General features: G+C 66.0%; 53 protein-coding genes and 1 riboswitch (2 of these 54 cut by a window edge). Of the genes, 44 read left to right on the forward strand and 9 right to left on the reverse strand.

All coding sequences use genetic code 11. The features are described 5' to 3' along the window. From DMC64_RS18720 to folP, 7 genes are all read left to right on the forward strand, one after another. Nucleotides 1-940, forward strand: the 3' portion of a protein-coding gene (locus DMC64_RS18720; protein WP_125734551.1) for an MmgE/PrpD family protein. It extends 542 nt beyond the left edge of the window; the window shows 940 of its 1,482 coding nt (coding positions 543-1,482); the start codon falls outside the window, past its left edge; it ends in the stop codon at nucleotides 938-940. Beyond that, nucleotides 940-1,833, forward strand: a complete 894-nt coding sequence (gene prpB, locus DMC64_RS18725; protein ID WP_125734552.1) for a methylisocitrate lyase — start codon at nucleotides 940-942, stop codon at nucleotides 1,831-1,833. The genes DMC64_RS18720 and prpB overlap by 1 nt, the downstream gene beginning before the upstream one ends. Nucleotides 1,834-1,869: 36 nt before the next feature. Further along, complete coding sequence (locus DMC64_RS18730; RefSeq protein WP_125734553.1) at nucleotides 1,870-2,988, forward strand: bifunctional 2-methylcitrate synthase/citrate synthase; 1,119 nt, start codon at nucleotides 1,870-1,872, stop codon at nucleotides 2,986-2,988. A gap of 100 nt (nucleotides 2,989-3,088) precedes the next feature. Then, a riboswitch (cobalamin riboswitch) is annotated at nucleotides 3,089-3,323 on the forward strand. A gap of 115 nt (nucleotides 3,324-3,438) precedes the next feature. Beyond that, entirely contained in the window at nucleotides 3,439-5,754 is a 2,316-nt protein-coding gene (gene metE, locus DMC64_RS18735; protein ID WP_125734554.1) for a 5-methyltetrahydropteroyltriglutamate--homocysteine S-methyltransferase, read from the forward strand. A 26-nt stretch (nucleotides 5,755-5,780) separates the two neighbouring features. Then, nucleotides 5,781-6,701, forward strand: a complete 921-nt coding sequence (gene metF, locus DMC64_RS18740) for a methylenetetrahydrofolate reductase [NAD(P)H] (RefSeq protein WP_125734555.1) — start codon at nucleotides 5,781-5,783, stop codon at nucleotides 6,699-6,701. Then, nucleotides 6,701-6,964, forward strand: a complete 264-nt coding sequence (locus DMC64_RS18745; protein WP_125734556.1) for a hypothetical protein — start codon at nucleotides 6,701-6,703, stop codon at nucleotides 6,962-6,964. Before metF ends, DMC64_RS18745 begins: the two co-directional genes overlap by 1 nt. A gap of 40 nt (nucleotides 6,965-7,004) precedes the next feature. Beyond that, a complete protein-coding gene (gene folP / locus DMC64_RS18750; RefSeq protein WP_233629697.1) occupies nucleotides 7,005-7,826 on the forward strand; it encodes a dihydropteroate synthase in 822 nt (273 codons plus the stop codon). 497 nt (nucleotides 7,827-8,323) lie between these two features. Here folP and DMC64_RS18755 read toward each other — a convergent pair whose 3' ends face one another. From DMC64_RS18755 to DMC64_RS18765, 3 genes are read right to left on the reverse strand one after another with little or no spacing between them, the layout of a single operon-like run. After that, complete coding sequence (locus DMC64_RS18755; RefSeq protein WP_125734557.1) at nucleotides 8,324-10,291, reverse strand: hypothetical protein; 1,968 nt, start codon at nucleotides 10,289-10,291, stop codon at nucleotides 8,324-8,326. Beyond that, on the reverse strand, nucleotides 10,288-10,605 hold the full coding sequence (locus tag DMC64_RS18760; protein ID WP_125734558.1) for a helix-turn-helix transcriptional regulator: 318 nt from the start codon (nucleotides 10,603-10,605) through the stop codon (nucleotides 10,288-10,290). The genes DMC64_RS18755 and DMC64_RS18760 overlap by 4 nt, the downstream gene beginning before the upstream one ends. After that, nucleotides 10,602-11,714, reverse strand: a complete 1,113-nt coding sequence (locus DMC64_RS18765) for a tyrosine-type recombinase/integrase (RefSeq protein WP_199755013.1) — start codon at nucleotides 11,712-11,714, stop codon at nucleotides 10,602-10,604. Before DMC64_RS18765 ends, DMC64_RS18760 begins: the two co-directional genes overlap by 4 nt. Before the next feature lie 333 nt (nucleotides 11,715-12,047). On the opposite strand from DMC64_RS18765, the gene DMC64_RS18770 reads away from it, so the two are divergent. From DMC64_RS18770 to DMC64_RS18825, 12 genes are all read left to right on the forward strand, one after another. Further along, complete coding sequence (locus tag DMC64_RS18770) at nucleotides 12,048-15,371, forward strand: error-prone DNA polymerase (protein ID WP_125734560.1); 3,324 nt, start codon at nucleotides 12,048-12,050, stop codon at nucleotides 15,369-15,371. After that, nucleotides 15,368-15,985, forward strand: a complete 618-nt coding sequence (locus DMC64_RS18775) for a GNAT family N-acetyltransferase (RefSeq protein WP_125734561.1) — start codon at nucleotides 15,368-15,370, stop codon at nucleotides 15,983-15,985. Before DMC64_RS18770 ends, DMC64_RS18775 begins: the two co-directional genes overlap by 4 nt. A 259-nt stretch (nucleotides 15,986-16,244) precedes the next feature. Then, nucleotides 16,245-18,473, forward strand: a complete 2,229-nt coding sequence (locus DMC64_RS18780) for a DEAD/DEAH box helicase family protein (protein ID WP_233629698.1) — start codon at nucleotides 16,245-16,247, stop codon at nucleotides 18,471-18,473. A gap of 476 nt (nucleotides 18,474-18,949) precedes the next feature. After that, nucleotides 18,950-19,423, forward strand: coding sequence for a YbaB/EbfC family nucleoid-associated protein (locus DMC64_RS18785; RefSeq protein WP_233629699.1), 474 nt, complete (start codon nucleotides 18,950-18,952; stop codon nucleotides 19,421-19,423). Further along, nucleotides 19,420-19,731: a hypothetical protein gene (locus DMC64_RS18790; RefSeq protein WP_125734562.1), complete on the forward strand. Its 312-nt coding sequence runs from the start codon at nucleotides 19,420-19,422 to the stop codon at nucleotides 19,729-19,731. Before DMC64_RS18785 ends, DMC64_RS18790 begins: the two co-directional genes overlap by 4 nt. Further along, nucleotides 19,728-20,111: a hypothetical protein gene (locus DMC64_RS18795; protein ID WP_125734563.1), complete on the forward strand. Its 384-nt coding sequence runs from the start codon at nucleotides 19,728-19,730 to the stop codon at nucleotides 20,109-20,111. The genes DMC64_RS18790 and DMC64_RS18795 overlap by 4 nt, the downstream gene beginning before the upstream one ends. Further along, nucleotides 20,108-20,839, forward strand: coding sequence for a hypothetical protein (locus DMC64_RS18800; RefSeq protein WP_125734564.1), 732 nt, complete (start codon nucleotides 20,108-20,110; stop codon nucleotides 20,837-20,839). Before DMC64_RS18795 ends, DMC64_RS18800 begins: the two co-directional genes overlap by 4 nt. Nucleotides 20,840-20,883: 44 nt before the next feature. Continuing rightward, nucleotides 20,884-21,432, forward strand: a complete 549-nt coding sequence (locus DMC64_RS18805; RefSeq protein WP_233629700.1) for a DUF3558 domain-containing protein — start codon at nucleotides 20,884-20,886, stop codon at nucleotides 21,430-21,432. An 11-nt stretch (nucleotides 21,433-21,443) separates the two neighbouring features. After that, nucleotides 21,444-21,848 carry a hypothetical protein gene (locus tag DMC64_RS18810; RefSeq protein WP_125734566.1) on the forward strand — a complete coding sequence of 135 codons (405 nt, stop codon included), beginning with the start codon at nucleotides 21,444-21,446 and terminating at the stop codon, nucleotides 21,846-21,848. Between the two features lie 23 nt (nucleotides 21,849-21,871). After that, a complete protein-coding gene (locus DMC64_RS18815) occupies nucleotides 21,872-22,462 on the forward strand; it encodes a DUF3558 domain-containing protein (protein WP_158634223.1) in 591 nt (196 codons plus the stop codon). After that, nucleotides 22,462-23,706: a hypothetical protein gene (locus DMC64_RS18820; RefSeq protein WP_125734568.1), complete on the forward strand. Its 1,245-nt coding sequence runs from the start codon at nucleotides 22,462-22,464 to the stop codon at nucleotides 23,704-23,706. Before DMC64_RS18815 ends, DMC64_RS18820 begins: the two co-directional genes overlap by 1 nt. Nucleotides 23,707-23,729: 23 nt before the next feature. Further along, nucleotides 23,730-24,497 carry an ESX secretion-associated protein EspG gene (locus tag DMC64_RS18825; RefSeq protein ID WP_125734569.1) on the forward strand — a complete coding sequence of 256 codons (768 nt, stop codon included), beginning with the start codon at nucleotides 23,730-23,732 and terminating at the stop codon, nucleotides 24,495-24,497. Between the two features lie 46 nt (nucleotides 24,498-24,543). Here DMC64_RS18825 and DMC64_RS18830 read toward each other — a convergent pair whose 3' ends face one another. The 3 genes from DMC64_RS18830 to DMC64_RS18845 all read right to left on the reverse strand — a co-directional run bounded on the left by DMC64_RS18830 (nucleotide 24,544) and on the right by DMC64_RS18845 (nucleotide 27,053). Beyond that, nucleotides 24,544-24,774 (reverse strand): hypothetical protein, encoded by a 231-nt coding sequence (locus tag DMC64_RS18830; RefSeq protein ID WP_125734570.1) that lies wholly within the window; start codon nucleotides 24,772-24,774, stop codon nucleotides 24,544-24,546. A gap of 487 nt (nucleotides 24,775-25,261) precedes the next feature. Then, complete coding sequence (locus tag DMC64_RS18840; RefSeq protein WP_125734572.1) at nucleotides 25,262-26,017, reverse strand: DUF5753 domain-containing protein; 756 nt, start codon at nucleotides 26,015-26,017, stop codon at nucleotides 25,262-25,264. 670 nt (nucleotides 26,018-26,687) lie between these two features. Beyond that, nucleotides 26,688-27,053, reverse strand: a complete 366-nt coding sequence (locus DMC64_RS18845; protein WP_199755014.1) for a hypothetical protein — start codon at nucleotides 27,051-27,053, stop codon at nucleotides 26,688-26,690. A gap of 533 nt (nucleotides 27,054-27,586) precedes the next feature. On the opposite strand from DMC64_RS18845, the gene DMC64_RS18850 reads away from it, so the two are divergent. The 5 genes from DMC64_RS18850 (at nucleotide 27,587) to hisS (ending at nucleotide 32,439) form a co-directional block, all read left to right on the forward strand. Beyond that, entirely contained in the window at nucleotides 27,587-28,606 is a 1,020-nt protein-coding gene (locus DMC64_RS18850) for an XRE family transcriptional regulator (RefSeq protein WP_233629701.1), read from the forward strand. After that, complete coding sequence (locus tag DMC64_RS18855; RefSeq protein ID WP_233629702.1) at nucleotides 28,603-29,502, forward strand: aminoglycoside phosphotransferase family protein; 900 nt, start codon at nucleotides 28,603-28,605, stop codon at nucleotides 29,500-29,502. The genes DMC64_RS18850 and DMC64_RS18855 overlap by 4 nt, the downstream gene beginning before the upstream one ends. Before the next feature lie 112 nt (nucleotides 29,503-29,614). Then, nucleotides 29,615-29,794: a hypothetical protein gene (locus DMC64_RS18860; protein WP_125734574.1), complete on the forward strand. Its 180-nt coding sequence runs from the start codon at nucleotides 29,615-29,617 to the stop codon at nucleotides 29,792-29,794. 330 nt (nucleotides 29,795-30,124) lie between these two features. Next, nucleotides 30,125-31,060 (forward strand): hypothetical protein, encoded by a 936-nt coding sequence (locus DMC64_RS18865; protein WP_125734575.1) that lies wholly within the window; start codon nucleotides 30,125-30,127, stop codon nucleotides 31,058-31,060. A 77-nt stretch (nucleotides 31,061-31,137) separates the two neighbouring features. After that, entirely contained in the window at nucleotides 31,138-32,439 is a 1,302-nt protein-coding gene (gene hisS / locus DMC64_RS18870) for a histidine--tRNA ligase (RefSeq protein WP_125734576.1), read from the forward strand. Between the two features lie 62 nt (nucleotides 32,440-32,501). Here the strand turns inward: hisS and DMC64_RS18875 are convergent, their stop codons facing one another. Both DMC64_RS18875 and DMC64_RS18880 read right to left on the reverse strand, forming a co-directional pair. Beyond that, nucleotides 32,502-32,741: a DUF397 domain-containing protein gene (locus tag DMC64_RS18875; protein ID WP_125734577.1), complete on the reverse strand. Its 240-nt coding sequence runs from the start codon at nucleotides 32,739-32,741 to the stop codon at nucleotides 32,502-32,504. Between the two features lie 43 nt (nucleotides 32,742-32,784). Further along, entirely contained in the window at nucleotides 32,785-33,636 is an 852-nt protein-coding gene (locus DMC64_RS18880; RefSeq protein ID WP_125734578.1) for a DUF5753 domain-containing protein, read from the reverse strand. Between the two features lie 1,748 nt (nucleotides 33,637-35,384). On the opposite strand from DMC64_RS18880, the gene DMC64_RS18890 reads away from it, so the two are divergent. Both DMC64_RS18890 and DMC64_RS18895 read left to right on the forward strand, forming a co-directional pair. After that, nucleotides 35,385-36,107 (forward strand): sigma-70 family RNA polymerase sigma factor, encoded by a 723-nt coding sequence (locus DMC64_RS18890; protein ID WP_125734580.1) that lies wholly within the window; start codon nucleotides 35,385-35,387, stop codon nucleotides 36,105-36,107. A 140-nt stretch (nucleotides 36,108-36,247) separates the two neighbouring features. Next, nucleotides 36,248-38,914, forward strand: coding sequence for an MFS transporter (locus tag DMC64_RS18895; RefSeq protein WP_158634224.1), 2,667 nt, complete (start codon nucleotides 36,248-36,250; stop codon nucleotides 38,912-38,914). Here the strand turns inward: DMC64_RS18895 and DMC64_RS18900 are convergent, their stop codons facing one another. Beyond that, nucleotides 38,915-39,316 (reverse strand): helix-turn-helix domain-containing protein, encoded by a 402-nt coding sequence (locus DMC64_RS18900; RefSeq protein WP_125734582.1) that lies wholly within the window; start codon nucleotides 39,314-39,316, stop codon nucleotides 38,915-38,917. 392 nt (nucleotides 39,317-39,708) lie between these two features. On the opposite strand from DMC64_RS18900, the gene DMC64_RS18905 reads away from it, so the two are divergent. The 18 genes from DMC64_RS18905 to DMC64_RS18990 all read left to right on the forward strand — a co-directional run. Continuing rightward, on the forward strand, nucleotides 39,709-40,254 hold the full coding sequence (locus DMC64_RS18905; protein WP_233629703.1) for a methyltransferase: 546 nt from the start codon (nucleotides 39,709-39,711) through the stop codon (nucleotides 40,252-40,254). Nucleotides 40,255-40,322: 68 nt separating this feature from the next. Continuing rightward, nucleotides 40,323-40,877 carry a hypothetical protein gene (locus tag DMC64_RS18910; protein ID WP_125734584.1) on the forward strand — a complete coding sequence of 185 codons (555 nt, stop codon included), beginning with the start codon at nucleotides 40,323-40,325 and terminating at the stop codon, nucleotides 40,875-40,877. Then, nucleotides 40,877-41,833, forward strand: a complete 957-nt coding sequence (locus DMC64_RS43235; RefSeq protein ID WP_233629704.1) for a hypothetical protein — start codon at nucleotides 40,877-40,879, stop codon at nucleotides 41,831-41,833. The genes DMC64_RS18910 and DMC64_RS43235 overlap by 1 nt, the downstream gene beginning before the upstream one ends. Nucleotides 41,834-41,911: 78 nt before the next feature. Then, a complete protein-coding gene (locus DMC64_RS18920) occupies nucleotides 41,912-42,610 on the forward strand; it encodes an SAF domain-containing protein (protein ID WP_125734585.1) in 699 nt (232 codons plus the stop codon). Nucleotides 42,611-42,643: 33 nt separating this feature from the next. Beyond that, on the forward strand, nucleotides 42,644-43,477 hold the full coding sequence (locus DMC64_RS18925; protein WP_233629740.1) for a hypothetical protein: 834 nt from the start codon (nucleotides 42,644-42,646) through the stop codon (nucleotides 43,475-43,477). Between the two features lie 131 nt (nucleotides 43,478-43,608). Continuing rightward, nucleotides 43,609-44,997 carry a CpaF family protein gene (locus DMC64_RS18930; RefSeq protein WP_233629705.1) on the forward strand — a complete coding sequence of 463 codons (1,389 nt, stop codon included), beginning with the start codon at nucleotides 43,609-43,611 and terminating at the stop codon, nucleotides 44,995-44,997. Further along, nucleotides 44,994-45,899, forward strand: coding sequence for a type II secretion system F family protein (locus DMC64_RS18935; protein ID WP_125734587.1), 906 nt, complete (start codon nucleotides 44,994-44,996; stop codon nucleotides 45,897-45,899). Before DMC64_RS18930 ends, DMC64_RS18935 begins: the two co-directional genes overlap by 4 nt. Further along, nucleotides 45,785-46,801, forward strand: a complete 1,017-nt coding sequence (locus DMC64_RS18940; RefSeq protein WP_233629706.1) for a type II secretion system F family protein — start codon at nucleotides 45,785-45,787, stop codon at nucleotides 46,799-46,801. The genes DMC64_RS18935 and DMC64_RS18940 overlap by 115 nt, the downstream gene beginning before the upstream one ends. Nucleotides 46,802-46,883: 82 nt before the next feature. After that, entirely contained in the window at nucleotides 46,884-47,867 is a 984-nt protein-coding gene (locus tag DMC64_RS18945) for a hypothetical protein (RefSeq protein ID WP_125734588.1), read from the forward strand. A gap of 16 nt (nucleotides 47,868-47,883) precedes the next feature. After that, nucleotides 47,884-48,138: a hypothetical protein gene (locus DMC64_RS18950; RefSeq protein ID WP_125734589.1), complete on the forward strand. Its 255-nt coding sequence runs from the start codon at nucleotides 47,884-47,886 to the stop codon at nucleotides 48,136-48,138. 45 nt (nucleotides 48,139-48,183) lie between these two features. Next, nucleotides 48,184-48,606 (forward strand): hypothetical protein, encoded by a 423-nt coding sequence (locus DMC64_RS18955; RefSeq protein WP_125734590.1) that lies wholly within the window; start codon nucleotides 48,184-48,186, stop codon nucleotides 48,604-48,606. A 113-nt stretch (nucleotides 48,607-48,719) separates the two neighbouring features. Continuing rightward, nucleotides 48,720-49,076, forward strand: a complete 357-nt coding sequence (locus DMC64_RS18960) for a TadE/TadG family type IV pilus assembly protein (RefSeq protein ID WP_233629741.1) — start codon at nucleotides 48,720-48,722, stop codon at nucleotides 49,074-49,076. Beyond that, complete coding sequence (locus DMC64_RS18965) at nucleotides 49,073-49,513, forward strand: TadE/TadG family type IV pilus assembly protein (RefSeq protein WP_255432643.1); 441 nt, start codon at nucleotides 49,073-49,075, stop codon at nucleotides 49,511-49,513. Before DMC64_RS18960 ends, DMC64_RS18965 begins: the two co-directional genes overlap by 4 nt. After that, the gene (locus DMC64_RS18970; protein WP_125734593.1) at nucleotides 49,510-49,923 is read left to right on the forward strand and encodes a hypothetical protein; all 414 of its coding nucleotides are present in this window, start codon (nucleotides 49,510-49,512) and stop codon (nucleotides 49,921-49,923) included. Before DMC64_RS18965 ends, DMC64_RS18970 begins: the two co-directional genes overlap by 4 nt. Next, nucleotides 49,920-52,832 (forward strand): BTAD domain-containing putative transcriptional regulator, encoded by a 2,913-nt coding sequence (locus DMC64_RS18975; protein WP_125734594.1) that lies wholly within the window; start codon nucleotides 49,920-49,922, stop codon nucleotides 52,830-52,832. Before DMC64_RS18970 ends, DMC64_RS18975 begins: the two co-directional genes overlap by 4 nt. A 1,538-nt stretch (nucleotides 52,833-54,370) precedes the next feature. Beyond that, nucleotides 54,371-55,561, forward strand: a complete 1,191-nt coding sequence (locus tag DMC64_RS18980; RefSeq protein WP_125734595.1) for an AAA family ATPase — start codon at nucleotides 54,371-54,373, stop codon at nucleotides 55,559-55,561. Between the two features lie 69 nt (nucleotides 55,562-55,630). Next, nucleotides 55,631-56,464 carry a hypothetical protein gene (locus DMC64_RS18985; RefSeq protein ID WP_125734596.1) on the forward strand — a complete coding sequence of 278 codons (834 nt, stop codon included), beginning with the start codon at nucleotides 55,631-55,633 and terminating at the stop codon, nucleotides 56,462-56,464. Between the two features lie 117 nt (nucleotides 56,465-56,581). Further along, nucleotides 56,582-57,671 carry the 5' portion of an ArdC-like ssDNA-binding domain-containing protein gene (locus DMC64_RS18990; protein ID WP_125734597.1) on the forward strand. The gene runs 479 nt beyond the window's last position, so only the first 1,090 of its 1,569 coding nucleotides appear in the window; its start codon is at nucleotides 56,582-56,584; its stop codon lies off the right edge, out of view.

The raw sequence follows: 57,671 nt of genomic DNA on the forward strand, positions 1-57,671 counted from the left end.
GCTGGGCCTGGACACGGAGACCGTGTACCAGGCGATCGGGCAGTCGCTGCACACCACGACGACGACTCGCCAGTCCCGCAAGGGCGAGATCTCCTCGTGGAAGGCCTACGCCCCGGCGTTCGCGGGCAAGGCCGCGATCGAGGCCGTGGACCGGGTCATGCGGGGTGAAGGGGCGCCGAGCCCGATCTACGAGGGCGAGGACGGCTTCATCGCCTGGCTGCTCAGCGGCCCGAAGGCCGAGTACACCGTTCCTCTGCCTGGCAAGGGTGAGGCGAAACTGGCCATTTTGGACACTTACACCAAGGAGCACTCGGCCGAATACCAGAGCCAGGCGCTGATCGACCTCGCGCGGCGGCTTGGCCCGAAGATCGGCGAGTTCGGCAAGGTGGAGAAGATCGTCATCCACACCAGCCATCACACGCACTACGTGATCGGTTCCGGCGCCGGAGACCCGCAGAAGTACGACCCGAAGGCCAGCCGGGAGACGCTCGATCACTCCATTCCGTACATCTTCGCGGTCGCGTTGCAGGACGGGGCCTGGCACCACGTGGACTCCTACGCGCCCGGGCGGGCGGCGCGGCCGGACACCGTCGAGCTCTGGCAGAAGATCACCACGGTCGAGGATCCCGAGTGGACCGAGCGCTACCACGCTCCGGAGCCCGCGTTCGGCGGCCGGGTCGAGGTGACCCTCGCCGACGGCACGACGCTGGTCGACGAGATCGCCGTCGCTGACGCCCACCCGGCCGGGGCGCGCCCGTTCGCTCGTGCGCAGTACATCGCCAAGTTCCGCACGCTCGCCGACGGCGTGATCACTCCCGAGGACCAGGACTGGTTCCTCGACACCGTCACCCGGCTCGGGGAACTGGACGCGGCCGAGGTCGCCGGGATCGCTCTCCCGGCCGGTCTCGCCACCACCTCGGTCAGCAAGGGGATCTTCTGATGCTGCACGCCACGCCCTCTCCGGCGGAGAAACGCTCCGCGTTCCGTGCGGGGTTGAATTCCGGTGCTCTGCAACGCTTCCCCGGCGCGTTCAATCCCTTGAGCGCCAAGCTGATCGAACGACAGGGATTCGAAGGCGTCTACATCTCCGGCGCCGTCCTCTCCGCCGAACTCGCCCTGCCCGACATCGGCCTGACCACGATCACCGAGGTCGCCGGCCGTGCCCAGCAGATCGCCCGTGTCACTTCGCTGCCCGCCCTGGTGGACGCGGACACCGGGTTCGGCGAGCCGATGAACGCCGCCCGCACCACCCAGCTGCTCGAAGACGCCGGAGTCGCGGGGATGCACCTGGAGGACCAGGTCAACCCCAAACGCTGCGGCCACCTGGACGGCAAAGACGTCGTCGAACGTGACGTCGCCGTCCGGCGGATCACCGCCGCCGTCGCAGCCCGGCGTGATCCGGACTTCGTCATCGCGGCCCGGACCGACGCGGCGGGGGTGAACGGCCTCGACGACGCGATCGACCGGGCCAAGGCCTACGCCGACGCGGGAGCCGACCTGATCTTCCCTGAGGCCATGCGCGGCCCGGCCGATTTCGAGCGGATGCGGGCCGCGGTCGACGTCCCGATCCTGGCGAACATGACCGAATTCGGCAAAAGCGAACTGCTGGACGCCAAAACCCTCGATTCGCTCGGGGTGAACATCGTCATCTATCCCGTCACTCTGCTGCGCCTCGCGATGGAGGCCGCCGAAAACGGCCTGCGCACCATCACCGAGCAGGGAAGCCAGGAGAGCCTGCTCCCGCGGATGCAGCACCGCCGCGACCTGTACGACCTGCTGGATTACAACGCCTACAACGCCTTCGACGAGAACATCTTCAATTTCCGCGTCTGATATTCAGGGCGCCCGAATTCCTTCAAGGGGACGACTATGTCCACACCCACTATCCATAAAGGACTCGCCGGTGTCGTCGTCGACACCACCGAGGTGTCGATGGTCAACCCCGACACCAACTCGCTGACCTACCGCGGATACCCGGTTCAGGACCTGGCCGCGAACTGCTCGTTCGAAGAGGTCGCCTATCTGCTCTGGCACGGCGAACTGCCGGACCCGGCGCAGCTGGCGGCGCAGAACGAGGTCGAAAGGTCCCAGCGTGGTCTGCCGGCCGACCTGGTGATGACACTGCTCGCGCTGCCCGACGCGGCACACCCGATGGACACGCTGCGCACCGCGGTGAGCATCCTCGGCGCGAACGACCCGAGCGAGGACGACAACTCGCCGGAAGCCAACCACGCCAAGGCTTTGCGGCTCTTCGCGGTGCTGCCCGCGGTCGTCGCGATCACCCAGCGCCGTCGGCACGGACTGCGCCCGCTCCCGCCGCGCGAGGACCTCGGGTACGCGGAGAACTTCCTCTACATGACGCTCGGGGAAGTGCCGGAGCCGGTGATCGTCCGTGCGTTCGAGACGTCGTTGGTGCTGTATGCCGAGCACAGCTTCAACGCCTCCACCTTCACCTCGCGCGTGGTCACTTCCACGCTCTCGGACCTCTACAGCGCCGTCACCGCCGGAATCGGCGCGCTCAAAGGGCCGCTGCACGGCGGCGCCAACGAAGCCGTGATGGCCACGTTCGAGGAGATCGGGACGGCGGACAAGGCGGAGGCCTGGCTCAAGACCGCGCTGGCCGAGAAGCGCAAGATCATGGGCTTCGGGCACCGTGTCTACAAGAACGGCGACTCCCGTGTCCCGACCATGCGCCAGGCCCTGCAGGAGGTCGCCGAACTCCGCGACGGTCATAACCTGCTCGACCTGTACGAAGCGCTGGCCCGGGCCATGTACGCGGAGAAGGGGCTGCACCCCAACCTCGATTACCCGGCAGGCCCGGCGTACCACCTGATGGGATTCGACACTCCGGTGTTCACCCCGATCTTCGTGGCCGCGCGGATCACCGGCTGGACAGCGCACATCACCGAGCAGCTCGCGGCCAACAGCCTGATCCGCCCGTCCAGCACCTACTCCGGTAAGGCGCAGCGCGCCGTCGCGCGACCGTGACACGAACCGTCCCGGGGCGCGCGATGGCGCGCCCCGGGGAGCGGTGCGTACGTGCGGGTGGCGCCGGAAAGACTTGAGGAAATCACGAGTGCGAGGCGCTACAGTGGCGAACGCAGCTGGTTCGAGCATCGTGCGCGTCATGACGGTGATCGAGGCAAGAGGGAACCCGGTGGGAATCCGGGACTGCCCCGCAGCGGTGAATGGGAACGACCTTCGTCAGTCTCCGCGGAGACAGCACTGAGCCGGGACGGCTTGGGAAGCGACGGACAGTAGGAACCCGGCGAAAGCCGGACCGCCCATGAGTCCGAAGACCTGCCCGCTGTGCACCCCGCGACCGCGGGGTGGTGGCTGCGACCTCGCGGGTTGGGTCTCGCCGAAACACGACCGGTGCCGGTCGTGTTTTGTCGTGCACTCCCGCGAAGTCCACGTGGACTCGCGAAGGAGAGCCCCGTGACCTCGACAACCACGACCAGCCGCGCCACCGTGTACGGCTACCCCCGTCAAGGCGCCGAGCGCCAGCTGAAGAAGGCGATCGAGTCCTACTGGGCGGGCCGCGTCGACGCGGACGCCTTGCTCGCGACCGCCCGCGACCTGCGCCTGCGGAACCTGGCCGAGCTGCGCGACGCCGGCATCGACGAGATCCCCAGCAACTACTTCTCGTTCTACGACCACGTCCTGGACACCTCCTGGCTGCTCGGCGCGATCCCGGAGCGGCACCTCGCCGCGGTCCCCGACGCGACCACCGCGGCCGGACGGCTGGACCGGTACTTCGCCATGGCACGCGGCACCGCGGACGCGCCGCCGATGGAGATGACCAAGTGGTTCGACACCAACTACCACTACCTCGTCCCCGAACTCGGCCCGGACACGCAGTTCAGCCTCGACGCGAGCAAGCCGCTCGACGAGTTCGCCGAGGCACTCGAACAGGGCGTCACCACGAGGCCGGTCGTCCTCGGCCCGGTCAGCTTCCTGCTGCTGGCCAAGGACCCGACCGGCACCGACGGTTTCCAGCCTCTCGACCTGCTGGACCGGATCGTCCCGCTCTACGTCGACCTGCTGCGGCAGTTGCGTGAGGCGGGCGCGGAGTGGGTCCAGCTGGACGAGCCCGCGCTGGTCACCGACCAGCCGGCCGAGGTGCTGGGCAAGGTCGAGGAGACCTACGCAGCCCTCGCCCGCGAAGAGGCGCGCCCGAAGATCCTCGTGGCCTCCTACTTCGACCGGCTCGGCGAAGCGCTGCCGGTGCTGGCCGCCGCTCCGGTCGAGGGCCTCGCGATCGACTTCACCGGCTCGGCCGCCGCCAACGTCGAAGGACTCGCCGCCGCCGGTGGTATCCCGCGCAAGCGCCTGGTCGCGGGGATCGTCAACGGCCGCAACATCTGGGCCGCCGACCTGACCGCCGCCCTCACTACCCTCGGTACCCTGCTCGGGCTCGCCGGGACCGTCGACGTCGCCCCGTCCTGCTCACTGCTGCACGTGCCGCTGGACGTCACCCTGGAAACCGATCTGGACCCGGAGATCGCCGGGTGGCTGTCCTTCGCACGGCAGAAGCTGGAGGAGATCGTCACCCTGCGGCGCGGCCTGACCGAAGACCGCTCCACGATCGCCAACGCGCTGCACGTCAACGCCAGCCGGCTGGCCTCGCGCGCGGCGTCGCCGATCGTGCGGGTACCCGCCGTCCGGGACAGGGTCGCCGCGATCACCGACACGGACCTGCACCGCGCCGCCCCGTACGGCAAGCGCCGCCAGGCCCAGCAGGACCGCCTGCGGCTGCCCGAACTGCCGACCACCACCATCGGCTCGTTCCCGCAGACCGGTGAACTGCGCAAGGCCCGCGCGGCGCTGCGGGCGGGCAAGCTCGACCGCGACGCCTACCAGGAGGCGATGAAGGCCGAGATCCGCGCCGTCATCGCCGAGCAGGAGCAGATCGGCCTGGACGTGCTGGTGCACGGCGAGCCGGAACGCAACGACATGGTCCAGTACTTCGGTGAGCAGCTCACCGGGTTCCTGGCCACCCAGCACGGCTGGGTGCAGTCCTACGGCACCCGCTACGTCCGGCCGCCACTGATCGTCGGCGACGTCGCCCGTCCCGAGCCGATGACCGTCGCCTGGGCCACCTACGCCCAGAGCCTCACCGAGCGGCCGGTCAAGGGCATGCTGACCGGACCGGTCACGATGCTCGCGTGGTCGTTCGTGCGCGACGACCAGCCCGAGGGCGATACGGCCCGCCAGGTCGCGTTCGCCCTGCGGGACGAGGTCGTCGACCTGGAGAACGCCGGGATCAAGGTCATCCAGGTCGACGAACCCGCGCTGCGGGAGACGCTGCCGCTGCGCACCGCCGACCGTGCCGCTTATCTGGAGTGGGCGGTCGCCTCGTTCCGCCTCGCCACCTCCGGTGTGCGGGACGAGACGCAGATCCACACGCACATGTGCTACGCGGAGTTCGGCGACGTGTTGCAGGCGATCATCGACATGGACGCCGACGTCATCAGCCTGGAGGCCGCGCGGTCGAACATGGCGATCGTCGCCGACCTCGCCCGCGCCGGTTACCCCAACGAAGCCGGGCCCGGCGTGTGGGACATCCACTCGCCGCGTGTCCCGTCGGTCGAGGAGATCGTCGGACACCTGCGGACGGCCTCCTCGGCGTTCCCCGCCGACCGGCTGTGGGTCAACCCCGACTGCGGGCTCAAGACCCGCGGCTACCCCGAGGTGCGGGCGACCCTGGCCAACCTGGTCGAGGCCACCGGCCAAGTGCGAGCCCGTTCGTGACACCAGGCTCGATCGTCCCGCGGCGGGTGGCCACCCCACCCGCCGCGGTGCCCGCACAGCGGACCGCCCGCCCGCGCACGGTCCGCGACCGTCTCGCCGCCGGCGTCCCGATGATCTCGCTGGAGTTCATGCCCCCGCGCCCGACCGACGACGCGGACCGCATCTGGCGGAACGTCCGCAAACTGGAGTCGCTGCGTCCCGGCTTCGTCTCCGTCACCTACGGAGCGGGCGGATCCACCCGGGACAACACCGTCGCCGTGGCCGCGCGGATCGCCAGGGAGACCACCATGCTCCCGGTGGTGCACCTGACGGCCGTCGACCACTCGGTGCGGCACCTGAGGTCGTTCGTCGGGCAGCTCGCCGACGCCGGGGTGGTCAACGTCCTCGCGTTGCGGGGAGACCCGCCCGGCGACGTCGACGGCGAGTGGGTCCGCCATCCGCAGGGACTCACGTACGCGAGCGAACTCGTCGCGCTGCTGCGCGATCACGGCGACTTCTGCGTCGGGGTAGCCGCCTTCCCGCATCGGCATCCACGTTCGGCGAGCGTCGAGGACGACACGGCGCACTTCGTCGCGAAATGCCGGGCGGGCGCGGATTACGCGATCACGCAGATGTTCTTCGACGCCGACGACTACCTGCGGCTGCGGGACCGGGTCGTCGCGGCCGGCTGCGAGACACCGATCATCCCCGCGCTGATGCCGGTCACCACGACGCGGACGATCGAACGCTCGGAACAGCTGTCCGGAGCACCGTTCCCGGCACATCTGGCGGCACGGTTCGCCGCCGTCGCCGACGACCCGAAAGCCGTCCGCGCGCTCGGCATCGAACAGGCGATCCTGCTCGCCCGGCGTCTGCAGGACGAAGGTGCGCCCGGTCTGCACTTCATCACGTTCAACTACGCCAAGGCCACCAAGGAGGTCGTCGCGGAACTCACGGTGCCCGGGTAATGCCCCCGAAGCCGCGCCGGATCCGGGTCGACGGAACGGAGCTGGTCGTGCTGACCAAAGCCGCCTACGAAAGCCTGGACGGCCAACGCCGCCAGGCAGGCGCGCAAGGAGCCCGGGTCCGGGCACTGCGCGGGCAGCTCGACCAGCTCAACGCGTTCGTCGATCGCCTGGAAAAGGCCGCGGCCCGTCTGCCCGGATGTCCGCCCGAGCTGATCGCTGAGTTCGCGAACCGGCCTGGACGTGACGGGGATCGCGGGGCCTGAACCCCCTGTCGTGGAACAACAAAGCTCGGAGGGGCTTGGCGTGAAGGAATTGATGATCGACCGGCCTGGTGCTGTCTTGAGACCGGACGTCGGGCCGCTCAAGGTCATGGGCGTCCTGAACGTCACACCGGATTCGTTCTGGCCGGGCAGCAGGTACGCCGCCGCCGAGCGCGCGATCGAATCCGGCATGGAGATGTTCGGCGACGGAGCATGGGCCATCGACGTCGGAGGTGAATCGACTCGCCCTGGAGCCGCGCCGATGTCGCCGGACGAGGAGTGGGAGCGCATTTCGCCGGTCGTCTCCGGACTGGCGAAGCACGGACGTGTCTCGGTCGACACCAGGCATCCCGAGGTCGCCGAAATCGCCGTGCACCACGGAGCCTCGATCATCAACGACGTCTCCGGCAGCCTGCACCAGCTCGCCGCCCGTCTCGGAACTGGGTACGTCGGCATGCACTCGACAGCGGTGCCGGTCCTGGCCGGAGCCCAGCCTCAGTACGGGGACGTGGTGACCGACGTGAGCACACACCTCCAGGACATCGCGATGGCGGCGCGCGCCGCCGGGTCGAGCGAGCTGTGGATCGACCCCGGAATCGGCTTCGGCAAAGGTGTCGAGGACAATCTGCGACTGCTCCGTGCCCTACCGGAACTGTGCGCGCTGGGCAGTTCGGTCCTGCTCGGGGTGAGCCGCAAATCCTTCCTCGGCGCGGTCACCGGCCGCACCGTCGAAGACCGTTTGCCCGCTTCGTTGGCCGTCTTGGCTCCCGCGTGGTCGGCGGGCGTCGACGTCATCCGGGTCCACGACGTTCCACAAACACGCGACACCATCGCCATGCTGGAAACGATCTGGGGCCGTGGATAACGCTGTCGCGACCAGGTCTGGTGGTGTCGGCAACCCAGACCTAGCTGCGTCCTCCGTCACGTCACCGGATAGACGATCATCCGGTCCCCGACGAATCCGGCGAAGTCCACCGGTTTCCCGGCCATGTCCCAATTCAGGATGGTTGTCCTATGCTGATGCGCGCTCGACGGCTGGCTGATCCCCGAAGATGTCTGGGAGACCGTTACCGAACCACTCCAGCGACTGCCGCCCAGCGAAGGAGTTCAGCCCCCGCGAACGCCACATCACCTCGCTGCTGCGCTGGACCATAGTCACCAACGGCGACTACCGCGCGACTTTCGTGTTCCGCAACGGAACCCAGATCAAGCCGTGAGACGACCGATTCGCGAGCCCCCACCACTCAGCGCTGACCGGATGGGTGCGGACTTCCACATGCGCCGATCTCCTGGCTCTGGGTGGTCGATCACCACGAGCATTGTGGTGCTCCCGGGCGGGAGGCTGCTGCGCGTCGGTGAGGTTCAGGTCCCGGGCTCGTGGGGTAGGCGAGCTTCGAGGTAGGAGGTCCAGTCGTGTGCCGCGCGGTGATTCCACTTCGTGGCGGTTTCCATGTCGATGCCTGTGAGGTGTGCCAGGACCGAGGCGGGTAGCCGGGCGGCGAGGGCGAGGCGAGCGCTGTTGCGCGCTGCGAGTCCGGCGAGCCCGTGGCCGGCCAGGCGGTGGGACAGTGTGTTGGCCGCGATCGGCCGCGAACCCGTTGCCCCGGGGAACAGCAGTGGCGATGTTTGCTTTCTCAGGCCAAGCCCGTCGTGGGGAGCGGGTGGCTCAGCGGCGAGGCGTTCCAGGAGCGTGGCCAGCCGAGGTGGGAGCGCGAGTCGATGATCGGCGAGCTTCAGGGACGTGCCGGTGGTTGTCGTGGTCACCTGGTCGTGGCGCAGTCGCACGATGGTGGTGACGGGAAGTCCATAGAGGAGGGTGAGTGCGCCTGCGACGCGAAGCGCGAGCGGAAGGTCATCGTCGTCGAGACATCGGCGGAGCTGGTGCAGGCGTTCGTCGTCGTCGAGCATTGTCAGCCGTTGCGGGTAGTGAGGGAATGGTGCTCGGATGCCGGTGGGGATCAAGCCATGGGTCCGGGTCCAGGTGATGAAGGGATACAGGTAGCGGTAGTGCCCGCGGCCGCTGTCGAGCCATTCGTCCACATGCGACTGGGAAAGATCGGCGAGCGCGAGGTGCTGGCTGTCGAGCCAGTGCAGGAAGCGGGATGCGGCCAGGACGGTGGAGGGAATGGTCGTGGGGGCGCTCTGGCCGACTCCACGGCGGTGCGCGGCACGGCGTGCTTTCGGCAGAAGGTACCAGCGGGCGAACGGTCCCAGGACGTGCAGGTGGTGTGGTGGCGTCTCGGCCATCAGGTTGCGTAGCCACGGGTCGATCCGGTCGATGTACTCGGCGTCTCGTTCGGGCAGGACAGCGCATCGGACGAGAAGGTCCCGGACGCTGTTGCTTGTTCGGGAGGGGGCGAGGGTGTCGAGGTGTTCGTGGGTGACGGGGATGTCGTCGAGGACGAGCTGGCGGAGCAGCCGGCTGCCTTTCGTCGCTTGGATCCAGTGGATCGTGGCCGACGGTGTGTCGCTGGCAGCGAGCTTCGCGTGAAGAGCAGCCCACCGGGCGGAGATTGTCCCGTCCGGCCTCATCAGCAACTTGGTGGCGCGGTCCGTCAGGGCGCATCGGCGGCAGGAGCGGGCGTTGTGGTTGTCGCCGGTGGCGCCGCAGGTGCGGCAGGCGAAGGTGAGCGGGCTGCCCGCACAAGGACCGCAAATCCGGGCGCCGTCGGCGCCGGAGCCGATAAGCGGCAGAACGGTACCGCAGGTCGCGCAGGGTGTCTTGGCCGAGATTACCTTCGCGCGGCAGCAGCCACCGACGGCGCCAAGCGGCCAGAGTGCGGCGACGCGCGAGACTTTGCCGCACAGTGCGCACGGCAGGTAGGTGCAGCGTCGCCGCCGTGCTTCGGCCTTCTTGGGCTTCTTCGCTCGCGCTGGCGGAGGGGAGCGATCGCCGCGTCGGCAGGGCGAGCAGATCGGCCCGTCGGGGGTGATGGTCTGACGTCCTCCGGGCGTGCCGCAGCGCCAGCATCGGGTCAGGCGGCTGACACAGCGCGCGCACCAGCGACCGTCCGCCGCGATGTGCGGCAAAAAGAACGTCGCTTGCCCGCAGGCGGAGCACATGGGCTGCGCGACGTCCACTCCGGAATGAACGGAAAGCAGGTGCGCCAAGGGAAGATATCCCGCTGGAACGGCCGACCTCGCCACCGTCAGCGCGTCGTCGTGTCCGTCCAAGAAGGCCACGAGGTCGGGGATCTCCTCGGGGGCGATCCGCGTCGAGTGCAGCAGCAGATGCAACTCTGCGCCGCTCATCTGGGGCAGATGCCTGGCCAGCGACGCCAAGAGCCCGCCCGGCTCTCCAGCCACGTTGATCGGGTTCGGCTGTGTCATGACAGATCCGGGCGGCGGATAGTGCTGCGACGGACCTGCGGGAGCCGGGACGCTCCAGCTGCCTTCGTTGTCACCGTACCGGCGACCTTGATCTCGATCAGGTCGTTCGGTGCGCAGGCGAGGATGTCGCACAGCGCGGCGAACACGTCCATCGACAGCCGCTGAGGTGGTGTCGTCACGAGCCGATAGATCTGCTCGCGGGACAGCACGATCCCGCGTTCTGCCAACGGCTTGACCAGATCCGAAGTCTGAAACATCCCGCGTTCGGCCATCCGCATACGCAGATGCCACTCGAAGGTCATCTTCTTCGTCACGGCGCCTCCCACATGAACGGCGCGAAGGCGCCGAGTGCCTGGTGCATCAACCGGTTCCGGAACTCGTCCGACACGTCGGTGTAGATCGAGGTCGTACTGGGATACGCGTGGCCGACCTGCTCCTGAATGAACCGCGGCGGGTATCCGAACTCGACCAGGTGCGTCACATAGGAATGCCGCAAACAATGCAGATCGAGTTCCGCATCCAGGCCCGCGGCGTCACGGGCCCGCTGGAACGCCGTATTGAGACTTCGCGGCGCCAGCCTGCTACCCCGCTCAGTGAGGAACAGCGCCTGGAGACCGGCGGTGTCCAGCACCGGCCGGATCTCCTCAAGCCACTCCTCGAACGGCTCGACCACCCAGTCCATCTCGGGCACGAGCAGGACAGTCCGCCGCTTCGGCGGACTGCCGCGCGAGCTCTTGCCCCAGCGAACGAACAGCGCACCGCACCGTTGAAAGTGGCGGATACGAGGATTGTGCCGCAGGTCCGGCAAATCCAGGCCCCAGGCTTCCCTGCGCCGGAGGCCGAACGCGTACACGGTCTTGAGCGCGATCGAGTCCCGCAACGCGGTGATGCCGCCCTTGCGGCCACGCGCCCGCGCCTGATCCGCCAACCCGTCGGCAGCGTCGAACAACGCCTGCACCTCGTCGTAACTCAACGCGCGCCGCCCAGGGCGGCTCTCGACGTCGGCGACGTGCCGGACGCTGTTGAACTCATGCAAGACCATCATCGGCGCCGCGCCGAATCGCTGCAGGCACACGTCAGGCCATCGGTATCGCGGATCGGTGACGTACTGCATGAACAAGCGCAACACGCACTCATGCGCGCGCAGCGTCGACATCCGCACCGGCCTGTCGCCGGAGCGTAGATGTGACAGGAACGCTTCCACCTCGCCTGCTGTCCACTGCCACGGGTACTGGTTCGACGCCTCGGCGAACCGCCGGATCAGGTGCAACCGCGCATGGATTGTCCTCGGTTTCAGGAACCGGACTCGCTGCTGCCGCGCCCACCCCTCGAGCATCGCCTCGAAGACCGCCGTCTCCGGATCGAGAAACGACACGCCCTCGACGAGCATCATGCGAGCCGCCCCGGCAAGATCGTCGTCCACCACAGTATGTTGCATCAAACACAACGATGTGGCGTTTAATTGAGCGGAGTTCTACTCGTTCGGGCTAACCGTCGAAGCGTCTGTCGACCTGGGCGGTAGTGGCGTCCGCAGCTCGACGTCAGAGGCTCGGCTTGACGCCCCGCAGTCGTGTCGGCAGGCTTGTGATCTGCGCAAACGTTGCACCGGCGGCCTGTTGTGATAGATGCAACTTGGCTCATTCTCGGCTTGACGGGAGCGTGTCCGGCGTTCAGGATCGTCGACAGAGTTCGTGCGTATGTTCGAGTGTTTGTCGCTGGCTTCCCCCCACGGCAGAGCGTGTGGTGTGGAGCTGGTGTGGCGTTCAACAATCCTGCTGTCCCGTGGCGTGAGATCCAGCGGGTCGCGTCCGGTCGCCCTCGTGTGGAGGGTGACGGGAACGATTCGCCGGCGTGGTCGCGCAAGCGGGAGGGCTACGCCGGGGCGCCGGTGGATCTGCGGGTCCGCGAGGGCGACGACGACGGCGGGGCGGTGCCGCGGGTTCCGTACGCGGAGTTGCACGCGCATTCGAACTTCAGCTTCCTCGACGGCGCCAGCCACCCCGAAGAGCTGGTCGAGGAGGCCGCCCGCCAGGGTCTGGACGCGATCTTCCTGACCGATCACGACGGCATGTACGGGGCGGTGCGGTTCAACGAGGCCGCCCGCGAGCTCGGGGTCCGCGTGGGTTTCGGTGCGGAGTTGTCGCTGGACCTGCCCGCGCCGCAGAACGGCGTCGCGGACCCCGGCGGGGCGCATCTGCTGGTGCTGGCCCGCGGCCTGGAGGGCTACCGACGGTTGTGCCGGGTGATCTCGCGGGCGCAGCTGGCCGGTGGGGAGAAGGGCCGCCCGGTCTACGACGAGACCGCGCTGGTCGACGACCTCGCCGGACATGTCCTGGTACTGACCGGCTGCCGAAAAGGTCGGATCCGCCGCGCCCTCGCCGCCAACGACAAGATCACCGCGATGTCCGAGCTGATGTCCCTGGTGGACAAGTTCGGGCGCCACAACGTGGCGGTCGAGTTGATCGATCACAGCCTGCCGCTCGATTCGACCTTCAACGACACGTTGGCGTCGATGGCGGAGGCGGCGGGGGTGGTGACGGTGGCGACGAACAACGTCCACTACGCCCACCCCGGCCGGGGCCCGCTCGGGGACGCCGTCGCCGCGGTCCGCGCCCGCCGGTCGCTGGATGACATGGAGGGCTGGCTGTCGGCGGCGCACATGGCGTTCGTGCGCTCGGGTGCCGAGCAGGCCGAGGTCTTCGCCCGGTATCCCGGTGCGGTCACCCGCGCGGCCCTGCTCGGCGTCGAATGCGCCTTCGACCTGAACCTGGTCGCCCCGGACCTGCCTCCATTCCCCGTCCCGGCGGGACACGACGAGATGTCGTACCTGCGGGAGCTGACGTGGGCGGGTGCGGCGAAACGCTACGGGCACCGCGAGGACTATCCGAAGGCCTACGCCCAGCTCGACCACGAGTTGAACATCATCGAGAAGCTGGGGTTCCCCGGGTATTTCCTGGTGGTGTGGGACATCGTCCGGTTCTGCCGCGACGCCAACATCTTGTGCCAGGGCCGGGGTTCCGCGGCGAACAGTGCGGTCTGCTACGCGTTAGAGATCTGTCACGCCGACCCGGTGAAGTGGGGCCTGCTGTTCGAGCGGTTCCTGGCGCCGGAGCGGGACGGGCCGCCGGACATCGACATCGACATCGAGTCCGACCGCCGCGAAGAGGCGATCCAGTACGTCTACGACAAACACGGCCGTTTCCATGCGGCGCAGGTGGCGAACGTGATCACCTACCGGGCGCCGTCGGCGATCCGGGACGCCGCCAAAGCCCTCGGTTTCAGCCCCGGGCAGCAGGACGCCTACAGCAAGATCGTCAACCGCTGGGCCGGCGTGAAGAAAACCAGCGAGGAAGCGGCGGGGGAGATCCCGGCCGAGATCCTCGAACTTGCCGACGCCCTCGAAGACTTCCCCCGCCATCTGGGGATCCACTCCGGTGGGATGGTGATCTCCAAGGAGCCGGTGTCGGAGGTTGTGCCGGTCGAGTGGGCCCGCATGCCCGGACGGTCGGTGTTGCAGTGGGACAAGGACGACTGCGCCGCCGTCGGGCTGGTGAAGTTCGACCTGCTCGGCCTCGGCATGCTCTCCGCGCTGCACTACATGATCGACCTCATCGCCGAACACCACGGCGAGACGGTCGACATCGGCAAGCTCGACCTCGCCGACCCCAACGTGTACGACATGCTGTGCGCCGCGGACGCGATCGGCGTGTTCCAAGTGGAGTCCCGGGCGCAGCTGGCGACGCTGCCGCGGTTGCGGCCGCGGAAGTTCTACGACCTCGTCGTCGAAGTCGCCCTCATCCGGCCCGGCCCGATCCAGGGCGGCTCCGTCCACCCCTACATCGCCCGCCGCCGCGGAGAAGAAACCTGGAAGCACAAGCATCCCCTGCTGGCCCGGTCCTTGGACCGGACGCTGGGGGTGCCGTTGTTTCAGGAGCAGGTCATGCAGATGGCCGTCGACGTCGCGTCCTTCACCCCGGCCGAGGCGGATCTGTTGCGGCGGGCGATGGGCGCGAAACGCTCCAGCGCCAAAATGCGGAAACTCGCCAAACGGTTCTTCGACGGTGCCGCGGCCAACGGCGTCGACCGCGACACCGCCGTGTCCGTGTTCGAGCAGATCCACGCCTTCTCCGGCTACGGCTTCCCCGAAGCCCACTCCATGTCCTTCGCCCTGCTCGTCTACGCCTCCGCGCATCTCAAGTACTACTGGCCGGCGGCGTTCTGCGCGGGCCTGTTGCGCGCGCAGCCGATGGGGTTCTACTCCCCGCAGTCGCTGGTCGCCGACGCCCGCCGCCACGGCGTCATCGTGCGTGAGCCGGACATGAACGCCAGCCTCTCGCACGCCACCCTCGAAGCCGAGCCCGAAAGCACCGGCGGCCAGGCGATCCGGCTCGGCCTCGCCGCGATCCGACACGTCGGCGACAACGCCGCTGAGGCGATCGTCACCGAACGCCAGATCAACGGTCCCTACACCAGTATCGGGGAGTTGACCGAACGTGTCCGGCTGAAGAAGCCCGCGGTCGAGGCGCTGGCCACCGCCGGGGCGTTCACCAGCCTCGGCCCCGAGCGACGCCAAGCACTCTGGGCCGCAGGTGCCGCGGCCACCACCCGGCCCGAGCACTTCCCGGGTCTCGCGCCTGGCCTGGACGCACCGGCGCTGCCGGGGATGACGCGGTTCGAGGTCACCGCCGCAGACCTGTGGGCCACCGGCATCTCACCCGGCTCCCACCCCGTCGAATACCTCCGGACCTGGCTCACCGAGCGCGGCGCCATCAGCGCCGCCCAGCTCAGCGAGGCCGAGGACGGGGCACGAGTGTGGATCGGGGGAGCCGTCACCCACCGGCAACGCCCCGCCACCGCAGGCGGAATCACTTTCTTCAACATCGAGGACGAGACCGGCATGGCCAACATCCTCGTCTCCCCGGGCCTGTTTCACCGGTGTAGGAAGGTGCTGCTGGCGAGCAACGCCTTGCTGTTCCGAGGAATCGCTGAGGTCACCGAAGGATCGTCGACACTCGTCGCGGATCAAGTGCGCCCGTTGGATCTCCGGGGTTTAGCGTCGGGATCGCGTGATTTCCGATGACCGGAGCGAACCGGGAATGGCGAACGCTGGAAGTGCCGATCCGGCCAGGTTCTGAGGCGCCCAAACGATGTCCGTGGGGCCACGACCTGGCAGTCGGCGGCGTGCGACAGAGCTGGTCACAGGACTATCAGGCGCCGGAGTGGCTGTGCGAGGCTTGCCACGCCCTAACAGGCGACGGCGGCATCTGGGCAGTGATCGACACCGCCGTGGAACGGCAAGTCATCGAAACCGACGTGGACGAGTACGGCCTGCGTCTGGTTGTTCTGCCGCCGCCGGTTTCCGCAGGGATCGGCGTCATCCAGCTTCGCTTGGGACACACGGTCTTCGGTGAAGTGCACTTGTCACTGTGTCCGGTCGACCGGCGCGCGATCCTCTGCCATGTCGAGGTCGAAGAGAAGCACCGAAGGCGTGGCGCTGGCCGCGTGCTGGTGAACGCGGCCTTGAAGCGAGGCACCAAGTTCAACTGGACGATGCTGCCCATCAAGCGTGATCCGGTCGCCGTCGCGTTCTGGGCCCGGGTCGGAGCAGTCGGGACGGATAGCCCCCACCCCTGCACGCATCAGCTGAAACAAGGAGTCGTGCCCGCCGAATCGCGATGGACGAAGTGGTGGTAAGCCTTTACGGCAGTGATGCGCCAGCATCTCCCCGTGCCATGGCCGGCCACGAGTAACGACAGGCCTGCCGAAGCCGTTGTACAGGCCCACGCCGACTTTCTCGCGTTGCCAACCGGCGCTTGATCAGGCTGGGCGCGCCGGGATTTCCGCTGGTCAAACGCATCGTCCCGGGCTCATTGCTGCTAGTACGCATAGTGCGGTTGGCCTGCTGTTCGCGAAACCGGCAAATTTTGTCGCTGGTTGTCGATAGCGTGACGAGGTGACTACTGAGAGCCGAGACGAGGGTGCCGGATCCGCACTGCGCCGTGCGGGCGCGGCATGGTCGGAAGAGGACACCGCGATGCTGCTGGACGGGCTCCGGCGCGGTGCGAGGCTGGAGGCGCTCGCGGAGAGCTTGGAACGCACGCCCGGTGCGCTGCAGGCACGGTGCAAGGTGCTGCTGCCGCCGCAACTGCGCCCGGCGTTACGCGCTGATGCTGAGGCGGTGCTGAGGAGGCAACTAGCGGCCAACCCGAATTTTGCCGCCGCCACGAGTCCGAACAGAACATCGGCCCGGCGCGGAAGTCGTGGTCGTAATGCCTCGGTGTCGCCTGTGTCGTTGAGCGGCGAGCAGCGGCGGATGATCGACGCGGTGCGGTCAGGGCAGGATGTGATCGTCGATGCGACCGTGGGATCGGGCAAGACCACGGCGATTCAGGCGCTGTGCACTGAAGTGGGTCGGGAACGGCGGGTGCTGTATCTGACCTACAGCAAGCTGTTGAAGGCTGATGCGCAACGCCGGGTGAAACACGCGAAAGTGCAGAACTACCACGGCATCGTATATCCCTCCCTGCTCAAGGCGGGCATCAAATGCGGTGTTGATGAATCCATTCGACGGTTCAACGCAGCCTTTACCAGCCTCTCGGCCCAGTTCCCCAGATTCGACCTGCTCGTGGTCGATGAGTACCAGGACATCAACGAGGAATACGCGCAGCTGCTGCGCAACATCAAGTCACTGAACCCGTCCATGCAGACCGTGCTTGTCGGTGACCTGGCGCAGAAGGTGCACTCGAATACGACGCTGGACGTCCAGCGGTTCACCAGGGAAATCACCCGGCAGGCCGAGTTGATGCCGTTCACGCGGTCTTTCCGGGCAGGCCGGGAACTTGGCACGCTGCTCAGCGAGGCGTGGAACAAACCGGTGGTGGGCGTCAACCCCGGGCAGACGATCAGGTACGTCTCCTACGACGAGGCACTCGACTTCATGAAGGCGAAGAACCCCGGTGAGCTTCTCTGCCTGGGCAGACGCAACGGCCAGATGGCTGAGGCGCTGAATCACCTGGAACGCGATCATGGTGAGGTCTTCAACAAGGAAACCGTCTACGCTTCCATCCGCGACGGCGACACCTCGGTGACCTACAGCGACGACACCGCGGTGTTCACGACGTTCGACTCCAGCAAGGGGCTGGAGCGACCGGCGAGCGTGGTGTTCGACTACGACGAGGACATGTGGGACATGCGCTGCAGCTTCCCGAACGTGGACACAACGGTGATGCGCAATGTGTTCCTGGTCGCGGCCTCCCGCGGAAAGCACGAAGTCGTCTTCGTGCGGTCAAAACATGCTCAGCGGCAACCCAAAAGCATCGGCTTCATCCCCGTGCAGCGGTTCACGAAACTGCTGGCCGCCGAACAACCCAAATATGACAAACCGATGATGGCATCGGACTGCTTCGATTTCACCTACGCGGAGAACCTCCAGGCCTGCGTCGACCTGCTCGACAGGCGACGCCTCGACGACGGCACGGGCGAGGAGATCAACATCGACCGCGTCGACGGGCTGATCGACCTCTCTCCCGTGGTGGGGCACTACCAGGAAGCTGTGTTCTTCGACAGGTACAACCCCACCCTCGAGGTGGTACTGAACCCGAAACCGATCGCGAAGCAGCTGCGCGGCAAACTGACCGACGACCCTTGGCACAACTCGCTGGTGCTGACCGCCGTTGACACTGACCAGATGCGCTACGCGGAACAGGTCACCCGAAAAGTCAGCGGCGAGGTTCGCGACGCACTGACCAGGCGACTGGCGACACAGCTTCCCCGCGACTGCGCGGCACAGGTACCCATGGACCTCTCAGGCACGGCTGCGACATCGTCGGCGGCGACACCGATCACGTTCGTAGGTGTCGCCGACGCCGTGCACGACGACAAGGTCTTCGAGCTCAAGTTCGTCTCCGAACTCGATCGCGCCATGTTCCTCCAGCTAGCGCTCTACCTCGTCATGAGCGGCCACCAAACGGGTGTGCTGTGGAACACGCGCACAGACGAACGCTGGGAAGTGCAAGTCCCAGACCGCGAGAGGTTCATGCACGCCGTCGTCCTGTGCGTCACCAAACAGCACTACCGGGCGTTCCAGACACCGCCGCCACAACCGGAACAGAGCGGCCGACTCCGCAGGATCGCGGTCGGCTTGCTCGGCCGCTCACGACGGGACGGACCACCCTTCGGCTGAAACCCAACGTTCGATAGCGCTTGGCTGTGCGCGCAGTCGGTATCGCCTGCGCGTCGGGAGTGGCGAGGTGGACTGCGATCTCTGCGGTACGTCGCCGGAGATGGCGGGCCCAGCGCACAAAGGGGGAGGGGTGCGCCGGGTCCAAGGACACCATGCCACACGTCGAACAGATGTTCAGCTCGGCTGCCCGAGGGTAGCCGACCGGGCGGAGGTGCGCTGAGGCGAGTTCGATGAAGGATCTTGGCATCGCGAAGCTGCAGGCGAGCAGGTCGGCGCGAAGTTAGACCTCAGTGGAAGGGCGCGTCGATCTGCTGATGATCGCTGCAGAGTGACCGGAACAACGAGACACGGATCCGCGATTTCGACTACGCTGGCCGCTCGGCCGGTTACGCTCGTGTAGTGATCGCGCGGGAGTAGCGGTCGGGCCGTGGGGGCGGCTGCTAGAAGATGTCGGGCGACGGGGAGGGCGAGCCGGCGTGTCGTTGAATGTGGCCAAGCTGCGGCAGCAGGCTGGTGAGCTTGATGCTGAGCTGGAGCAGGCCCGGTTTACCGGGAGATCGGCTGACGGTATCGCGTCGGCGGTGGTGACTGGTCAGGGCAAGCTGGTGGATCTGACGATCGCGGATCATGTGATCCGGAGTACGCATCCGCAGCGGCTGGGGCCCGCGGTGCTGGAAGCGGTGTCGGCGGCTCGGCGTGAGGCCGCGCAGGTCGGCGTCGTCAAGATGCGCGCGGTGGTGGACAAGGACCAGGAATGGGTTCCCGAACCGGGCTGCGGATCGGTGACCGGGCATCGGGACGATTCCGTTCCGCCGCCTGCGCCCAGAGCTGGGACGGCAGCCGAGCCGCGCGCAGTGCGCCGGGATACCGATGAGGTCGAGGAGGAGAGTTTCGATCAGCTCGACTTCCTGGACGCTGATCTCGAGGATGAGCGGCGGGATCGCTGGTGAGCTACGAGGACGAGCTGTATCACCTGGCGCGGGAGATCGACGCGACGGTGGCCGTGGTCGAGCAGGCCTCGGTGGCTGCGGCGCGGGATCGTGTCACGTGGGCGTTGCCCGGTGAGCTGGGGTCGGTGACGGTGACCGGGGCCGGTGAATTGGTCGACGTGCAGGTGGACGTGGCCGCGATGAAGGCCTACAGCGCGGCGAGCCTGTCTCGTCAGCTGCTGTTGGGGATCCAGCGGGCCGAGGAGACCGCGGCCCAGCGCTATGACGCGGCGATCGCGGCCGTCCGGGATGAGGAGCGGCTGGTATGAGTGTTCCGGATCCGTTCGACCCTGGGGCCGGTCAGGGGTATCACGTCTATCCGGAGAAGCTGCGGGCCGCGGCCGACGCGATCGCGGACGCGGCGGGGCTGCTGCAGGACTTCGCGGTGGTGGACTTGGCGGACGTCGCGCTCGGCCCATACGACCTTGGCTTGCCGGGAACGGTCACGAACATCATGCCGGGGCTCAATGGGATGGGGACGGTGGACCGGTACAACGCGGCCATCGACGCGATTCAGCGGATCACGGCCGAGAATTCAACTCAGCTCGCCGTGTTGAGCGCGGCGCTGGGCAAGGCCGCGAACCATTATGAGCAGCTCGATCAGGAAGCGTATGAGCGGATGAAGAAGCTGGAGGGTGAGATCAAGTGACCACCCCCGACCCGGGCCAGGCCGCCGCGGATCTCGCCACCATGAGCTATCCGGAGGCCGCGGATCAGAAGATCCGGGACTACGCGAACCTGATCGGCGCGAACGGGATCATCGGACTGCTCGACAAGCTTCGTGTGTTCGTCGCCGGCGACCTGAAGAAGACGTTGAGACTGGCAGAGGTGTTTGCCAGGGAGAGTGCGCTGAAGGAAGCGGCTGAAGTCGTCAATGACGCCAAGCTTTCGCTGGCGGCCGCCTGGCATGGGGATGCCTACGATCAGTTCTCGATGTACTCGGGGATGGTCGTCGATGGTCTGAACAAGGGCCAGGTCTCCATCGCGAGCCTGACCAAAACGATGAGCACGGTCGCGACAACGGTGATCGCGACCTATAAGAACCTGTTAGTCGCGCTCGGCAACTGTGCGTCCAATCTGTCGGCGCTGGCCGGTAAGTTCGGAATCCTGCTCGCGTCGACAGCTCTTCCGCCGCTGGCGGTTCTCGCGGTCAAGGATTTCGTGGACGCGGTCAACTCGGCGTTCGAGAAGTTCTGGCGTGACTGCATCGCGCTCATCTCCGGCATGATCACCTCTGTCGAGGCGCTGATCGGGAGCGGTTTTGAGCTGACGGTCATCGAAACGAACTTCCCCAAGATCCCGGATGTCGGCACGAGTGTCGAGGTGGTCGGGGAGCCCCGTCGCTGGCGGATCAAACCGGGAGCCGATCCTTCGTGACACGACGTCTGGCCCGCGGGCTCGCCACACTGATGGCCGGCGGCATGGTGGTGCTGGCCGGCTGCGGAACGAGCCCGCCACCTTCGCCCTCCGAACCGTCGGTGTCGGTCCCGCCGATCCTGGCGCCCTTGAACGGCGCCAAGTTCATCGCCGATCCGTGCTCGGCGATCACGGTGGAGCAGCTGGAGAGCATCGGCTTCGGTGAGGGCAGGCATGAGCAGACCCGGGAAGGCCAATGCCTGATCGTGCTTGGTTCGTCGGTCGACGTGACGACATCGTGGTTTCCGCCGGTGCGGGAGAGCATCCGCACGTTGTACAGCGATCGTGCGCTAGGCCGCGATACCGGCAACCACTGGGAAGAGGTCACGATCAACGGCTACCCGGCCGTGATCGTGGAAATCAAAGAGAACATCCCGAGCCGACGGGACCAGGGGCCGCTGGCGTGCAGGCTGGCTCTCGGTGTCGACGACAACACGCTGGTACACATCAAAGCCAACACGTGGGGAAAGCCGGAAGCCGGTCCCTGGCAAGCCGATCCCTGCGGTGCGGTCAAGAAGATCGCCGAGTTCGTCATCGACAACCTACGCGGCTAGGAGAGGACGGCATGGCTGAACAGAACACCGTCGCCACTGACTTTTCCTTGGCAGGGGTGAACTTCTTCGTCGCCGACGACCTCAACGCGGCTGGCTCTGCGGGCGGTTTCACCCTGAGCCGCGAGGACATGACAGCGGAGCTGGAGAATCTGCGGCTGCTTCGTGATCGGGTCAGGGAGCAGCGCCGCGCGGCAGCGCCGATGTGGTCCATCGTCTCCCCGGGACAGGATCCAGCCTCCTTGCGTAATACGAAGGCCAGTAACAACTCTGGCAATTGCTATGGCGATTACTTGGATCGGCAGGGCCGCTTCCTTGACACGATCATCGGCAAGATGCAGACAGCACTCGGTATCACCGTGCAGCACGATGAGCAAGCAGCCGTTGACGTCGGCAAAGTGGGCGGGGGGCATTTCTGATGCGACGTGCAGGAATTGCTGTCGTGGCGGCAGTGCTTACTCTGGGTTTGGCGGGTTGTACGGAAAAGACCGATCCGCCCAACCCGATGAGCTCAGGCGCCACACCGTCTGCTGGCCGGCCTGCGCTTCCCTACGCCGACGCGCCGAAGGTCACCGACCCGCTGCCGGCATCACTGATGCAGCGCAGCCCCTGCGACGTCCTGACGCCAGCCCAACTGACTTCGCTATTCACCAACGAACCCGAGGCGCACCCCGCGCGGGACACAGGCATTGCGCAGCAGTGCCACTGGACCGACCTCAGCCGCGGTTCGAGTATCGGGATTCAGATGCTGTACGCGGCGCGGGACGGGTTGAGCCAGTTCTACGCCAAGAAGCAGAGCAATAAGTTGTGGGAACCGCTGGAGCCGGTGCAGGGCTACCCGGTCGTCGCCTACGGGGCGAACGACACGCGGCAGACACTGGGTGACTGTTCGGTACTGGTCGGGGTCGCGGACAACGCTGTCTTCGAGGTCGATGTGAACGTCGTCGACTCGAAGGTGGGGACGGTTGATCCCTGTGCGGATGCCCGGATGGTGGCGGATCTGGCCGTAACGACGTTGAAGAGCGGTGCCTGATGAGTTTCGCGCCGACCGAGGCCATGATGGCCTACCTGCAGAAGCTGCAGGCCGAAGGCAAGCTGATCGTGCCCGCTGACCTCGTCCGCATGGTCAAGACCGGGCCCGGCACGGTGAGCCTCGGAGAGGCCCAGCGTGCGGGAGCACTGCAGGCCCAGGAACAGCAAGGTATCGAGGCGGACACACTGGCGGCGGTCGCGCGGCTGGAGAACGCCTGGACGGGACAAGGCGGCGACGCGGCCCGGGCCGGGTTGCGGCCGCTCGCACAGGCCGCGACGGAGGCCTCGGCCGCGTTGCATGGCAGCCAGAACACGCTGGCCGATCAGGATCACGCGTTTCAGGCAACGCGGGATTCGATGGTCGAGATCTCGGCTACGCCGCCGCAGCGGAACGTCCTCGATGTCGCGAGCCCGTGGGATACTGACACGGAGGTCCAGCTCAATGAGCGCAACGCCGCGATCCAGCGGAACAACGAGATCTACAACAACTTCACCCGCACCAGCGATGGTCACGCGCAGGCGATGCCGATCCAGTTCGGCCAGATCGCCGGCGAGTCCGACGGGACCTTCTCCGTCGGCCAGGCGCCCGGCGCTGTTGGTGCCGTAGAGAAGTGGGAGATCGCGGGACCCGGCCGAGAATCCGACGGCGAACCCGTCGGCGTCACCGGACGCGCGGTGCAGGCCGATCATCGCCCCGATGCGGGGCCAGGTTCCGAGGTGGAAGTGTCGCCGGAACAGACGGCGGGTGGCCAGCGGCCGGGCGGCGCTCCTGCGTCGCCGGGCAGGGATGACGGGACCGAGGCCGCTGGGTTCGTGCGCCCGGCTCCGTCAGGCATCGATGTCCCGAACCTCCCAGGACCAGGCTGGGGGAACCTTCCGGCCGCGGGCGGCGGCGCGGACACACTGAACTACGTGACCGGACCGGACCGCCCAGGTGCGGGTCCGGTCGTGCCGCCGTACGGCCGGACCGGGGCACCTGGCGCCGGAGGGCCAGGAAGCCCAGGCCGGTTCGTGGGGGCGGGGCCCTTGGGCCAGGGGAATGAGCCAGCCGGCCGGACTGGCGCGGGCGGTCAGACGGCTGCGGGCAGCCGCGGCACCGGGGCCGGGGTCGTACCGGCGGCCGCGCGCGGCAAGGGCAAGGACGAGGACACGGAGAAGAAGTCCCCGGACTATCTGCAGGAGCCGGACCCGCAGGGGCTGTTCGGCTACACCGGCCGGGTACCGCCGCCGGTGATCGGAAAGTAGAACCGGCAGAGGGAGACAGAGGGGTGCTCGACGAGCCGGTGACGGTACCGCGGCTAGCAGTGGCTCAAGCGTGGGAGTGGGAGCGGATCGGGCCGGTGCATCCGGTGATCGGCCCGGTCGACGTCTGGGTCGAGCCCGACGTGGAAGACGAACTCGAGGAGCTGACCCGGCAGGCGCTGGCGCAGCCCGGCTTCTACGAGTTACGGCGCGGCCGGATCGCCGGATGGTTCCGGGACCTGATGCTCGCAATCGCCTCGCCGCCCTACGAGTGCTATGGCTTCTCCGTCGATCACAATGGGCGGGATCGGTCGATGCTGGCCGTGCCGACCGGGAAACACGGAGTCCTCCTCACGGTGCAGGACGATCGCCTGACTCTGGAAAAGATCCGGGCCGCCAAGGTCATCCGGTCGGTCGCCGAGGCGCTCCCGAATCATCCAGCAGCCGAGGTCGCCGAGCGAGCGGTGCCGCGCGCGGAGTACCTGACACGTATGAACGACGACTCGTACACCCTGGACACGGAGAACGACTACACCGCTGCCGATCCGGCTGACGAGCTTCGGACCCTCATGGCCGAGAAGCGGCTCGCCAGCCACCAGCTCTACGTCGCGGCCCGCTCGAACGGGATCAGACGCGCCAGCGTCCCGCTGACAGCGATCGACACCGCGAACCGTGGCAGGATCCTGACCTATCTCCGACCGGGAACCGACGACCTCGAGATCGCCTGGGGACCCGGCAGCCCGGCGTACATCACCGAAACCCTGCACAATACCCTTGACGCGTTGCGGTCCTGAGACTCGCGTAGGGGCGCCTGGAGAAACCTGTGCAGAGAACGGGTTTCTAGCCGTCCTTGTCGTCGAGGCGGTGTTCTGGCGCCGGGCTCGGTGCGTTCCACGCCTCCTGTTCGGACGCGAACGTCCGGAGAAGCCCAGCCGCCGTCGTCAGGCGGTCGGCGAGGTCGCGTTGCTCCTGGACGGACAGGCGGCCGGCGAGCAGCGCGGTCACAGCCGGTGGAATGGTCGTGGCACAAGCGTTCAGCTCCCGTGCCAGTTCCGCGGTCTTACGATTCATGTTCACCTCGCAGGATCTGCGTCTCAGGCTGGAACACCTGTTGACGGGCCAGATTCGGGTATGTCACGGAGAAGAGGCGGCGTCCCCGCCTGATGTGGGCGCAACAAGCGCGAAGAACCGTGGCGAGCGGGGTTGTCGTGGCGACTGAGTCCACTGTGGATACTCGCCACGGGTGGCTTGAAATTCGATCAGGACCTCGTTGCCTCTGGTGAGCAGGGCGAAGACCTGGTCGACGCCGGCCGGGTTGTTGTATCCGGCGGACCGATGCCGCGAATGGCGTTTGTGCTTCCTTCCAACGGTGTTGTCTGGCTGGTGCGAGAGCGTGTCACCGGGCGTGAGTGGTGCGTGGAGACAAGTGACATGGCGAGGGAAGCCGGAGGCTACGAGCCACGGCGCTTCAAAGTCCACGTCATTGGCGAACAGGTGGTTGGTGCTCCGGATGTTTACCCGCCGCGACGTCTGCCGAGAGTTTCACTGAAGGGCAGGACTAGTCGACTGCTGGCGGCCGGAGGTCGTCGGCCAGCGTAGTCATCCATGCGATCGATTCATCTGCGTCCAGTGCATAGTTTTTGAGCTTCTTGAACTCCTCGCTGTAGTATCTGACCTCGCTCTCGTTCTGGGAGAAGATGGTTGCGAAGGGGGTTGTGATCCTCGCTAGAGCCGGGAGTTCGGAGTCCTCAAAGAGTCCTACTGGTCCAGGCGGGGCCGGAACGGGAATATCCGCCGGTACGATCCTGATTTGACATTGCACTGTCGATGCCATGAAGGTCAGCTGTAATAGCTGGTCTCGCATCACCGAAGCTTCTTTTTGCTGATGGCGCAAACCTCGTTCATGGAGATAGAACGTCGCTGGGACGTGATTGATGATAGAGAACCGTCGCTGGCGAAGTTTTCGTGCCGCGAGCAAGGACTCATGGTTGCGAACGGGGATGTTGAGCGCCGAGAGCTCTGCTCGGACGTATGGCTCAGTCTGTAGAAGGTCTGGTACTCCGGTGGGGTCGAAGATCGTCGCCTCCGCTGCTTGCTCCTCGATCGCGAGCAGTGGGCCGACTTGATCGGGGAACCTTGCGGGATGCCCTAGTGTGCAAGTCTTTGAGGCTGCAAGCCCTGCGAGAGTCATCGCGTCGGCGAATTCCCTCGGTGTTGCTTTGATGAGCCCGAGAATAAACGCCACCTCGAAGTCGTCCAGTCTTCTGGCGCCCTTCTCGAGTCTTGAAATGCTTGGTGACCCGATGCCGGTCATGCGACTTATGTCGATCGCTTGATATTTTGCGCGCTTCCGTATGCGGCGTAGTTCGCTGCCGAGAACCCGACTAGGGAGGGATGGGTCATCTTTGCTCATGAACGTCTTTCTTTGTCCGAACGCTGATCTGCGTTTGATCCAACTTTCGCTGATCGCTGATGCTGCGCAGCGATATCCCTAGCCTGGTTATGTCTCGGTATACTAGGCTGAGCTCGACAGAGTATTTCTCGGCAATGGCTCGAACTGATCTCTGTTCTCTTTCGTATTCGGCGTGGAGTTGCTCGTCGGTGTATGGTCTGGGCTTGCGCCTTGCTCCTTTGGGGCGGGGTTCGACGCCGGACTTTTCGATTGCCCGCTGGATCCAGGAGGGTGACGTCCCATAATTCTTTGCGAGTTTCGCCGCGGTGAGGTTGTAGTCGCGCTCGTACTCGCGAGCAACACGTTTCAGTAATTGGGGCCCGTAGATGTGGTGTGCGCGTACTTCGCGAGACGGAAGGTTCACCAAGGCCCAGTCAAGGTCGAACGCTGCGTTCGCGCCGGCCGATCCACGTCCTTCTATGCCGTGACCTGGATGCGTCCTGCCCGACGTCTGATTGTCTGGTCGCTGTGCCTCGTCGCGGTGCGTCGACGAGGAGTATCCGCTGGTGAACATCGATCCTCTCGAGCGTTGCTACAGGCTTCGACCTGGTGTCCAGAGGAGCCGGCCCGCGTGGGCAATGGCGAGGGAGGGGGCGCGGGAGGATTCCGGAGCCGGCAGTTCGTTCAATCGGTCCACAACGTCCGCGAGGCCGCCGTCCTGCTGCCACACGATCTCGTCGTCAGGGTTCACCCGAAGCGCGGCGGCATCGTTGCTGTGGCGAACCAGTAGCGCGTCGGCCCATCCGTACACCCAGGCGCGTACTCCGCGGATCTCGGTGACTTCGCTCGCCGTGACGACAGGGAAGAACGACCACTGTGCGGTACTTCGGAGATCGATCAGCTTGCGCAGTACCGGGAACTCCTCAATCGCTCGGCGCTCCGCTTCGGACGCGTTCATGTGCCCGCTCCCTGCTCGAAGGTGGGCGGCAGCAGAATGCGGGTCGGCCGCACGCCCGTCGCTCTCGTCCTCGGAGTGGTCATATGTCCACCCTGGATTCGCGCCGTCACCTGGAGGAATGCCGGATCTCTGGGATGTCAAGGGGAGGATTGAGGGAGGTTTACAGGGAGAGTTCGGAGGAGTAATGGGCCCGTTACTATGCGATTATCGCGAGTGAAGAGCAGTGCGGGGAGGCGGTTGTGTCAGGACCGAATGATCAACTTCGGCAACTTCGAACGCGGACCGAATCGGCACACGTGCCAGGCGAAGCCCTGACCCGGGCCGAGCTTGCCGAGCAGGTCAACGCCTGGGTTCACGACCATCTGAACCGGACGATCGAGCTCGACGGCAACTACATCGGAAAGCTGGAACGCGGGGCGATCAGGTGGCCGCAGGCGGACTACCGAGCGGGGCTCCGCGCCGTGCTCGGCGTCGCAACGGACGCCGAACTGGGCCTTCGTCGGTCGCGGTCGAGGGTGGCTAGCCTGGACACCGTGAAGCGCTCCGACTTCTTGCGTGCCGCTCTGGGGGTCACGGCCGGAGCCGTGGTGGCCCCGCTGGGCGAGGCGCTGCTGACGCGCCAGCCGACACCGGTTCCGTCGGTCGTCGGTCAATGGGAGATCGAGCAGGTCCGGACAGCCGCGCAACTCTTCGGCACTTGGGACCATACGTACGGTGGTGGCCTGGTCCGTGAAGCCGTCGCGGCTCAGCTGCGGTACTCCGCCGGACTTCTGAACGCGCGATGCAGCGATCGGCTCCACGCCGACCTGCACTCGGCCGTCGGATTCCTGGGACACGCCGCGGCCTTCATGGCGTTCGATGCCTACGCCCACGACGATGCGCGCCGGATGTTCGAGTTCGCTCTGGGCTGTGCCGAGGAGGCCAACGACTGGCACCTTCGCGCGAAGGTGTTGTCCAGTATGGCCAGGCAGGAGATTTGGTGTGGGAACCCCGACGCCGGGTTGACGCTGGTCGAGCTGGCGATGGTCCGCGCCGACAGACTCACTGCGTCCGAACGGGCCATGCTGCTGACCGCACGCGCCCGAGCGCTCGCCAAGCTCCACCGGGTCTCCGACGCGGTGACGACAGTGGGCCTCGCGGATGAGCAGTTTGCGAAGGCCTCGCCTGACAACGACCCAGTCTGGATGCGGTACTACGACGAAGCGCAGCATGCCGGCGACACCGGGCACGCTCTGTTCGATCTCGCCGTCGACGGGCGCTTCGTCGGCGAAGCACGCGATCGCCTCGCCCTAGCTGTCGCTGGCCATTCTCAGCCGTACGCGCGGTCACGCACCATCTCCGGGATCAAGCTGGCCTCGCTGACGATGCGCGCGGGTGACCCCGTCGAAGCGGCCCAGATCGGAGCGCGGGCCTTGAAGGAGGCGGGCACGATCACTTCGAGACGAGCTGCCGACGATCTGCGGGAACTGCGCACCTTCGCGAACGATCACCGCCGAGTATCCGAAGTGGCTGAGCTTCAAAATGGAATCGGTGATCGGCTCGGGGTCGCGTGACCGAGCTGACTGACGAACAGGACGTCCTGAACATCCTGGGGCGCGTCTGTGCGGCCGCAGGGCTCGATTCGTCGAACGCCTCGGTCATCCGTCTTGGCGAGAACGCGATCATCAGCGTCGCGCAGGGCCTGATCGCCCGAATCGCCCGTACCGGCCAGGTCGCCTCAGCTCGTAAGGAGGTCGAGGTCGCTCGATGGCTGAGGGAGGCGCAGATCCCCGCTGTCGAGCTTGCCGGCCCGGTAGACCAGCCCGTTGTCGTGGATGGCCACGCGGTGACGTTCTGGCGAGAACTGCCGCCGCACAAGCACGGGACACCCGTAGAAGTCGCCAAGGCGCTCCGGCGGCTCCATGATGCCGACCCGCCCCGAACCTTCGAGCTCTCAGAGATTCAGCCCTTCGTGAGGCTCGCCGAGCGAATCGACCGGGCAACGACGCTCACCTCGTCGGACCAGGACTGGATGCGGGACTTGCTCGGAGAGCTGAAGGACCGCTGGGACCGGCGTCCAGACGGCTTGCCATGGTGTGTCGTTCACGGTGACGCCTGGGTGGGCAACGTCGTGTCGACCGCTGATGATCGCGTCGTCTTCCTCGACCTCGAGCGGGCCGCGATCGGTCCGCCTGAATGGGACCTCGTGCACACGGCGATCAAGTATCGTTCCTTCGCTTGGATAAGCCGGGAAGAGTACGACGATTTCTGTACCACCTATGGACATGATGTGAGTCAGTGGGGCGGCTTCGAGCTCTTCAGAGACATCCGCGAGTTCCGGATGACGTGTATGGCAGTGCAAGTCGCAGCGCAGGATCGCGCGGCACAGGAGCAGGCGGTATGGCGTCTCGAGTGTCTGCAGGGCAAGCACGGAGAGCGCCCCTGGTCCGGCTGGCGTGCTCTGCCGTAAGTCTCCGAACCGAGTGCTGATTTCGCTTCAACTGCGCAGTGTTCACAGGTGGTGATCGCCTCACTACCTTCGATGGAGCCGAGTATTTCCCGAGCCCATTGGAGGTCCTGCTGTGTCCGTACCCCTTGTTACCCAGCCGGAGAAGGTCGCCGCGTCGGACGAGCGGCTCGAGGTCGCCGAGTTGGCGGCCCTGGTTGCCGAGACGGTTCCCGTCCGGAACGGCCTGGATCGGATGACGCCGTCGCGTCTCGAGGAGTTCTTGACGCCGGTCGCGCTGACCGCGCACCTGTAAGGCGATGGGACCGCGAGCTGGAAGGACGTTCTTCTGATGACCAGTGATCAGCAACGTGTCAGCTTGGAGTTCACGGCCGGCCCGCGGTCCCTCAAGCCACCTGAGGCCTGGTCGTTGGCGGACATGCTGTTGGCGAACCAGTTGCCGCCGTCGTTGTTTCAAGCCTATGTCGTCGACGATCAAGAGGGATTGCGGCCGACGCCGATGACGACGGTGCTGAACGAGGTGCCGGCGGCTCACCGGGTAGTTCTGCGGTGCATCCGGAACACCGACATCACCACGCTTCGAGCTCCTCAGGTTGAACTCGTAGCCCGCGACGAGAGTCCGGTTGTGGCACTGCCTGATCTCGACGTGGGCAACCACGAGCCGATGGCGCGGGCGCATCTTGTCGACGAAACCACGTTGCGGGAGATGGTGGCGAGCAGGATCGGGCACTTCCTTGCCCAGTACGAAGTCACCGGACCGATCCTGGCCGGGATCTCCGGCGGCGGGGACAGCAATACCTTGGTCAACGGACTCAAGCAGTTCGTTTCCGCGACCGGGCAGTCAGCCGGGAACGTCGTCTGCTTCACGCTGGCGATGGAGCCTTTGTGGCCGGAGTCCGCGGTCGATCGTGCTCGGGAGCTGTGCGAGAGCGCGGGGTTCGAGCACGTGGTCCTCTACGCACAGGACATGGCGGATCTGCTCGGCATGACGAAGTCCCCGGCGGAGTTGTGGGAGTCGTTCAGAAGGGATTTCGGCCCCGACACCGTGCACTTCTTCGGGACGTTCTTCGTGAACCTGGTCGGACGGCGCCTGTGCACGGATCGGGGAGCTCGCTCGCTGGCGGTCGGCTACAACCGGGAGGACCTGGCGGCCGAGTTGCTGTTCTGTTTGTTCAATGGCCGTAAGCCCCTCCCGTATCCGGTTCGGCGGATGGGCACGGTGGATTGTTTGTTCCCGCTGTGGGAGATCCCGAAGTATCTGCTGGACGCCTGCTATCCGCGCTACAGCGCGAGCAACTACCGGGAACGGGTGGACTCCACGACGCCGCAGCGGTCGGCGATCTACGTCCTGGCGCACGCTCTCGACGCGCTCAACCCGCAGCTGTCGTTGTCCCTGCTCAAGGGTGTCTCGAAGCTCATGAACGACATCGGCGGCTGGGAACCCCTGAACCCAATCGAGGGCACTCCGCTGCTGCGGAGCGGACTCAGCGACGAGGACAGCGAGCGGCAGGTGCTCGGCCTGCTGCGGGAGTTCTTCGGGGAGTGGCACGAGGCATCCTGACTGGGGGCGGTCCCGTCACCAGGTCGGGTGTTCGGCGAGAATGACCATTCAATCCACTACGTGTGAAGGGCTGGTTCATGGCGAAGGTCGAGCCACCATCAGGTACCCGCGACTTCGTGGGTGACGAGGTCCGTCGCCGGAAGCTCGCGTTCGACCGGGTGAGCACGATCTTCGAGCATCATGGTTTCCAGCCCTTGACCACACCTGTGTTCGAGCGGCTCGAGGTCTTCGCCGGGAAACTCGGGGAGGAGGCGAGCAGCCTCATCTTCAAGATCCTCAAGCGCGGTGTCCACGAGGCCACCGGAGAAGCGGACCTCGCCTTGCGCTACGACCACACCGTCCCAGCCGTCCGCGCGGTGGTCACTCACGGGAGCCGGTTGGCACTGCCGTTCAAGCGGTACGTCATCGACAACGTGTGGAGGGCGGATCGCGCCGCCCGCGGGCGATTCCGCGAGTTCGTCCAATGCGACATCGACATCTTCGGCTCGCCGTCTCCGTTGGCCGACGCCGAGATCGTGTGGGCGATCAACAGTGGACTCGAGGCGCTCGGCGTCAAGGAGTTCGTCTTCCAGCTCAACTCCCGGCTGGCCCTGGCTGGCCTGCTGGAGGCTTACGGCATCCCGGACGAGCTGGGCACGCGCGTGCTCGGCTCACTGGACAAGCTGGACAAGGCCGCTCCGGAGGTTGTGGTCGCCGAGCTGGCCGAGCGCGGTCTGACCACGACCGTCGCTGAAAGTTTGGTCGCTGACGTGATCGCCCCGGACAGCGAGCGGGTGCGCGAGCAGCTTGGCACCACCGAGCGCGGCCGCGCCGGTCTGGCCGAGGTCGACCGCTTGCTCGCCTTGACCGAGGAGCTCCCGGCTGGCCGTGTCCGGTTCACCCCGCGCATGGTGCGTGGCTTGGACTACTACACCGGTCCCATCTGGGAAGTCTCCGCAGTGGGGTACCCCGGCTCGATCGCGTCAGGAGGCCGCTACGACCAGCTGGTCGCCAAGCTCGGCGGGCCGGATATGCCGGCCTGCGGTGGTTCGATCGGCCTGGAGCGCATCCTCGCGATCCAGGAGGCCGAAGCGCCGATGGAACAGGGGCTCGACGTCGCCCTGACCGTCCTCGGCGCTGAACGCGAGATCGTGAGGTTGGCCGGTCAGCTCCGTGCCCGCGGCCTGCGCACGGCCGTCTACCTCGGCTCCTCCGGCAAGCTGGCGAAGCAGATGAAGTGGGCCAACGAGCAGCGTTCCCGCTGGGTCCTGCTCTACGGCCCGGACGAGCAGGAACGGGGGACGGTGACAGTGCGGGACATGGAGTCCGGCGAACAGAGCCAGGTCGCGTTCGCCGACGTAGCCGCGAACCTGGCGGAACGGATGGCGTCGAAGCCGTAGGCCCGAGGTCTTCGGAGAACGGGCCGAACGAGGCCCGTTCTCCCCGGATCCGCGGCCGGCTGTCAGCTCGGTGTCGGCAGGCGGAAGCTTCCGTTGGCCACGCCGCCAACGAACGCCTCCCACTCGCCGTGATCGAAGACCAGCACGAAGCCGTCCGGGTTCCGACTGTCCCTGAGGCCCACGGCGTCCTTGGTGATCGAGACCTCGACGCACTGGTTGTCCGGCGGATTGCTCAGGGGGGACTTGTGCCACTCCTTGAAATCGGTATCGAGGTGGTCTTTATGGGCGTCCTGGATGTTCATCTACCTGCTCGTGCCCTTCTGCTCTCGACGAGGCCGCAACCGGCTACAACGACGAGGCGATGTCGAGCAAGGTGCGGCGCGTCTGCTCTGGCCCACTGGCAGCTGCCTTCTGGTGATCCCAGAGCGTCAAGTACCGCGCCGTCCGCTTGCTGTTGTCGACGTACTCGCCGCCGTCGTGTTGCTCGAGATAGATGATGTCAACCGCGGGGTTCGTGTCGTAACCGAAGATGGTGTAGTCGTGCCCTTGGCCCATGTAGTAGCCGGCGGCGAACGGCACGATCTGCAGTTCGATGTTCGGGCGATCGATGGTCTCGATGAGCTTCGTGATCTGCGCCTTCATGACCGGACCGCCTTCGGTCCGATGGAGCGCGGCCTCGTCGAGGATGAACCAGAACTGCTGGTCGGTGTTGTCCAGCACTCGTTGCCGCGCCAGCCGATCGGTGGCGTACTTGTCGATCTCCTCGGGAGTCAGCGAAGGCCGCCAGGCACGCGCGTTCGTGCGCATGTAGTCCTCCGTCTGCAGGAGACCTGGGACGACGAGTGCTTGGTATGAGGAGTACCTGGTGCAACTCGGTTCCATGTCGACCAGCAGTCGCAGGTACTGGCGGAACCTGGTGCTGAAGGCACCGCGCTTCGTTCGGCGGTTGCTCTCGGCTTGAAGGTCCCGCGCGTAGGCCCGGTCCGACTCGTTCGCGCCATAGCGGTCGAGCAGCGCGTTGAGCTCGATCAGCTTGATCCCGCTGCCACTCTCGATATGAGCGATCTTCTGCTGGGTGTACCCCAGGACCGTCGCCGCATCGTCTTGCGTCGCATCAGCGGCTTCCCGCAGCCTGGCCAGCTGGTTGCCGAGAACGACCTTCATGACGGCCGGCGGCAACTGCAGGTGTTGCGTCACGGAGTCCTTCACCTCCACAGGGTGTCCTGTCGCGGAGCGTATCCGCAATTCACTCATTCGGTGGCCTAGTTAATTTGAGTACACAAGTTACAGTCGAGAGGTAAGCAGGTAACACCAGGTCTCGAAGGAGCGCGACGCGATGTGTACACAAGTTAGCATCGCCGCTGCGAAGGCCACGGTCGTCCCCAGTGCTCTGGAAACCCCCGTTGAAATGTCCAGGGGGTCTGGGGCGGCGATCGCAGTGGCGCTCCTTCTTCTGGTGGGCTGCGTGGTCGGAGTCGGTGTCGGCTGGTGGTACGTGGCTGAGCAGCGCCGGATTCAGCGCTGTCGTCATTTGCCATCGCGCCCAGCCCCCGAGGCGCCGCTGACGACGTCGGACTCGACCCTCGCCTCCCGGGGTTTCGAGCACCTCGTCGCCCGGCCGCGCAGCCCACGGCAATCCGTCAGCAGCGAGCGATTCACGACTCACGGATTCCAACCCGTAGCGCGGCCCGCGCTCCCTGATCGCCCCTGCGCAGAAGGAGGTGGTTCGCGGTGACAACGTCGACCACTGGCGACCCAGCGACACGTTCGGACTCAACTCCGGAAGAGCGGTGCGCCTTCTACCGCAACGAGTATTGCCTGCCTGCTGCCGTTGATCCCGTCGCACGGCGGATCGTCCTTCCGATGGGAGGGTTGGTCGGCGCGGTCAGCATGCCCCACGACCTTGGTCGCCGAGTGCTCGCAGGCCTGCGCGTTCGCATGCTCGCAGGACCTGTGATCGAGCGGCCCCATACCGGGCGGTGGACATTCATCACCGGGCCCGGCCATAAGCCGAATGAGGCTGTCTTCGCCGATTTGCTCCGGTTCGGTGCCTCCGTCGCTCCCTTGGGGGACCACATCGTCCTGCCGTCTCCGGATGACGAACGGCTCGGTCTCTGGCGCTGGGAACGCAAGCCGACGGCGCGAGGTGACTTCCCGCCACAGTCCGCGGTAATCGCCACCACAAGAGCGATGGCGACGTCCGCCGCTCGGTGACGGACCTGCCCCCGCGGCACACGCGGGCGCCTGACAACTCCGGTGGCCCGATGTGGCCCGACCCGGATCGGGCCACCGGTTCCACTTATGCCGCTCTCCCGCTCACGAAAAGCGGCGTCATGGAAGGAAAGATCAACGGTGATGCCTTCGCTGATTTCGTGGGCTCAGGCAGCTGGGCGTCACCACCATGTCCGTCGAACCGCGTGGGTTTGGTGAACCATGCAGCAGACGCAGGCGCAGCCATTGCTTTTTTGGGGCACCAACCAACAGGGCGGGACCGCGGACCGTTATGCCGGTCGTGTCCACGTCGTCTGGCCGAGCGACGAGTGCTTCGGTCTATGCGGACTTCCGATCGAAGAGATCTGGGAACAGCGACCACCGGTCCCGGACACCTTGTGCCCGCTGTGCTGCGTGCGCGCTATGGCCGCTCTCTTCCCGGCCTTCGCTGTTTCCTTACTGGGCTCATCTGGGCCAGGGCGGCACGAGCTCGCTGAACCTGGCGATTCGCCTCCCTGGTAGCAGACAGGCAGGAACGCGGTTTTGTTGACGTAGAACGGAATTGGAGTACGCAGGCAGTGATTCAACTTATTGATCGTTACGGAGAGAAGGGCGGCTGGCGTAGGCGTGTTCGCTGTACGCGCCGGAGCAGCTTGGGAGATCGACTATCGATCGGCGAAGTTTCGAAGGGAATCGACTCTCGGCTGATCGTCGCGGTCCAGAACGGAGACATTATGGCGTATGGCGAACTCTTCGAGCGGCATGTCACGTCGGCTCGGAAGCTGGCCCGACAGCTTGCCCGTTCGAGCGTCGAGGCTGACGATTTGGTGGCCGAGGCGTTCAGTAAGGTGCTCGAGATAATCCGTTCTGGCCGGGGCCCGAGCTCCGCTTTTCGTCCGTACTTGCTCACCGCACTGCGTAACACCGCCTATACGAAGACGCGTAGAGATCGGAAAGTCGCGCTGTCGGAGGACATCACGGCGACAGTCGATCCTGTGCTGGTTAGCGTGCCCTTCAACGACACGGCGATGGCCCGCCTGGAGCGAGGCTTTGCGGCCAGGGCGTTCGCGCGGTTGCCTGAGCGGTGGCAGGACGTACTTTGGCGCACCGAAATCGAAGGTAGGACGCCTGCGGATATCGCGCCCGAACTGGGGCTTACAGCCAACGGTGTGTCGGCTTTGGCTTGCCGAGCACGAGAAGGACTTCGTCAACGTTATCTTCAGGCGCATTTGACTGTCGACAACGCGAAACGATGCGCTCCCACGGTTAAACGCCTTGGGGCATGGACCCGGGACGGCTTGCTGAAGCGCGAGGCCAGTCAGGTTGAGGAACATCTCAGATCTTGCGAATCATGCCGTTCGCTATCGGTGGAACTGGCCGAAATCAATCGTGCCTTCCGCGTCAGCAGACGAGCTGGCGCCGGTTCTTTTGTAGCCGATCAACCCCGTTCACGATGAGTGACAGGATGCCTGCGATCGGGTGAAAGTTCGCTGATGGTATCCAGATGGCGACTCTCCGGGCATACCGTGGCTGGTCCAGACGTGTGACGCCGTTAAGGCGACTGGATAGGCACAACCGCGCGGTGGGGAGGGACCAAGTGCGGCGTGTGGGAGGGGCGGGCCTTGTCGACTCGTTGCGAGTCGGCGAGTTTCGTGCGCTGTGGTCGGCCGAAGGTGTTTCGATCCTCGGTGATCAACTCGCGAGGGTGGCTCTGGCGGTTCTGGTCTTCGATCGGACATCGTCGGCTGTACTCACAGCGCTGACTTATGCGCTGACCTTCGTTCCTGCTGTTCTCGGCGGGTTTCTGCTGTCTGGGCTAGCCGACAGGTTTCCGCGTAAGCGTGTCCTCGTTTTGACCGATCTCGTGCGGGCGGGGTTGGCTGCGGCAATGGCCGTCCCCGGTATGCCGCTCTGGCTGCTTTGGGCGTTGGTCGGTCTGCTGACCATGGCCTCGGCGCCATTCAAAGCAGCCCAGCTGGCGCTCTTACCGGACGTGCTGGGCGATGACCGCTATCAAGCTGGTCTAGCGCTTCGTCAGATGACGGTCCAGATCGCCCAAGTGGCCGGCTTCGGGCTCGGCGGCATTCTTGTCGGCGTGCTCAGCCCGTCAGGTGCGCTGGTTGTCGATGCCGTCACTTTCGGGCTGAGCGCGCTGATCATCGCGGCGGGTGTTCGGCCAAACAGGGCGGCGAAGGAGGGTGCGGCCGAAGAGGTCGACCCAGCCGCGCAGCGGCGCGGCATCGATTTCAGGTTGGCAGTGCCCTTCATCTTGGGGGCGTTGATCGGGCTCTTCGTGGTGCCTGAGGGCCTCGCCGCCCCCTATGCGGGAGCTCTCGGAGCGGGCACGGTCGCGATCGGTCTGCTGATGGCAGCCGATCCCGTCGGCAGCGTGATCGGAGCGTGGTGGGCGGCGAAAACCAGCTCGCCGGCGACGCCGACTCAGCGAGCTGTCGTCGTACCTGCGGCACTGGCGGGTATACCGCTTGTCGCCTGTGCATTCTTGCCGGGAATCGGCTGGTCAATCACGTTGTGGGCGCTCTCCGGCGTCTTCTCGACGATCTACCTGATCCGTTTGCAGCCCATGATCGTCGCGGTCGTCCCGGATTCCCGGCGCGGCGCTGTCATGGGCAGATTCAGCACCACCGTCTACGCCGGTCAAGGCGTAGCGATCCTGGGCGGCGGAGCCGTCGCTGAACTGATCGGGCCGAAATACACCGTCGCGGTCGCAGGTGTGTTGGCCACGGTCCTGGTCGTCGCCGTCGGCGCAGCCTGGAAGGTGGCTCGTCCCCGACGCGTCAGGATCACCGAGGACGAGCCTGCACAAGCTGATCAGGCGACACGAAGACCATCAGACTTCCTTGTTACGCATCGTGGCCTCCTCCCGGGACGTCCGGCTGAAGGAGGAGGTCCCGCCGGCCAGGAAGCGGCGACTTCGGAGACCGGCCCCTCCTCCGAAGGGAACGGAAGTGCGGTCAGTATGCAGGGGAAGTCACAGAGCGCGCATGACGGTAGCCCGATCGGACGCGTAGGCTGGTCCGTTTGGTCTCACTCTCTGTATGCGCGCGCGTTCATCGTGTTCATCGAAATGGCCGCAATCGCGGCCGTCGGCGTCAGCGCGGCTCTTGATCCGCCCTCGTGGGCAGACGTCCGCGTCTGTCTGTTCGTCATGGCCTTCGGGGTGATCGCGGCCGAGCTGGCGCGCAGCGTCGAACGGCGTCGCCGGCGCTTCGCGGACACACCGCACGTCAATTTCTCGTCGGTATGGACACTCGCTGGTGCTCTTATCCTCTCCCCGTCTCTCGCCGCCGTCCTCGCCGTCGTTCTCTATGTCCACCTCTGGCTCCGTTGTTCGCGCGGCGTGGCCGGGACCTTCGTCTCGAGGTTCGCCTTCAACTCGGCCAACGTGATCCTGTCCTGCCAGGTGGCTGGATGGCTCGCCAAGCAGATGCACTTGGTGCCCATGACGCACGAGTTCGACGGCTCGGACGCGCTGGCGTGCGCCGCGGTCGTCATCGTGTACTTCACCGTCAACTCGCTGATCGCCGCGATCACCATCGCGATCGTGCGTCTCGACAGGACGGCTACGAGGCTCCTCGGACCGTTTAGCGAGAACGCGCTTGAACTCGCGACGCTGTGCATGGGCGTCGTGACCGCTCTCTTGCTCAGCATGCACCCCACGCTCGTGGTGCTGATCTTCGTGCCGCTGTACGCGCTGCACAGGTCGGTCCTGATCCGGCAGTTCGAGCACGCGGCCACCATCGACTCGAAGACCGGCCTGTTGAACTCGACCGCATGGCATGCCCTCGCTGAAGCTGAGTTCGCGCGAGCTGAACGCAACGGCACGAGGGTCGGTGTCCTGATGATCGACCTTGATCACTTCCGTCGGATCAACAATGCCTTCGGTCATCAAGCCGGAGATCGAGCACTTCGCGCCGTTGGCCAGGTTCTCCAGAGTATCGGCGGGGAAGATTGCAGCGGTCGGTTCGGTGGCGAAGAGTTTGTCGTAATTCTTCCCGACGTAACTCAGGACGAGCTCAGAGCCGTTGCCGACCGGACGTGCGAGGCGATCTTCGGTCTGCGCGTCGACGGGATCCACGATCACGCCGCGGGCGATCAGCACCCGCTCAGTGCGTCGATCGGAGCCGCCCTATACCCGGATACCGGGAAGAGTCTCGAGGATGTGCTCCTGGCTGCCGATCTGGCCTTGTTCGCCGCGAAGGACGGTGGGCGAAACCAGGTTCGCATGATGACGTCGACTGCTTGATCAAGTCTTGTCAGTGCTGGGGGAGGCGTCTTTCGCCAGGCTGTCGCGATTCTGCTGTGCCCATGTCGCCAACGGCCGCAGGGCACGCAGAAGCTCCTTGCCGCTGGGAGTGAGCCGATACCAGACGCTGCCCCCGATCTGGCTTCCCTCAGCACGGCGAACGACAAGCCCGTTGTCCCGAGCCCGTTGAAGAGTGTCGGTCAGAACCTTGTCCGTGACCGGCTTCGGATGCGACACCCATCCGACGCGCTCCTCGACGCCGTTCACGTCCGCCATCAGATCCTTGTAGCGCCTCTCGCCCAGCGCGAGCGTGGCTAATACCGCCACCGTCCATTGACCGGAGAGCACGGCCAGTGCCTCGTGCAGGCTTTGGCGGTACGGGACGTCCCAGTCATTGGTCACGGCCCCTACCTACCACGAGAGAACTTGCGCCGGTGCAAATAAGCGGTCCGATGTCCACTGTTCGAGTGAAGATCAACGTACTGAGCCAAGGCTCAGTACGTACTTACCTTGCAGATAGTCGGGGCTGACCAGCTAGAACGGACTGGCCCGGACGTTTTAGCTCCGGGGACGGAAGTAGGTGACCGGCTCGGTTCGGAGCCGGCGATTGCTCCGGACCAGGCCGGTCACCATCACCGACAAGGAGGGCGAGGCCATGACGATTCGCTCGTGCTTGCGCACCTCGCAGGGGAGTGCCAACAGTGCCGATCGTGGAGTACGTAATCGGAGTCGGGAGCTTCGCAGCAGGGCCGGCGTTGCTTGCCGCTGCGGAGCGCTCGACGAACACGGTTCTGGTGACCAGGCCCCGTACACGGTTCGCGGTCGCGGCCACGATGTCGGCGGCAACGGTGGCGGCGAGCTGGATCGCCTGGCTTCGGCTGGGCGCGACGCCGAGCTGGCTGGTGTGGTGTTGGGCCTATGCGCTGGGAGTTGGTCTCGCGCTCACGGATCTCCGATGCCGACGACTTCCGTTTCCGATGGTGACGGCGCTGGCAGGCGGTTGTGCCGTGGTTTTCTTCGGCATCGCGGTCATGGACGGAGCTTGGTCGAGATTCGGTTTCGCCTGCGCGTCCGCCGTGGTCGCGTTCGGTCTCGCGTCTCTGGTTCAGGTCTTCGCGCCCGACCACACCGGAGGAGGCGATACGGCGCTGTACGGCGCCCTCGCGTTGTTCCTCGGGTGGTTCGGATGGGATGGCTTACTGCGGGGCCTGCTGATCGCCACCGGACTGACCGCAGCGGTCGCCCTCGTGGTCGCGGTGTCGTCCAAGAGCGTGAATTCCACGTTCGCCGCGGGGCCGTCGCTGCTCGGCGGAGCGTTGGTGAGCGTCCTCGTGGCATAGACAAGTCGGTGACCGTGCCCGGACGACCTGTTCGTGTATCGGTAGTGATCAGCAATGGGGAGGAAATCGTGAGCAAAGTCGGTACTCGTCGGGTGGCCCTGCCACTCGCCCTGGTCGGATCGGCGGTGGTTCTGCTGGTGGGCTGTAGCGGCGGCACCGGACAGGTAACGCCCTCGTCGCCGAATCTGTCCGCTCCGCCGCAGGCGGCGACTTCTTCGGGCCAGGACGAGCGGGCAGCGGTCGAGACGGCTTACTCCGCGTTCTGGTCCCGGACTCTTCAGACCGATGACGAGCCGGAAGAAACGTGGCGGGCCGCAATGGCAGCGGTGGCGGTGGATCCCCAGCTCACCACGACGCTGAACGCGATGCGCACGCAGAAGCAAGCGGGGATCAAGGTCTACGGCGATGTCACAGCACGGATTCAATCAGTCCAGATCGATGGCGCCTCCGCCAAGTTGAGTGACTGCCAGGACGCTTCGCGTACAGGCCAAGCGGATGCCACGACCGGCGACCCGAAAACTGTCGGGGTGCCGAGGAATCCAGTGGCCGCCGACCTCAAGCGGGACAGCACGGACGGCCGGTGGCGAGTCGCCCAGGTCGCGTTCCCCGGCGGGACATGCTGATGATCCGGCCACGCAGCACGCGGGCGACCTCGCTGGGGCTCGCCTGCCTGATTGGAGGAGCGGTTGTCGCCTTGCCGACCCGGGCGTACGCCGCGGTGCCACCGACCGTCGATGACGGTCAGGTCATCGTGGTGCCGGGCGACTCGTCGGGACTTGTCGCTCCGCCGCAGGTCGACATGGAGGCGCTGCGGCAGCGAGGGCAGGCTCCTGTCCGGCCAGGCGGACCAGGTAGGAAGCCACTCGGTCAGGACCGGCGGGCGGGTGGTGCGATCAAAGCACCGGAGTCGCCGGACGGGCTTCCTGCGGGCTGTTCGCTCGGTGGTTTCGGGGTGGGTGGTTCACCTGGCGTTGGTCGGCCGGGTGGCAGTGCGTTCGGCATCCGCTGCGTCCCCTCGCTGCCGGTCGACGAACTCGCGGCGTCAGGTGGACCGGCGGCTCCTCCTTTGCCGACTCCGGCGGAGCTTGCTGCGCGCGCATTCGAGCAGCTGCAGTTACCGTTGCCCGTTCCTCGGCATTCGCCGGATGTGCGGTTGCCCGATGGCAGGACCGCCACGATCGTGGGGGAGAACACCTGGATCTGGACCGATCGCGGCGTGTGGAAACCGGCGGTCGAGCGGGTACAGGCCGGTCCGGTGTGGGCTGAGGTGACCGCGACGCCAACGGGGATGACCTTCAACTCGGGGTACGGCGGGTCGATGTCCTGCTCGGGGCCGGGAACACCGTATGACCGGTCCCTCGGGCTGCACGCCGCCAGCCCTGATTGCGGTTTCGTGTACACCCGCAGCTCGGTCGGGCAGCCGAATGATCAGACCACCGCGGAGTGGGCGATCCAGTGGTCGGTGAGCTGGATCGGCTCGGATGGTTCCGGTTCGGTGGGCGGTGACTTCCCGCTGATGCAGTCCCGGGCGAGGGCGACGTTCGCTGTCGCCGAGGTTCAGGCCTTGCGCGCGAATTAGAACTGCACTTCTCGAAACCGTATTCAAGACGTTCTGAGCACGTCGAACGCAATTCTTGGGTTGTGAAGGAATACTGCTATGGGTACCGCTTTGTCTTTTTCGCGCCCGCCGGAATCGCGCGGCAGTGGCTCGGCGTTCGTCGGCCAGCCCGAGGACGACGAGCCGCCGCGGGTGCCACGGCGACGGCGCTGGTGGCTGTTGGGGGTCGCGGTGGTGCTGGCCGCGGTCGTCGCGTTCGGCAACTACGCCTTGATCGCGGGGCAGGACGACCGGGTCGATGTCCTCGTGCTCACCCGTGAGGTGGGTTGGGGGCAGACGATCGTAGAGGGCGATGTCGGTGTGGCCAAGGCCGTCCCGGACCAGCCGCTGGCGTTCATCCCGGTCGGTGACAAAGCCAGGGTCGTCGGGCAGGTCACGCGGTCGATTCTGCCTGCCGGGACGGTGCTGGCACCGGGGCAGCTGTCCGGGCAGCCGATTCCGGGGCCGGGCGAGCGGCTGGTGGGGCTTCCCGTGCGGCCGGGTCACCTGCCCGCCCGTGGCTTATCGGCTGGGGATCTGGTGCAGGTCACCCCGATCGCGGCCAGTAGCGGGCCGGACGTTGGGCAGGCTCCGGCGAACACGTCCGGTCCGTTTCGTGCGCGGGTGCTCGGCGTCGGCCCGCCGGATTCCGCCGGAGCGGTCACGGTCGATGTCGTCGTCGGTACTGATGCCGCGCATGCCGCGACCAGCGCCTCCGCTGGGCAGGTCGTCGTGGTCCAGCTCGGGCCGGGCGAGTGAAAAAGATCGGCTTCCGAAGGAGTGGTGAGTGAGATGGCGATGATCACGATCGTGTCGGGCAAGGGGGCGCCGGGCGGGACGACGACGCTGGCCGCGTTGGCTGCGGCCTGGCCCGTGCCGGTGCTGTTGGCCGACTGCGACCCGGCGGGGGGTGACCTGGCGCTGGGCTGGCTGGGGCATTGGGTGGTGAACGGGTTTCTCCGTACTGACGTCGGTGTGTTGTCGCATTTCATCGCGACCCGGCACGCGACCGCCGGGGACCCGGCGTCGCTGATCGAGCACGTGCAGGAGGTTCCTCCGGCGCGGCATGTCGGCCTGCTGGCCGGGCTGAGTACACCGGGCCAGCACACCGCGGTCGGCGCGGCCGGATGGACCCGCCTGACCGTCGGTCTGGCCGCGTTCAGGACCGCGGCCGGGCATCCGGCCGACGCGCTGGTCGACCTCGGCCGCTACAGCTCGGCGACGCCGTGGCCGGTGCTGCTCGCTTCGGATCTCGTGCTGGTGGCGGTGCGCCCAACGCAGCGACACGTGCTGGCCGCGCGCCCCGTCCTGGCCGAGCTCGCCGAGCGGATTCTGCCGCAACGGCTGGGGCTGGCCGTCTGCGCGACAACGCCCGCAGGCACCCGCGAAGTCCGCGTGGCGCTGGGACGGGAATCCGCGGTGGAAATTCCGATGGCCGCGCGAACGGCGGCGGTGTTCTCCGACGGCATCGACGGAGGAACGCCTCCGCACCGGTCGCCGTTGCTGCGCGCCGCGCGTCGCGTCGCGCGCCGTCTCCACGGCACTTACCACAGCTACGCGCCGAGCGAGCCGCGCATTCCGGCCGCGGCCGCACCGTCCCGCCTACTTTCCGGAGGTACACGATGACGTTGCCGCGCAACGGGTTCCGCTTGCCACATGATCCGTCAGTGTCGCCGTATCCAGTGACGTTGCCGCCACCGCGCAGTAACTCGGCGGGATCCGCAACAGCGATACCGCGTACACCGCGGCGGGAGAGTGTGCAGACAGGGCGGCTCGACCCCGAGGCTGTCAGGGAGATCCGGGAAGCGGTCGCTGCCCGGCTGGAGCGCATCGCCGCGGGCGAGTCCCATGTGGACACACCGCTGACGAACGAGGAGCAGCAGGCGCGGATGCGCGCCTACGTGGCCGACGAGGTCTCCGGCTGGGTGCAACGCCGCGCGACCGCCGGACACGCGCCGCTGCCGGTGGCCGAGGAACGCCGATTGAACCGAGCGGTCGTGGCGGCGCTATCCGGGCTCGGCGCGCTGGAGGAACTGTTGGAGCGCAACGACGTGGAGAACATTCACGTGCACGGCTGTGATCGGGTCCTGCTGGAGCTGGCGGACGGCACGGTCGAGCAGTGGCCGCACCCGGTTGCCGACACCGACGCCGATCTCGTGGAGATGCTCGCGGCGATGTTTGCCCGCCAAGGCCAGACATCCCGTGAGTTCAACGCCGGCCGCCCGCTGGGAAACCTTCGGATCGGCGCCGGTGGCCCGCTGGGGGCTCGGGTGGCCGCCGTGATGGAGGTCTCCGACCGGCCGCGAGTGGCGATCCGCCGCCACCGCCTGGTCGACGTCGGCCTGACCGATCTCGTGGCAAACGGCACGCTCGATCCGCTGCTCGCGGCCTTCCTGCGCTCGGCCGTTCGGGCGGGCTGCAACGTGATCGTGTCCGGCGGCCCAGCCGCGGGCAAGACGACCCTGCTGCGCGCGCTGTGCACGGAAATCCCGGACTACGAGCACGTCGTCACGGTCGAAGAGGAGTACGAACTCGGGCTGCACATCGGTGCCCGGCCCTTGGTAACACCCTTGGAAGCCCGTCCCGCGAACTCGGAGGGCATCGGGGAGATCTCCTTGGACGACCTGCTGAAGCAGACGCTGCGGCACTCGCCGAGCCGGGTGATCGTCGGGGAAGTCCGGGCAGGGGAAGTCACCGCGATGCTGCGCGCTCTCGGGAACGGCGCCACGGGCGGTATGTGCACTCTGCACGCCACGAGCGCCTCCGCGGTGTTCGACCGGATCGGTGCGCTCGGACAGCTCGCTCATCCGCCGCTGGCGATCGAGGCGGCCCACCAGTGGACCGCCTCGGCGATCGACCTCGTCGTGCACGTCACCCGCGCCGACCACGACACACCCAGCGGGCAGCGCAGGCAGAGATTCGTCACCGAGATCATCGAGGTCGGCCCGGTCGGAGACTCCGGCCGCCCGGACACCACCAGAATCTTCGCCCCACGCCCGGAAGACGGCCGCGCCGTCCCGGCCTACCCGCCGACCTCTGACCTGCTGGAGCGCCTGGCCAGGCACGGGTTCGACCGCCACTTGTTCGACACCGCCGGTGCCGGCACCTGGCAGACCACCGAGCTGCCGGGCGGAGGCAGGCGATGACGGGCGTCTGGGCCGGCGTGCTCGGCGTCGCCGCGGTAGCGGCGATCGCCTGCGCCGTCGTCGCCTTCCTCCCACCCGCCGCGCGGTCGACGACAACGGCCACGGGACTCAGCGCGGGCTGGAAGACGTTCGCGGCACGGGTACCGCGGCGGCGGGTGGTCGTCGCGGTCGCCGCGGGCGGGATCGTCTGGTGGGGCACCGGCTGGCCGGTCGCCATCATCCTGACCGTCGCCGCGGCGCTGACGGTGCCGATTCTCGCCCGCGGCCACGACGCCCGCCGCGTGATCGCGAGGCTGGACGCCCTCGCCAGCTGGGTCCGGCGTCTCGCCGATGTCCTGGCCTCCGGCGCCAGCGGACTGGAACAAGCGATCACCACCTCCGCCCGCACCGCCCCCGAAGCACTGAGCGGCGAGATCGAAACCCTCGCGGTTCGTCTGCGGACGCGTGGCCTGGAGGCCGCGCTCCGCGCCTTCGCCGAGGACGTGGGCGACGAAGCCGCCGACGAAGTCGTGCTCGCGCTGATCCTGCGCGCCCGCGCGGGCGGACGCGGACTGGTCGACATTCTCGACAGCAAGGCCACCGCCCTGGAACGCGAGGTCGTCGCCCGCCGCGACATCGAAGCCGACCGCGCGAAACCCCGCACCGATGTCCGCGCCATCCTCGGCATCACCGCGCTCCTGCTCACCGGCCTGGTGGTCTTCGCGCACGAGTTCCTCACCCCGTTCAACGACCTGCTCGGCCAGCTCGTGATGGCCGGGATCGGCGGTCTGCTGGGCGCGGCGGGGTGGTGGATGCACTTGCTGACCCGGACCCGCCGCCCCGCTCGCCTGCTCGGCGCCGCCTCGAGGATCCCGCCCGGGACACCGAAACCGAGGCGCACCGCGGCGGAGGTGCCGCGATGAACCCCGGGATCACCGCTGCGCTGCTGGGCGCACTGGGCGGGTTGGCGCTGGTCTGCGTGCTCCTGGCGCTGCTGCGCCCGGCACCGGTCAACGTCGCAGCCGCGGTCGCCGAACTGGACGACCGTGCCGCCCGCCGTGCTGACGGAGCGCCGCCACGCAGCCGCTGGTCGACCCGGATCGAACGTCTGGCCGGAGTCTCCGGACGATCGTCGAACCGCTGGTGGGGCATCCCTGCCACCGACCTCGACGTCCTCGATCAGACCGCCGACCGCTACCTTGCCCGCCGCCTGACCTGGGCTGCTGCCGCTGCCGGAACTGTGTTCGTGATGGCCGGGCTTAGCTGGTTCGGTGGCATCGACCTTTCTGCCCCGCTGGTGGTGCTGGTCGTGATCGCCGGCGCGGCGGCCGGATCGGTGGTGCCGGTGCTGGCCGTGCAGGAGGACGCCGCTCGGGCGCGGGAGGAATTCCGCCGCGCCATCGCCGCCTATCTCGACCTCGTCGCGCAGGAACGTGCCACCGGCCGAGCCCCCAGTCAGGCACTGGGGGAGGCAGCCGCCGTCGGGGACTCGTGGGTGTTCGCCCGGATCAGCCGCACCCTCGGCCGCGCGACACAGGCTGGCCATACCCCGTGGGAAGCCCTGTCCCGCCTCGGAAAACGTATGGGAGTCGTAGAACTCGCCGACCTGGCCGACATCCTCGCCACCGCGGCCGACGGCGCCGCCATCTACACCACCCTGATCGCTAAATCGAGCTCTCTGCGCGCCGCCGCGCTGGCCGCCGACAAAACCGACGCCAACGCCCGCTCCCAACGCCTCGCGCTCCCCGTCGCACTGCTGCTGGTCGCGTTCCTGCTCCTGGTCATGTACCCCGCCATGATCCGGTTGGCCGCAGGAGGGGGCTAGCCAGAACGCGCGACGACCCCCGTCGCCACCTCCGCTTTCCTTTCCAGAGAAAGAAATCGGCCCCGGCTGAAGGAGGAGTCTGATGCACAACCATGAATCGCCTGCAACGGTGCCGCCGGTACTCGACTGCGTGCTCCCCGACGGCTACGCCACAGTGCTGCTCAACCCTGCGATGACCCCGCGTCAATGGCGGCGCAAGCAAGCACTCAGTCTCGTTCGCCCCACGACCATCCTTAAAGGACTTTGCGCCGCGGGGATGGCCATTCAGATGTCCTGCGGTGGTCACGGATTCGGCGAGAAGTTCGGCATCGGCCTTGTGACCTTGATCGTGGTGCTGGGTGTCTTTCGCGTCCTTGGCCGCTCAGCCAGAGAGACCTCCTTCGAGTACGAAGGCGTACCGCGGCTTCGGCTTCGGTGGGGAGAGTTCTACCGGCGTCGCGATTTCGATGACCTGGGTGCAGATTCCCGTGAACTGGTCGCCGAGTTGCTGACGGGGGTGCAGGTGCTGCACCGGAGTCCGGCGCTCGCCTGGCTCGATCCCGCATTGCCGGGTGAGATCCACACAGTGGTGTGGCGGGCTTTGTGCTGTCTCGATCACAGCCGCGAGGCCCGCGCTCTTGCTCAGGAGGTAGCTGCCTCGCTCGACACGACCGATGACCTGGTCACTGCGACGCGGCGAGCGGTCGACGACGTCGATACGAGCCTGCGGGAGGTAGCGCGGCATGTGCGGGGGTGTGTCGTGCTCTGTCGTGCGTGGGAACAGAAACTCCGGCGACACGATCTCGCTGCCCGCGTCAGTCACACCCTGGCCACCATTCCGGGGCAGGAACACCTCACCAGGTTGTCGCAGGACTCGGACGCGTTGCCGCGAAACGTGTTCGCTCACGTCACCGCGGCACGGGATATCACGCATTCCGGGGCATTCCCGTGGGAGCAACCTCCGTCCGAGTGGCCCGGAGCAGGTCACCCCCCGGCAGGGCGAACCATCAACACGCCTAACCATGAAAAGGGGGCCGTGAACGCAAAGCCAACCAGCAAGCCTTATAGGCCAACGACTTCATCGTGAAAGGAGAACGATACTCATGCTTAACCATCTCAAGCGCTGCGCGACCACAGTCCGGCGACGAGGCGCCCGGCTCGGGCTGTTCCTCACCGCGTGGGTGCTCAGCTTCGCAGTCACTGCAGAAGACCAGTGGACGCGGGCCCGTGCATCGGGAGACCGCGGATCCGAGTCCGTGGAAAAGGCGGTCCTCGTCGCGATCGGCCTCGCCGTGGCGATCGGGCTTGGCTTCGCCATCCGTGCCGCCGTCCAGACCTACCAAGGCCAGATCAAGTGAACCTGTACGTACCTGGAAGCCCTTAACTGCAAAGGAGACCACACGATGCCGACCGCTGAGGAGATCGAACGACGTGTCGAAGTAGCAGACACTGCCCGGAGTGAGAGGAGGTCCGCCGCGGCGCGGCGCGTCGGTGACTTGGCAGACCGCCACGCCGAGCTGGCCGAGCAACTCGGGGGCATCGAACGCGAGCTGGGTGAGGTGCTGGCCGAATCCGGCGACGTGATCGAGATCGACGAGCTGGCCGCCTTTACCGACGTCCCCGCAACCGAGCTCGCCCGCTGGCTCAACAACGCCAAACCCGGACGCGCCAAGCGGAAGAAGCCCGCCGGAACGAATCCTGCGAAGACCACCCAAGCCCGGAAACCGGCCGCTTCACACCAGTCAGCGCACACCAACGTCGCCGCCGCGCAGGATATTCCACCCGCACGCGGCGGCACCGTTCCTCTCCCGGCGGTAGCGTCGTGACAACATCAACTTTCTCGCTCCGCCAGACCGACCGGCCACTATGGACACCGTGTCGAGGATTCGTCCGGGCGCGGCTTCACGACGACAGGGGAGCGGAGTCCGTCGGCTTGGCCGTGCTGTTTCCGTTGGTGTTGCTGCTGATTCTCGCTGTGGTGCAAGGCGGCCTGTGGTGGCATGCGCATTCCGTGGCCGCTCAGGCGGCACAGGCCGGTGTGGACGCCGGACGTCCTGTCGGCGCCACGCAACCCGTCGCGGCCGCCGCCGCACGGTCGTTCGCCGACCGCGCAGGCCGCGGTGTCCTGACCTCACCCAAGGTTCGTGCCACCATGACCGCTGACACTGTCCAGGTCGCGGTGTCCGGTACGACGGTCCGGCTGCTGCCGATCCCCGGGCTTGATATCGGGGTCGAAGTGACCGCGCGAGCGGTCAAGGAGCGCTTCACCACGTCGTTGACCGGGGGCGGCTCGTGACTCGCCACGCACGTATCGGTCGGTTGTGGACAGATACGGGTTCCGTCAGCGTCGAAGCCGCCGTGCTCGTGCCCGCTGTGATCCTCGTGGGGCTGCTGATCATCGCGGGTGCCCGTGTCAGTTCCGCGGAGCAAGCCGTCGACAACGCCGCCACCGCTGCTGCCCGCGCCGCGTCGATCGCGCGCAGCCCTCACTCGGCGCAGCAGGCCGGAGTGGCTGTGGCTCGTGATCGTCTCGGACGTGAGGGCATCACCTGCCAGGAAACCAGTGTGTCGGTCGACGCCAGCCAGATCGCCGTCGGTCGCGCCGGCTTGGTGAGGGCCAGCGTTACGTGCCGTGTCGCGCTCAGCGACCTCGCCCTCCCCGTCCCCGGCGGTACTCGCCTGATCACCAGTTCGTTCACCAGCCCCGCCGATCCGTACCGGGGACGGCCATGATTACCGTGGCACGGCCACGGGATGCCGGGTCGCTCAGCGTGATGATCGCGGTCCTGGTGCCCGCGTTGCTGTTTGTGCTCGCCTTGGTCGTCGACGGCGCCGCCCGGCTGCGGACCATCGCCCGCGCTGACGCTCTGGCCGCCGAAGTCGCCCGCGCCGCGAACACGGCCGTGGACACCCGCAGCGCGCAGGTCGGCATCGACACCGCCACGGCTGCTCGGGCCGCGGGCGACTACCTCGCCCGTACCGGGCACCCCGGTCAGGTCAGCATTACCGGTACCCGCACGGTCCGGGTGACGGTCATGGTCACGGAGCCCGCGCCCATCGGACTGCTCGGCCGTAGTGTGCAGGCCACCGGTACCGCGGTGGCCGAACTCGGCGTCGGGACCCGTGACGGCGGACTCCCATGACGTCCCCGGCGGCACAGCGCGTCCGCGGCGCGCTCGCCGCGCTGGCTCTGCTCGCGTTCGTCGCCGGTATCCCAAGCGGGCTCTTGGCCCTTGGCGCCGATCCCGTCCGCCTGATTCCCGAGCGCTGGCCAGACCTGGTACAGATCACCCAGTGGCCTGAGCAGATCTGGGCCACGCTGCGTTGGGCGTGGATCACCGGCGACCTGGTGATCTGGCTGATCGTTGCCGTGGCATGGACGGGCTGGCTGGCCCTCACCGTGTCCGTGATCGTCGAAGTGATCCGCCAGACCGGCCGTGCCGCCCGCGGCCCGCTCCGGCGAATCCCGACTGGCCGGTGGATCGCCGGGCTCGTCGCCGCCGTCCTGATCGCTACATCCGCAGGCACTGCGGCAGGGGCCGGACTCCCCGCCACGCCGACCGCGGCCACCGCGCCACCACGGCCTCATCCGAACCCGGTCAGCGCGCCCCGCGATTCCGCCGCGGGCATGGCGACGACAACCACACACGGCACGGTGCCGTACACGGTTGTGCACGGCGACACCCTGTGGGACCTCGCCGAACGCCATCTCGGCGACGGGAGGCGCTACCACGAGATCGTGCGGCTCAACCCCGGCCTGCTCGCCGGCAACCCGGACGACCTCGAACCCGCGTGGACTCTGCTGCTCCCGCTAGACGCCGTCGGTCTTCCCCCGCGTCAGGACACCACCGCGGAGACCGGACGGACCGTGACGGTGCAGTCTGCGGACACCCTCTCCGGTATTGCCGAGCGCCACCTCGGCGACCCGGGCGCCTGGCGCGAGCTCTTTGACCTCAACGCCGGGCGGCCCCAGCCCGATGGCCGTGCCCTGCGCCACCCCGACCAGCTCTTACCCGGCTGGACGCTTGCGCTGCCCGCCACTGCGCCAACCGCACCACCGGCAGAACCCCAGGAACCACCGCGGAGCGTGTCCGCACCCGCACCCCTGGACGATCCACTCCCAGCCGGCCAAACACCGCCGTCCACACCCGGGGACGAACTGCAGAAGCCCGCGGCGTCCGGAGACGGCGGTGTGTCGCTGCCGGGCGGGGCGTTCGTCGGGCTCGGACTGGCCGCTCTGATCACCTTGGCGACGGTCACGGTCCGAATGCGACGTCGCCGCTGGTACCGGCCTGGTGTCCGAACCGACGGCGATCCCACGGGATTGCCGGTCGTGCGCGCGCTGCGCATCGCTCACGACGTCGCCACGCAACCTCCGGCCGACCAGGAGACTCCGGCGACCGAACCGGCGAACTCCCGGCACACCCGGCAGGTCGAGCTGGACACCCGCGGCCGAGCTAAAGCCGTCGTCCGCGCCGCACGCCCGACGACGCCCGGGACCGCGGTCGGTATCCGGGACGGACACACCATCGCGCTCGACCTCGCCCGGACACAAGGCCTCGGGCTCGTCGGGCCCGGCGCCCGCTCCGCCGCGCGAGCCCTCATCGTCACCTTGCTCGCGCAAGCTGCCAGCGACGGCCTAGACGCCACGATCGTCATCCCGCACCCTGTCGCCCGCTCGTTGTTCGGGCACACCCTCCCAGACCGTGTACCGAAACGGCTGAGAATCGTCGACGCCGTGCCCGCTGCTCTCGATGTGCTGGAAGCCGAACTGCTCGCCCGCACGCACGGCCAGAGCCTCGCCGGGAACGACCCGGATACCCAGACACCTCGCCCGTCGAGCCGTTCCGGGCCCTTTCTCATCGTGGCTGCGCCCAGCGCGGACGCCGACCGGCGCCTGCACACCATCCTCGAGACCGGAGCCCACCTCGGACTCACCGGATTGCTCCTTGGCCCATGGCGTCCCGGCGGTACCGTGCGCGTGACCGGTGACGGCATCGTCGACACGGCTTCCCCGGCACTCACCGGCAACCTCGCCGGCGCGCGGCTCTTCTCCCTTCCGGGCGCCGACGCCCTCGACCTACTCACGCTGCTCCACGCCGCCGAGCCCGACCACACCGAACCGTCACACCGCTCCACCTGCGTCGATAGCGTGGCCACGACCACATCCGAATACGAATTCAGTAAAGCCGGTCCCGAACACGGCCCTGAAGCGCCTCAGGCGACTACGCAACGGGACGTCGGGACGGCAGAGACCAGCACCGCGGACCGATCCCCGGATCGGTCGCTGCAGTTGCAGGTAGTCGGCCGTCTCCGCCTGACCCGCACCGGCCCAGAACCGTATGACCTCGTTGAAGCGCTCGCGCCGCGACAACGGGAGATCCTTGTCTACCTGGCATTGCACCGCGAAGGCTGCCGCCGCGAAACCCTCAGCGCTGCGCTCTGGCCCGATGCACCGGCCGATCGCCCCTACAACACCTTCCACGCAACCCTGTCTCAGCTCCGCCGAAGCCTCCGCCGCGCCACCGAGAACGACGCCCTCGACATCATCACCAGCCAGGACGGCCACTACGCCCTCAACGAACAGCTCGTAGCCGTCGATCTCTGGCAGCTGCACGACGCGCTCACCGCCAGCCGAACCAGCACACCGGCCGACGCCACCCAGGCGCTGAACACCGCCATCGCGCTCTACCGCGGAGACCTCGCCGAAGGCATCACCGCAGACTGGATCGACGGACCCCGCGAAGCGCTCCGCCGCGAGGTCCTCGATGCGTTCAGTACCCTGATCCGCGCAACCCGTCGCGACGCGCCCGAACACTCTCTCGCCCTGCTGGAACAAGCCCGACGGCTCGACCCCTACAACGAAGCGATCTACCGCGACCTCATGCGCACCCAAGCCCGCCTCGGCCAGTACGACAGCATCCCGCGCACGCTGCGGCTGCTAATTACGGTGCTATCCGAACTCGGAGAACACCCTGCCCGCGACACCCTTACCCTTGCCGCCGCACTTCAGCAACCGAGGAATGGCGTTCCGGACAGGCAAGCTAGCTGACCTGACTGAGCAGCGCTTCATCGAGGCGGCAAGAGCTTGTCCGCCTACTTCTCCAGCTTCCTTTCCGCCTTCCTCTCCGGGGGCCTGCTAGAGCGGAAGGGGCAGGGAACGGGCTTTTCGCAGCACAGGTACGTCGGCACCCCTTCCTCTGTGCCCTCCAACTTCGGTGCCAGCAGGCATCTGAACAGTCTGTCGGGTGGGTGGCCGGCTTCCGTCTGTTTGGATTCGGCGGTCACGTTGGGCGCGACGGTTACGTTCGCGTGCGAGGGGCTTCCCGACATCCGAAGTATTCTTCCGCCCGCCAGTCGCTGGCCGCGGGGCCGGCCTGCTGGCCGCCGTGTTGTCATGCCGTCATGACTGTCCACTATGGACCATAATGCCGTCCCTTGAGTTAGGGGACGACGCTTAGCGGCCGCTAAGCGCACGTGTGGTCGGCTAAGCACGACTAAGGCGCCCCTGGGTCTCGGCCAGGCGCTAACGGGACTCTGCTTAGCTCACGGGTTCAGGGCTTGACGTGGGCCGTACCTAAACGACCCAGTTTGGTTCTGGGGCACTGATCGAAGCGCGATGCCTTAAGTGCGTGTCACCCGGCAGTGCCTCCGGTCGCATCGGCTCCTGACGCCCGGGCCAAACATCTCGCGCTGCCCCAATCGAGTGACGTTGACTTCCTAGATCTCGTGCTTGACCTGCGCCTTTTAGGCCAAAGTGCAAGAAAGAGGGTACGGGGAATGTTGCATTTCCCCGTACGGGGTGCTTGTATAGATGACGTACCGCCGAAAGCGAGGCAGGAGAGGTTCTCCGGCTGACGCAAGAGCAGTACTTCGCACCACTGTTGATCTTTCAAAACCGCATGCACTGCGAGCCGCTCCCTGGGCTTAGATCACCGTTCTCTCGAACGGAAACCGCTTGCTGGCCAAGATGGGGAATGAAGTCCTGCCGTGTCACGCAACGCGCTTAAGTCGCGTGACGTGGGACCCAATTCCAGCTAACCGCAAGGGAAGGGGCGTCATTATAGCGCATTCCGGCCGGACCATTGTCCGGTGAGGAATGAAAACCCGCTCTGATGTCTCGCTGTGCAGCACCTAAGCGCGCTTAATGCGGTTTAGATGCTTGACACATACATAGTGAGCTTAGCTTTCAAGGGCCCGTATCCGCTGCTGTACGTCGGATGCGCAAAACGTTTAGCGGTTCGCCTCCGCGCCGGATTAGCTCGTCGACTTGTCCGACCTATATCCAAATGCGGCCATTGAAAGCGCAGTGCCCCGGCCCCTGGTGAATGGCCTATGTGTTGAGCGGTGACAGCGCTCAACGTGCATGTCGTAGAGATTAGCGGATCGTAAGCGCGGCTACGTCGCAAAGTCACTACTGCGTGCAGCGTAAGCAGCAAGTCGGGTTTTCGCGCGGCACTTGAATACCGGAGTTTCCGGGGGGCCTTCTGGCTAGGAAGCCTTCAGTTCCAATGGCTGTCGACCGGTTCGATTCCGGCAGAAGGTGCAAATTCGTGAGCCAGAAACGAAAATTTTAGGAGCTGATGAAAGATGCTTATCAAGCACTCAAAGCGCACTATACGAAGCGGCTGCAAGAAATGCGGCGACAAATCGCTGTATTGGGCCCATGATACGGCGCAGTCAGGTGATGACCACTGTGACAAATGTCAAACTTCCGGGAAATGGGTACTCATCGACGCTGCGGGAGAGCCGCACAAATGCGGCAATGACGTTACCCCAGTGGCGGAAAAGACAGATGCAGGAAGTGTCAGTGTCGAGGTCAAGGCGAGTGTGCGCGAGGGAGATTCTGTGTCCAATTCAACCGATCATGCAGCTCCGTTAACTGGTAGCGGAGATGCTTTTGCAGCGTTCCAGTCGCTGGTTGCGAGCCTTGCGCCTAAGGTTGATCGGGACGAAGTTTCCGCGATGATCAAGCGTGAGCTGGACAACGTCATCGTGCCGACCCGAACCGTTGTCGAGCGCGTGACTGGTGTGCGCAGGGTAATTGCGAACTCGCACGAAAAACTCGCAGACATCACGACTGATCTGCTTGCGGGCGAACATGTGATGATGGTGGGTCCGGCAGGTACCGGTAAGAGCACTATTGCGGAGCAAGCAGCCGAGAGTATCGGTATACCGTACTATTCGATCAGTCTTTCTCCGATGACTTCTGCCTCGCAAATACTTGGATACATGCAGGCTGAGGGCGAGTACGTCAGGTCTCTCTTTCGGGAAGCATTCGAGCACGGCGGTGTGTTTCACTTCGATGAGTTCGACAATGGACACCCGAGCGTCCTGGCTGTGATCAATGCAAGCTTGGCAAACGGTCAGATGGCATTCCCTGACCAGATGGTTAAGCGAAACCCGGACTTCCGCTGTGTTGCGTCAGCCAACACTTATGGACGTGGGGCGGATCGGGCCTACGTCGGTCGGCAGCAGATCGACGCGGCGACGCTCGATCGATTCTCGGTTGAAACAATCAGTGTAGACGAAGCGCTGGAAACTTCGCTATGTCTCGCAACTGGACTTGACAAAGTCATGATTGACAAGGTTCTCAAATTCGTGCGAACCCTGCGCAAAAACGCGGAAGAGCGCGCTATGTCGGTTGTCATCTCCCCGCGTGCAAGCGTGGGAATGTGCCGCTTGCTGGCCGCTGGTAAGTCGTGGGACTCGGCTGTTGAGTCTCGCATCCATCGTGGAATGAGCGAAAAAGATTGGAACAAGCTCAGTTCCAATAGGTGACGTTCGGTGACATGGTTGCCCCGCTCCGGTTGTGATTCCTAGGTAGATTCCGTCGAAGGAGTTTGAGTAATGAGAGCCAGTGAAAGTGCTAGAGAGATCGTGCACGTTTACGAGTCGGTAGGCGAACTGGCGGCGGTAGGGATTGGCAACTTGGATCTCTTCTTGCGTAGTCGGGAACTGTGTGAGGAATGGCATGGTGTAAGTACCCTTGATGATTTACGTGCGCTGGTCTCTGACGGATGGCTAAGTGAATCTAGCGTGGCAATGGACGTCGCATCCGATGCGGTCGAACTGGTTGAGCAAGAGCACGACCTAACAAGCTTTCGGCCAATGTGGGACGTCTCTGGTTGCGAGGTCGACGTAGGTCGGTATCTCGCAGGGGAGCCGGACAACATGATTGACTATGAAATCACGCAAACTGTGCGATCCGGCCGTGTAATCGTACTGTGCGCCTCGGCATCCTACAGCGGTGCAGTATCGAGTGACACTATCAAGAAGCGCGGTCACGGCATCGCAGCTTTGGCTTTCGCTCTCTCCAAACTGGGTTTTGCAACTGAACTGTGGGTTGACGTGAGCAGTCTAGGTCCGGATGGGAAAACTGCGGGACGGTTCCGGGCTAAGGTTAAGGGTCCCAATGATGCCCTGGACCCAGCGTTGATCATGTTTGCCTACTCTCATCCGGCCGTGCTTCGTACTCTTTTTATGCCAGCGATGCATGAGGTTCCTGAACGGTTCCAAGAGGCGCTGGCCGTTGGTGCTTCCTATGGAACTCCTCTAGATCCTAAGCGGGACTTGGAGGAAGGGGCGATTTATCTGCCTGCCGTCAGTTCAAATGATGATGTTCCCGAAGCCAAGGAAGCCCTGCTGGCCCATCTGCGCGAACTCGGGGTATTGGACAGCTAAAGCTTTTCGGCAAGTGACTTTGTGTTGTCTCGGTGCCGCACGGTGGATGTCTCCGCGCGGTCGCCGTGACCACACAATCGGCGCCAATTTCACTGCTAACCAGGAAGGGAGGTTGGCGTGATCAGCCTGAATAAAATTGCTATGGCTGTGGCCTTGGAACTAGGAGAAGAATGGAGTGTCGAACCAGGTCAAAGATTCGACGGCAGAGATGTCTGCCTGCGTGGTGTAGGCGACATTCGCCTACGTGTTGCTACGGAACACCACCGAAAGTACGGAAGCAACAGACTCTTTATCTCGGAAGCAGTCGGCGGCGAATTGCGTAGGTTTGTTCAATATGACGTGGTGATCAGCGTATCGAAAGACAGGGCCGCCAAGGAAGTCGCGGGAGAGATTCGGCGACGCTTGCTCCCGGGGGCAGAGGAAGCAATCGCTAAGGCGCGTGTCGATAAGGCTGCGAGTGACGCGCGCGACGCTGAACATCAAGCAATGTGTGAAGCCATGGCCAGCGCACTTGACGGCGCGACCTACAGTCATGATCCGAATAAAGTCCACTTTGGTTCCAGTAGTGATGGTGTCAGCGGGTCTGTCGAAGTTCGAAAATTCGGAGACAATGTCAAATTTGAGATAGCTGTCCCAAAATCTCTCGCGTCGGCAATGGCCGAAAGCGTTTCCCTGCTGCGCCGGATGGAAGTATCGAAAGGTTGTGATCCCCAAGTGGTTTCCGAAACTGTTCCCAAGCAAGAAACGCCTACGCAAGGTCGATCTGACGAGACGAATGGCCGGAGCGGAAGGCGCAGGCAGCTCACACCCGAAGAACGTAAGGAGCGACACGAGGCCCTGAGCGGAAAACTTGCCGATGGTATCGCAGAGCTGGCAGAAGACGAGGACCGGTGGGCGGAGTTCCTCACGGCGGCGCAGGGTTTAGCCGCCGCGTGGAGCTTCAACAACATCATGTTGATCCTGCTGCAAGCAGCAGAGCGAGGCTTCACACCGTCGATGGTGAAAACGTCCAGGGCATGGAACAAACTCGGACGCAAGATCAAGACAGGTGAGAAGGCCCTCTACATCTTCGAACCGATGAAATACCGCCTCTCACTGGAGGAGGCGCAGAAACAAGGCAAGAATGGCTTCGACAGTGACGGCAAGCCGCGGATGACGATTCGCGGCGTCCGCCCTTCACCTCGCTTCGACGTCACTCAAACTGAAG

The organism is Amycolatopsis sp. WAC 04197 (assembly GCF_003947475.1).
Classification (GTDB): domain Bacteria; phylum Actinomycetota; class Actinomycetes; order Mycobacteriales; family Pseudonocardiaceae; genus Amycolatopsis; species Amycolatopsis japonica.

Bases quoted from the DNA above. Each gene is read 5' to 3' on its own strand.
- DMC64_RS18745 (WP_125734556.1), top strand. From the start codon at position 6,701: ATGCCCCCGAAGCCGCGCCGGATCCGGGTCGACGGAACGGAGCTGGTC.
- DMC64_RS18890 (WP_125734580.1), top strand. From the start codon at position 35,385: ATGGCGTATGGCGAACTCTTCGAGCGGCATGTCACGTCGGCTCGGAAG.
- DMC64_RS18945 (WP_125734588.1), top strand. From the start codon at position 46,884: ATGCACAACCATGAATCGCCTGCAACGGTGCCGCCGGTACTCGACTGC.
- DMC64_RS18830 (WP_125734570.1), bottom strand. From the start codon at position 24,774: ATGAATCGTAAGACCGCGGAACTGGCACGGGAGCTGAACGCTTGTGCC.
- DMC64_RS18820 (WP_125734568.1), top strand. From the start codon at position 22,462: ATGAGTTTCGCGCCGACCGAGGCCATGATGGCCTACCTGCAGAAGCTG.
- DMC64_RS18810 (WP_125734566.1), top strand. From the start codon at position 21,444: ATGGCTGAACAGAACACCGTCGCCACTGACTTTTCCTTGGCAGGGGTG.
- DMC64_RS18935 (WP_125734587.1), top strand. From the start codon at position 44,994: ATGACGGGCGTCTGGGCCGGCGTGCTCGGCGTCGCCGCGGTAGCGGCG.
- DMC64_RS43235 (WP_233629704.1), top strand. From the start codon at position 40,877: ATGATCCGGCCACGCAGCACGCGGGCGACCTCGCTGGGGCTCGCCTGC.
- DMC64_RS18840 (WP_125734572.1), bottom strand. From the start codon at position 26,017: ATGACCGGCATCGGGTCACCAAGCATTTCAAGACTCGAGAAGGGCGCC.
- DMC64_RS18955 (WP_125734590.1), top strand. From the start codon at position 48,184: ATGCCGACCGCTGAGGAGATCGAACGACGTGTCGAAGTAGCAGACACT.
- DMC64_RS18920 (WP_125734585.1), top strand. From the start codon at position 41,912: ATGGGTACCGCTTTGTCTTTTTCGCGCCCGCCGGAATCGCGCGGCAGT.
- DMC64_RS18925 (WP_233629740.1), top strand. From the start codon at position 42,644: ATGGCGATGATCACGATCGTGTCGGGCAAGGGGGCGCCGGGCGGGACG.
- DMC64_RS18730 (WP_125734553.1), top strand. From the start codon at position 1,870: ATGTCCACACCCACTATCCATAAAGGACTCGCCGGTGTCGTCGTCGAC.
- DMC64_RS18975 (WP_125734594.1), top strand. From the start codon at position 49,920: ATGACGTCCCCGGCGGCACAGCGCGTCCGCGGCGCGCTCGCCGCGCTG.
- prpB (WP_125734552.1), top strand. From the start codon at position 940: ATGCTGCACGCCACGCCCTCTCCGGCGGAGAAACGCTCCGCGTTCCGT.
- DMC64_RS18970 (WP_125734593.1), top strand. From the start codon at position 49,510: ATGATTACCGTGGCACGGCCACGGGATGCCGGGTCGCTCAGCGTGATG.
- DMC64_RS18950 (WP_125734589.1), top strand. From the start codon at position 47,884: ATGCTTAACCATCTCAAGCGCTGCGCGACCACAGTCCGGCGACGAGGC.
- hisS (WP_125734576.1), top strand. From the start codon at position 31,138: ATGGCGAAGGTCGAGCCACCATCAGGTACCCGCGACTTCGTGGGTGAC.
- DMC64_RS18795 (WP_125734563.1), top strand. From the start codon at position 19,728: ATGAGTGTTCCGGATCCGTTCGACCCTGGGGCCGGTCAGGGGTATCAC.
- DMC64_RS18875 (WP_125734577.1), bottom strand. From the start codon at position 32,741: ATGAACATCCAGGACGCCCATAAAGACCACCTCGATACCGATTTCAAG.
- DMC64_RS18775 (WP_125734561.1), top strand. From the start codon at position 15,368: ATGACCGGAGCGAACCGGGAATGGCGAACGCTGGAAGTGCCGATCCGG.
- DMC64_RS18805 (WP_233629700.1), top strand. From the start codon at position 20,884: ATGGTGGTGCTGGCCGGCTGCGGAACGAGCCCGCCACCTTCGCCCTCC.
- DMC64_RS18845 (WP_199755014.1), bottom strand. From the start codon at position 27,053: ATGAACGCGTCCGAAGCGGAGCGCCGAGCGATTGAGGAGTTCCCGGTA.
- DMC64_RS18755 (WP_125734557.1), bottom strand. From the start codon at position 10,291: ATGACACAGCCGAACCCGATCAACGTGGCTGGAGAGCCGGGCGGGCTC.
- DMC64_RS18985 (WP_125734596.1), top strand. From the start codon at position 55,631: ATGAGAGCCAGTGAAAGTGCTAGAGAGATCGTGCACGTTTACGAGTCG.
- DMC64_RS18980 (WP_125734595.1), top strand. From the start codon at position 54,371: ATGCTTATCAAGCACTCAAAGCGCACTATACGAAGCGGCTGCAAGAAA.